At 38.3% G+C, this 55,954-nt stretch carries 62 protein-coding genes, 1 tRNA gene, 1 pseudogene and 1 riboswitch (1 of these 65 cut by a window edge); of the genes and pseudogenes, 31 read left to right on the plus strand and 33 right to left on the minus strand.

What is annotated here, in order from left to right:
* The 6 genes from HII32_RS01335 to HII32_RS01360 form a co-directional block, all read right to left on the minus strand.
* Positions 1 to 335, minus strand: the 5' portion of a protein-coding gene (locus tag HII32_RS01335) for a DUF6681 family protein (RefSeq protein ID WP_172187552.1). It extends 481 nt beyond the left edge of the window; the window shows 335 of its 816 coding nt (coding positions 1-335); it begins with the start codon at positions 333 to 335; its stop codon lies off the left edge, out of view.
* A 2-nt stretch (positions 336 to 337) separates the two neighbouring features.
* A complete protein-coding gene (locus tag HII32_RS01340; RefSeq protein ID WP_172187554.1) occupies positions 338 to 901 on the minus strand; it encodes a hypothetical protein in 564 nt (187 codons plus the stop codon).
* A 77-nt stretch (positions 902 to 978) separates the two neighbouring features.
* Entirely contained in the window at positions 979 to 1,428 is a 450-nt protein-coding gene (locus tag HII32_RS01345; protein WP_172187557.1) for a Fur family transcriptional regulator, read from the minus strand.
* A 79-nt stretch (positions 1,429 to 1,507) separates the two neighbouring features.
* Positions 1,508 to 2,074 carry a guanylate kinase gene (locus HII32_RS01350; RefSeq protein WP_172187559.1) on the minus strand — a complete coding sequence of 189 codons (567 nt, stop codon included), beginning with the start codon at positions 2,072 to 2,074 and terminating at the stop codon, positions 1,508 to 1,510.
* Between the two features lies 1 nt (position 2,075).
* The gene (locus HII32_RS01355; protein WP_172188731.1) at positions 2,076 to 2,504 is read right to left on the minus strand and encodes a bis(5'-nucleosyl)-tetraphosphatase; all 429 of its coding nucleotides are present in this window, start codon (positions 2,502 to 2,504) and stop codon (positions 2,076 to 2,078) included.
* 20 nt (positions 2,505 to 2,524) lie between these two features.
* A complete protein-coding gene (locus HII32_RS01360) occupies positions 2,525 to 3,673 on the minus strand; it encodes a cation:proton antiporter (RefSeq protein WP_172187561.1) in 1,149 nt (382 codons plus the stop codon).
* Positions 3,674 to 3,802: 129 nt separating this feature from the next.
* Here HII32_RS01360 and HII32_RS01365 point away from each other — a divergent pair, with 129 nt between their 5' ends.
* The 5 genes and pseudogenes from HII32_RS01365 to HII32_RS01390 all read left to right on the plus strand — a co-directional run bounded on the left by HII32_RS01365 (position 3,803) and on the right by HII32_RS01390 (position 9,179).
* A complete protein-coding gene (locus HII32_RS01365; protein WP_172187563.1) occupies positions 3,803 to 6,226 on the plus strand; it encodes a Xaa-Pro dipeptidyl-peptidase in 2,424 nt (807 codons plus the stop codon).
* A gap of 57 nt (positions 6,227 to 6,283) precedes the next feature.
* Positions 6,284 to 7,195: a proline-specific peptidase family protein gene (locus HII32_RS01370; protein ID WP_172187565.1), complete on the plus strand. Its 912-nt coding sequence runs from the start codon at positions 6,284 to 6,286 to the stop codon at positions 7,193 to 7,195.
* Positions 7,196 to 7,501: 306 nt separating this feature from the next.
* Positions 7,502 to 7,942, plus strand: a pseudogene (locus HII32_RS07895) (CPBP family intramembrane glutamic endopeptidase).
* A 155-nt stretch (positions 7,943 to 8,097) separates the two neighbouring features.
* Positions 8,098 to 8,850 carry a CPBP family intramembrane glutamic endopeptidase gene (locus HII32_RS01385; protein WP_172187571.1) on the plus strand — a complete coding sequence of 251 codons (753 nt, stop codon included), beginning with the start codon at positions 8,098 to 8,100 and terminating at the stop codon, positions 8,848 to 8,850.
* A gap of 122 nt (positions 8,851 to 8,972) precedes the next feature.
* Positions 8,973 to 9,179, plus strand: a complete 207-nt coding sequence (locus HII32_RS01390) for a PLDc N-terminal domain-containing protein (RefSeq protein WP_172187573.1) — start codon at positions 8,973 to 8,975, stop codon at positions 9,177 to 9,179.
* Positions 9,180 to 9,211: 32 nt separating this feature from the next.
* On the opposite strand, the gene HII32_RS01395 is transcribed toward HII32_RS01390, so the two are convergent.
* Complete coding sequence (locus HII32_RS01395) at positions 9,212 to 10,732, minus strand: ABC-F family ATP-binding cassette domain-containing protein (protein ID WP_172188733.1); 1,521 nt, start codon at positions 10,730 to 10,732, stop codon at positions 9,212 to 9,214.
* 172 nt (positions 10,733 to 10,904) lie between these two features.
* On the opposite strand from HII32_RS01395, the gene HII32_RS01400 reads away from it, so the two are divergent.
* Together HII32_RS01400 and HII32_RS01405 are read left to right on the plus strand one after the other, a co-directional pair.
* The gene (locus tag HII32_RS01400; protein WP_172187575.1) at positions 10,905 to 11,267 is read left to right on the plus strand and encodes a VOC family protein; all 363 of its coding nucleotides are present in this window, start codon (positions 10,905 to 10,907) and stop codon (positions 11,265 to 11,267) included.
* 5 nt (positions 11,268 to 11,272) lie between these two features.
* On the plus strand, positions 11,273 to 11,953 hold the full coding sequence (locus HII32_RS01405; protein WP_172187577.1) for a CPBP family intramembrane glutamic endopeptidase: 681 nt from the start codon (positions 11,273 to 11,275) through the stop codon (positions 11,951 to 11,953).
* A 41-nt stretch (positions 11,954 to 11,994) separates the two neighbouring features.
* Here HII32_RS01405 and HII32_RS01410 read toward each other — a convergent pair whose 3' ends face one another.
* From HII32_RS01410 to HII32_RS01435, 6 genes are all read right to left on the minus strand, one after another.
* A complete protein-coding gene (locus tag HII32_RS01410; RefSeq protein ID WP_172187579.1) occupies positions 11,995 to 13,194 on the minus strand; it encodes a DUF2075 domain-containing protein in 1,200 nt (399 codons plus the stop codon).
* Complete coding sequence (locus tag HII32_RS01415; protein WP_172187581.1) at positions 13,191 to 13,907, minus strand: alpha/beta hydrolase; 717 nt, start codon at positions 13,905 to 13,907, stop codon at positions 13,191 to 13,193. The genes HII32_RS01410 and HII32_RS01415 overlap by 4 nt, the downstream gene beginning before the upstream one ends.
* 94 nt (positions 13,908 to 14,001) lie before the next feature.
* Complete coding sequence (crcB, locus tag HII32_RS01420; RefSeq protein WP_172187583.1) at positions 14,002 to 14,346, minus strand: fluoride efflux transporter CrcB; 345 nt, start codon at positions 14,344 to 14,346, stop codon at positions 14,002 to 14,004.
* A complete protein-coding gene (locus HII32_RS01425; RefSeq protein WP_172187585.1) occupies positions 14,343 to 14,729 on the minus strand; it encodes a fluoride efflux transporter FluC in 387 nt (128 codons plus the stop codon). Before HII32_RS01425 ends, crcB begins: the two co-directional genes overlap by 4 nt.
* A complete protein-coding gene (locus HII32_RS01430; protein WP_172187587.1) occupies positions 14,729 to 15,169 on the minus strand; it encodes a DUF190 domain-containing protein in 441 nt (146 codons plus the stop codon). Before HII32_RS01430 ends, HII32_RS01425 begins: the two co-directional genes overlap by 1 nt.
* Positions 15,170 to 15,175: 6 nt before the next feature.
* Positions 15,176 to 15,385, minus strand: coding sequence for a hypothetical protein (locus tag HII32_RS01435; protein WP_172187589.1), 210 nt, complete (start codon positions 15,383 to 15,385; stop codon positions 15,176 to 15,178).
* A gap of 334 nt (positions 15,386 to 15,719) precedes the next feature.
* Here HII32_RS01435 and trpX point away from each other — a divergent pair, with 334 nt between their 5' ends.
* The 3 genes from trpX to HII32_RS01450 are packed head-to-tail and all read left to right on the plus strand — an operon-like array spanning position 15,720 to position 18,380.
* Positions 15,720 to 16,718, plus strand: a complete 999-nt coding sequence (gene trpX, locus HII32_RS01440; protein ID WP_172187591.1) for a tryptophan ABC transporter substrate-binding protein — start codon at positions 15,720 to 15,722, stop codon at positions 16,716 to 16,718.
* Positions 16,715 to 17,605 (plus strand): ABC transporter permease, encoded by an 891-nt coding sequence (locus HII32_RS01445; RefSeq protein WP_172187593.1) that lies wholly within the window; start codon positions 16,715 to 16,717, stop codon positions 17,603 to 17,605. Before trpX ends, HII32_RS01445 begins: the two co-directional genes overlap by 4 nt.
* A gap of 1 nt (position 17,606) precedes the next feature.
* Positions 17,607 to 18,380 (plus strand): ABC transporter ATP-binding protein, encoded by a 774-nt coding sequence (locus HII32_RS01450; protein ID WP_172187595.1) that lies wholly within the window; start codon positions 17,607 to 17,609, stop codon positions 18,378 to 18,380.
* Positions 18,381 to 18,414: 34 nt separating this feature from the next.
* On the opposite strand, the gene HII32_RS01455 is transcribed toward HII32_RS01450, so the two are convergent.
* Entirely contained in the window at positions 18,415 to 19,713 is a 1,299-nt protein-coding gene (locus HII32_RS01455) for a uracil-xanthine permease family protein (RefSeq protein WP_172187597.1), read from the minus strand.
* Positions 19,714 to 20,012: 299 nt separating this feature from the next.
* Here HII32_RS01455 and HII32_RS01460 point away from each other — a divergent pair, with 299 nt between their 5' ends.
* The 6 genes from HII32_RS01460 to HII32_RS01485 all read left to right on the plus strand — a co-directional run bounded on the left by HII32_RS01460 (position 20,013) and on the right by HII32_RS01485 (position 23,613).
* Entirely contained in the window at positions 20,013 to 20,633 is a 621-nt protein-coding gene (locus HII32_RS01460; protein ID WP_172187599.1) for a hypothetical protein, read from the plus strand.
* An 81-nt stretch (positions 20,634 to 20,714) separates the two neighbouring features.
* Positions 20,715 to 21,224, plus strand: a complete 510-nt coding sequence (locus HII32_RS01465; protein WP_172187601.1) for a YbhB/YbcL family Raf kinase inhibitor-like protein — start codon at positions 20,715 to 20,717, stop codon at positions 21,222 to 21,224.
* A gap of 71 nt (positions 21,225 to 21,295) precedes the next feature.
* Entirely contained in the window at positions 21,296 to 21,787 is a 492-nt protein-coding gene (locus HII32_RS01470) for a universal stress protein (protein ID WP_172187603.1), read from the plus strand.
* Between the two features lie 129 nt (positions 21,788 to 21,916).
* Positions 21,917 to 22,783, plus strand: a complete 867-nt coding sequence (locus HII32_RS01475) for an SDR family oxidoreductase (protein WP_172187605.1) — start codon at positions 21,917 to 21,919, stop codon at positions 22,781 to 22,783.
* Between the two features lie 71 nt (positions 22,784 to 22,854).
* Entirely contained in the window at positions 22,855 to 23,364 is a 510-nt protein-coding gene (locus HII32_RS01480; RefSeq protein ID WP_172187607.1) for an HdeD family acid-resistance protein, read from the plus strand.
* A gap of 90 nt (positions 23,365 to 23,454) precedes the next feature.
* A complete protein-coding gene (locus tag HII32_RS01485) occupies positions 23,455 to 23,613 on the plus strand; it encodes a hypothetical protein (RefSeq protein WP_172187609.1) in 159 nt (52 codons plus the stop codon).
* Between the two features lie 28 nt (positions 23,614 to 23,641).
* Here the strand turns inward: HII32_RS01485 and HII32_RS01490 are convergent, their stop codons facing one another.
* The 3 genes from HII32_RS01490 to HII32_RS01500 form a co-directional block, all read right to left on the minus strand.
* Positions 23,642 to 24,781: a trans-sulfuration enzyme family protein gene (locus HII32_RS01490; RefSeq protein ID WP_172187611.1), complete on the minus strand. Its 1,140-nt coding sequence runs from the start codon at positions 24,779 to 24,781 to the stop codon at positions 23,642 to 23,644.
* 351 nt (positions 24,782 to 25,132) lie between these two features.
* A tRNA-Arg gene (locus HII32_RS01495) sits at positions 25,133 to 25,204 on the minus strand.
* Between the two features lie 46 nt (positions 25,205 to 25,250).
* Complete coding sequence (locus HII32_RS01500) at positions 25,251 to 25,574, minus strand: hypothetical protein (RefSeq protein ID WP_172187613.1); 324 nt, start codon at positions 25,572 to 25,574, stop codon at positions 25,251 to 25,253.
* A gap of 169 nt (positions 25,575 to 25,743) precedes the next feature.
* Between HII32_RS01500 and HII32_RS01505 the strand changes: the two genes are divergently transcribed.
* Entirely contained in the window at positions 25,744 to 27,621 is a 1,878-nt protein-coding gene (locus tag HII32_RS01505; RefSeq protein ID WP_172187615.1) for an FAD/NAD(P)-binding protein, read from the plus strand.
* A 91-nt stretch (positions 27,622 to 27,712) separates the two neighbouring features.
* Here the strand turns inward: HII32_RS01505 and fucP are convergent, their stop codons facing one another.
* Both fucP and rbsD read right to left on the minus strand, forming a co-directional pair.
* Complete coding sequence (gene fucP, locus HII32_RS01510) at positions 27,713 to 29,062, minus strand: L-fucose:H+ symporter permease (RefSeq protein WP_172187617.1); 1,350 nt, start codon at positions 29,060 to 29,062, stop codon at positions 27,713 to 27,715.
* Positions 29,063 to 29,088: 26 nt separating this feature from the next.
* Positions 29,089 to 29,484 (minus strand): D-ribose pyranase, encoded by a 396-nt coding sequence (rbsD, locus tag HII32_RS01515; protein ID WP_172187619.1) that lies wholly within the window; start codon positions 29,482 to 29,484, stop codon positions 29,089 to 29,091.
* Positions 29,485 to 29,979: 495 nt separating this feature from the next.
* On the opposite strand from rbsD, the gene HII32_RS01520 reads away from it, so the two are divergent.
* Positions 29,980 to 31,728, plus strand: coding sequence for a hypothetical protein (locus HII32_RS01520; RefSeq protein ID WP_172187621.1), 1,749 nt, complete (start codon positions 29,980 to 29,982; stop codon positions 31,726 to 31,728).
* On the opposite strand, the gene HII32_RS01525 is transcribed toward HII32_RS01520, so the two are convergent.
* The 3 genes from HII32_RS01525 to HII32_RS01535 form a co-directional block, all read right to left on the minus strand.
* Positions 31,709 to 32,335, minus strand: a complete 627-nt coding sequence (locus tag HII32_RS01525; protein WP_172187623.1) for an LVIS_2131 family protein — start codon at positions 32,333 to 32,335, stop codon at positions 31,709 to 31,711. The two genes, HII32_RS01520 and HII32_RS01525, sit on opposite strands and share 20 nt — an antisense overlap.
* Positions 32,336 to 32,424: 89 nt before the next feature.
* A complete protein-coding gene (locus tag HII32_RS01530) occupies positions 32,425 to 33,243 on the minus strand; it encodes a Cof-type HAD-IIB family hydrolase (RefSeq protein ID WP_172187625.1) in 819 nt (272 codons plus the stop codon).
* 97 nt (positions 33,244 to 33,340) lie between these two features.
* A complete protein-coding gene (locus HII32_RS01535) occupies positions 33,341 to 34,519 on the minus strand; it encodes a D-alanyl-D-alanine carboxypeptidase family protein (RefSeq protein WP_172187627.1) in 1,179 nt (392 codons plus the stop codon).
* Positions 34,520 to 34,676: 157 nt separating this feature from the next.
* Positions 34,677 to 34,766: riboswitch (TPP riboswitch) on the plus strand.
* A 93-nt stretch (positions 34,767 to 34,859) separates the two neighbouring features.
* On the opposite strand from HII32_RS01535, the gene HII32_RS01540 reads away from it, so the two are divergent.
* The 4 genes from HII32_RS01540 to HII32_RS01555 all read left to right on the plus strand — a co-directional run bounded on the left by HII32_RS01540 (position 34,860) and on the right by HII32_RS01555 (position 37,799).
* Positions 34,860 to 35,423: an ECF transporter S component gene (locus HII32_RS01540; RefSeq protein ID WP_172187629.1), complete on the plus strand. Its 564-nt coding sequence runs from the start codon at positions 34,860 to 34,862 to the stop codon at positions 35,421 to 35,423.
* 17 nt (positions 35,424 to 35,440) lie between these two features.
* On the plus strand, positions 35,441 to 36,871 hold the full coding sequence (locus HII32_RS01545; RefSeq protein WP_172187631.1) for an ABC transporter ATP-binding protein: 1,431 nt from the start codon (positions 35,441 to 35,443) through the stop codon (positions 36,869 to 36,871).
* Positions 36,868 to 37,527: an energy-coupling factor transporter transmembrane component T family protein gene (locus HII32_RS01550; protein WP_172187633.1), complete on the plus strand. Its 660-nt coding sequence runs from the start codon at positions 36,868 to 36,870 to the stop codon at positions 37,525 to 37,527. The genes HII32_RS01545 and HII32_RS01550 overlap by 4 nt, the downstream gene beginning before the upstream one ends.
* Before the next feature lie 89 nt (positions 37,528 to 37,616).
* Positions 37,617 to 37,799 carry an LBP_cg2779 family protein gene (locus HII32_RS01555; RefSeq protein WP_172187635.1) on the plus strand — a complete coding sequence of 61 codons (183 nt, stop codon included), beginning with the start codon at positions 37,617 to 37,619 and terminating at the stop codon, positions 37,797 to 37,799.
* Between the two features lie 71 nt (positions 37,800 to 37,870).
* On the opposite strand, the gene HII32_RS01560 is transcribed toward HII32_RS01555, so the two are convergent.
* From HII32_RS01560 to HII32_RS01570, 3 genes are read right to left on the minus strand one after another with little or no spacing between them, the layout of a single operon-like run.
* The gene (locus tag HII32_RS01560; RefSeq protein ID WP_172187637.1) at positions 37,871 to 38,224 is read right to left on the minus strand and encodes a hypothetical protein; all 354 of its coding nucleotides are present in this window, start codon (positions 38,222 to 38,224) and stop codon (positions 37,871 to 37,873) included.
* Positions 38,225 to 38,230: 6 nt separating this feature from the next.
* Positions 38,231 to 39,385 carry a hypothetical protein gene (locus HII32_RS01565; protein ID WP_172187639.1) on the minus strand — a complete coding sequence of 385 codons (1,155 nt, stop codon included), beginning with the start codon at positions 39,383 to 39,385 and terminating at the stop codon, positions 38,231 to 38,233.
* Positions 39,386 to 39,399: 14 nt separating this feature from the next.
* Entirely contained in the window at positions 39,400 to 40,374 is a 975-nt protein-coding gene (locus tag HII32_RS01570; RefSeq protein ID WP_172187641.1) for an asparaginase, read from the minus strand.
* A gap of 91 nt (positions 40,375 to 40,465) precedes the next feature.
* Between HII32_RS01570 and HII32_RS01575 the strand changes: the two genes are divergently transcribed.
* On the plus strand, positions 40,466 to 40,837 hold the full coding sequence (locus HII32_RS01575) for a hypothetical protein (RefSeq protein ID WP_172187643.1): 372 nt from the start codon (positions 40,466 to 40,468) through the stop codon (positions 40,835 to 40,837).
* A 59-nt stretch (positions 40,838 to 40,896) separates the two neighbouring features.
* A complete protein-coding gene (locus HII32_RS01580; protein ID WP_172187645.1) occupies positions 40,897 to 41,223 on the plus strand; it encodes a hypothetical protein in 327 nt (108 codons plus the stop codon).
* Between the two features lie 41 nt (positions 41,224 to 41,264).
* On the opposite strand, the gene HII32_RS01585 is transcribed toward HII32_RS01580, so the two are convergent.
* Positions 41,265 to 41,471, minus strand: a complete 207-nt coding sequence (locus HII32_RS01585) for a hypothetical protein (RefSeq protein ID WP_172187646.1) — start codon at positions 41,469 to 41,471, stop codon at positions 41,265 to 41,267.
* A 77-nt stretch (positions 41,472 to 41,548) separates the two neighbouring features.
* On the opposite strand from HII32_RS01585, the gene HII32_RS01590 reads away from it, so the two are divergent.
* Both HII32_RS01590 and HII32_RS01595 read left to right on the plus strand, forming a co-directional pair.
* The gene (locus HII32_RS01590; protein ID WP_172187648.1) at positions 41,549 to 43,906 is read left to right on the plus strand and encodes an ATP-dependent DNA helicase; all 2,358 of its coding nucleotides are present in this window, start codon (positions 41,549 to 41,551) and stop codon (positions 43,904 to 43,906) included.
* A 72-nt stretch (positions 43,907 to 43,978) separates the two neighbouring features.
* Complete coding sequence (locus tag HII32_RS01595) at positions 43,979 to 44,563, plus strand: peptidylprolyl isomerase (protein WP_172187650.1); 585 nt, start codon at positions 43,979 to 43,981, stop codon at positions 44,561 to 44,563.
* Positions 44,564 to 44,603: 40 nt separating this feature from the next.
* Here the strand turns inward: HII32_RS01595 and HII32_RS01600 are convergent, their stop codons facing one another.
* Positions 44,604 to 45,656, minus strand: coding sequence for a beta-propeller fold lactonase family protein (locus HII32_RS01600; protein WP_172187652.1), 1,053 nt, complete (start codon positions 45,654 to 45,656; stop codon positions 44,604 to 44,606).
* Positions 45,657 to 45,742: 86 nt separating this feature from the next.
* Between HII32_RS01600 and HII32_RS01605 the strand changes: the two genes are divergently transcribed.
* The 3 genes from HII32_RS01605 (at position 45,743) to HII32_RS01615 (ending at position 48,267) form a co-directional block, all read left to right on the plus strand.
* Entirely contained in the window at positions 45,743 to 46,249 is a 507-nt protein-coding gene (locus tag HII32_RS01605) for an N-acetyltransferase (RefSeq protein WP_172187654.1), read from the plus strand.
* A gap of 85 nt (positions 46,250 to 46,334) precedes the next feature.
* Entirely contained in the window at positions 46,335 to 46,799 is a 465-nt protein-coding gene (locus HII32_RS01610; RefSeq protein ID WP_172187656.1) for a Fur family transcriptional regulator, read from the plus strand.
* A gap of 214 nt (positions 46,800 to 47,013) precedes the next feature.
* Positions 47,014 to 48,267 (plus strand): N-acetylmuramoyl-L-alanine amidase, encoded by a 1,254-nt coding sequence (locus HII32_RS01615; protein WP_172187658.1) that lies wholly within the window; start codon positions 47,014 to 47,016, stop codon positions 48,265 to 48,267.
* A gap of 18 nt (positions 48,268 to 48,285) precedes the next feature.
* On the opposite strand, the gene HII32_RS01620 is transcribed toward HII32_RS01615, so the two are convergent.
* From HII32_RS01620 to HII32_RS01630, 3 genes are all read right to left on the minus strand, one after another.
* On the minus strand, positions 48,286 to 49,059 hold the full coding sequence (locus HII32_RS01620) for a YibE/F family protein (protein ID WP_172187660.1): 774 nt from the start codon (positions 49,057 to 49,059) through the stop codon (positions 48,286 to 48,288).
* A complete protein-coding gene (locus HII32_RS01625; RefSeq protein WP_172187662.1) occupies positions 49,052 to 50,155 on the minus strand; it encodes a YibE/F family protein in 1,104 nt (367 codons plus the stop codon). The genes HII32_RS01620 and HII32_RS01625 overlap by 8 nt, the downstream gene beginning before the upstream one ends.
* Before the next feature lie 121 nt (positions 50,156 to 50,276).
* The gene (locus HII32_RS01630) at positions 50,277 to 50,723 is read right to left on the minus strand and encodes a universal stress protein (RefSeq protein ID WP_172187664.1); all 447 of its coding nucleotides are present in this window, start codon (positions 50,721 to 50,723) and stop codon (positions 50,277 to 50,279) included.
* 146 nt (positions 50,724 to 50,869) lie between these two features.
* Here HII32_RS01630 and HII32_RS01635 point away from each other — a divergent pair, with 146 nt between their 5' ends.
* A complete protein-coding gene (locus HII32_RS01635; RefSeq protein ID WP_172187666.1) occupies positions 50,870 to 51,763 on the plus strand; it encodes a hypothetical protein in 894 nt (297 codons plus the stop codon).
* Between the two features lie 125 nt (positions 51,764 to 51,888).
* The gene (locus HII32_RS01640) at positions 51,889 to 53,793 is read left to right on the plus strand and encodes a M13-type metalloendopeptidase (protein WP_172188735.1); all 1,905 of its coding nucleotides are present in this window, start codon (positions 51,889 to 51,891) and stop codon (positions 53,791 to 53,793) included.
* 37 nt (positions 53,794 to 53,830) lie between these two features.
* Here the strand turns inward: HII32_RS01640 and HII32_RS01645 are convergent, their stop codons facing one another.
* From HII32_RS01645 to HII32_RS01655, 3 genes are read right to left on the minus strand one after another with little or no spacing between them, the layout of a single operon-like run.
* On the minus strand, positions 53,831 to 54,241 hold the full coding sequence (locus HII32_RS01645) for a hypothetical protein (protein ID WP_172187667.1): 411 nt from the start codon (positions 54,239 to 54,241) through the stop codon (positions 53,831 to 53,833).
* Entirely contained in the window at positions 54,238 to 54,567 is a 330-nt protein-coding gene (locus HII32_RS01650) for an acetyl-CoA carboxylase (RefSeq protein ID WP_172187669.1), read from the minus strand. Before HII32_RS01650 ends, HII32_RS01645 begins: the two co-directional genes overlap by 4 nt.
* Positions 54,560 to 55,858 (minus strand): Y-family DNA polymerase, encoded by a 1,299-nt coding sequence (locus HII32_RS01655; protein WP_172187671.1) that lies wholly within the window; start codon positions 55,856 to 55,858, stop codon positions 54,560 to 54,562. The genes HII32_RS01650 and HII32_RS01655 overlap by 8 nt, the downstream gene beginning before the upstream one ends.
* Between the last annotated feature and the right edge of the window lie 96 nt (positions 55,859 to 55,954).

A 55,954-nucleotide genomic window follows, 5' to 3' on the forward strand; every position in this document is an offset into this window, starting at 1 on the left:
TTAACTGCTCGCACCCGCTGCATTTCAGCTACCTCAGGTTGAGGCTTTGGTGCAATGTGTAATTTACGAGATAACCATGGTGAAATATCAAACTTAAACTGACGCTTAGTAAAATAATAAAATAAATTACCAATCGCAAAGTATAATAGTCCAACCGCAACGATTAAAAATAAAGCACCACGCGAAAAGTAGCCATTTTGAAAGAATCTAATAGCCACGTAAAACAGGTATCCATCACCTAACAATCCTAATAGAGTATAGATTCGACTTTTCACCGTAGTATTGATATTAAAATAACCCAAATAGTGGTTAACTATGTCTAAGAAACTAAACATTATTAGCTAGCCTCCTTTGTAGTGGTCCCGGCATCAGTATTAGCACCAGAAGTGGTTCGAGCATTGTTGCCAGCTGTCGTTGCTGACCGCTCCTCTTCACCATCATTAGTGGCATCGTTATCAGCAGTAGCATCAGCAGTGGCACTACTGTCACTATTTTTATCGGTATTAGCTGATGAATCTGAGTTATTGGTTGTCCCACCATTATTAGAATTATTACCAGTCGTTGAATCCTTACCACCACTAGAATTATTGTTTTCAGTTGACGTTGAGTCAGATCCGGTTTCCTTCTCAGGATTATTTTCCGATTCTGTTTTTTCTTCTGAATCATCTTTAGCGGTCGATTCATCGCTAGCTTTTTTACTATCTGAATCATCAGTCTTTTTATTGGTATTATCACCAAAAAAGGCGTTAGATAATTTCTTTTGCTTTGAGGTTTGTGACGACGTTGGACTACCTTCATTAGTCGAAGTAGCTTGATTGACTACCACGTTAGTAGCACCCAGCGCTAATGAGATTGACAAAATAGCAAACGGGGTTACCAACGGGGGAATACGATTATCCATTTTCGACCTTCCTTCCCGATTTTTGATAGCCATCATTATCCCACAAATTTGTCAATAATCAGTAACATTTTCATTAATTATTCCTTAAGTTGTTGTGCGTGTAAACAATCCTCACAGGTACCATAAACCGTAAACGAGTGAGCAGAAATTTCACAACCACTTAACTCAGTTTGAACATCAACCCCTAGTGGACATTCTGGTAATTCTCGGACCTTACCACAGTTTTGACAAACAAAGTGATGGTGATGTTCATGCTTGAAGTCGCACTGAAATTTAACGGCTGCTTGTTCACCCTGGACACTTTTTTCTACAATGCCCAATTCAGTAAATTCAGCAATATTACGATAAATAGTATTGTGGCTCATATTCGGAAAGCTTTGGCGCATAAATTGATCGATACTGGTGACGGGAATGTACTTGCAGTCCGCTTGATCAATCAAATATGATAGCATCGCTTTTCGCTGTTTCGTAATTTTATAATGGTTTTCTCGTAAGACTTGGGTTGCGTCTTCCAATTGAATTGTCATATCAGCTCACCTCATTGATTCGTTCCTAAAAGTAATTATTACTATTTAAGATAGTAACACACTCAGTTAGAAACGCAAATTAATCCGTTAGTGTAGTTTGGGCAACAATTTGATCCACTTGTTGCTTGGTGGACTGCCAATCATCATTATTAATCACGTGAGCCACGTTTATTAATGCTGCTGGCAAATGCAAATCTCGCTGATTTTCATCACTATGCAAGCGTTGTTCAATCACGTCTGCTTGATCCCCACGTGTCTGCATTCGGTGCACTAACGTCTTTGTATCCCTAACCTGTAAATATATGATAACCGCTTGGCTTTTTAGTTCATTAGCGTAAGTAATGGCTCCAGCTGTATCTAAAACAATACATGCATTCGAATTTTTTTGCCAAGCTCGCTTGAGTCCCTCCATAGAAGAGCCATATCGTTTACCAGAATAATCAACTGATTCTAAGTAATGATTTTTTTCAAAGCTGGTGGGTGTTTCAAAATAATAGTCAACGGTATCTTGTTCGTTAGCTCTGGGAGCTCGAGTGGTATGAGTAATAACTTTGGCCATTTGATAATGATCCATTAAATACTGTTGGACCGTGGTTTTGCCAGATCCCGCAGCACCAGTTAATACATAAACTTTGTTCTTACTCATCTTAATCCTCGATTTTTTCCTTTTTAATAATATATTGATTGGCCTCATCTAATAAACGACGCAAATTATCATAGGTTAGTTTTTCTCTAGCCGTTGGATAATCAAACCATCCAAAAGAATCAATTTCTTCATCCTGTTTAGTAACGACAACATCAGATGGTACTTTACTGACAAAGAAGTCAACTATTTTGTGGTGACCATTTTTCATATTGTATTCTACTCGTTGCTGAAAATCACTATCAATTTCGGTGTTTAAATCCGTTTCTTCTAAAATTTCACGTACTGCGGTTTCAATCAAATTTTCATTAGGTTCTACGTGTCCTTTAGGCAATCCCCAGAAGTCATCAGTAGCACTTTGTAATAATAAATACTGTACTTTTTGATTTTTAACTTGATAAACTACTGCTCCACTTGCATATTCGGTAACCATCATAAAACTTCCCTTCCTAATTATTCGGCTTTAATTTTATTAATAGCATATTTTAATAAGATTGGTGCGGCAATTGTAGTTAATACAATTACAATAATAATTTCTGAGTATAGTTCTCGTCCTAAAAGTCCAGCTGCTAGTCCAATTTGCGTAATAATTAAGGCCATTTCTCCACGAGAAATCATCCCAGAACCAATCAAATTAGCACTATTCCAGTTCATGCCAGTGAATTTAGCCCCCAAAGCGCCACCCAGATGTTTAGTAAGCAAGGCCATTACCGTCATGATGATAATGAAACCTAAGTTGTGCAAGACCCCATCAAATTCCATGGCCATGCCAATGCTAACAAAGAAAATGGGAACAAAGAAGGTATTGCCGATAGGACTAATATTTTCATCTACTTCACCACGGTACTTGGTACGACCGACCGCAATTCCGGCAAAAAAGGCGCCCACGACAGCACTTAAACCAGCTACATCTGCTAACCAAGCCATAGCCAAACAAAGAGCCATCGAAGTGATTGCCACGGATGAAGGAACTGGAACGCGTTGGGCAAAATGAAGTAACCATGGCGCTATCCATTTGACTAAGGCAAAGACGCCAGCAAAATATAAAATTTGCCAAAAACTAGCTAACCACAAATTGGTATCACTATTTTCCACACCAAAGGTACTTGTAAAAATACTAAGCAAGACCACCGCAATCACATCATCTACCACTGCGGCCCCCAAAATAGTTGCCCCTTCTTTACTACTTAATTGATGAAATTCTCGCAAGACCTCTACACTAATAGAAACCGATGTAGCGGAGAAAATGACGCCCCAAAATAAGGATTTTTCAAAGCCCTGGTGATTCATTAAGCCCAAGCCGTAAAAAACCCCCATGGGTAGAATCACTCCCAGAACCGCCACTGCTAGAGCCGGTTTCAAGTATTTCTTTAATAAATCTAGATCGCTTTCTAACCCGGCCAAAAACATCAGAATAATTACCCCAATTTCAGCACCCGCGGCCATTAATTCATTATCACTTAAAATGTGTAAGACACCCGGTCCCAAAATAATACCGATCAATAATTGACCGATTACGTTGGGTAAGCCAAATCGTTGACTAAGTGCGCCGGCCAACAGCGTTGCCATTAAAATTAGTGATACTGCACCAACATATTCCATTTGAAGTCCTCATTTCTTTTCGTATTTATGAATAAATCTTATCATAGGATATAATCCAGGCCTAATTTGATTGGTTATGCTGTATACTAGACCTATCATAGTTAGCCATTACCAAGGAGGAACGCTACGATGAAAATAAATCAATTCGCTATTGTACCTACTAAACATGAAACTATTATCGAGGAATTAAAAGCTATTCGCTTCTTATCTCCTCGAGCAGCCAAAGTTACTGATTCAGTAATGTTATGGCGTCATTTTTTATTAAAATTTTATATTGAACATCAAGGACGCACCACCCGGGTTGAAAAAGTTCGCGGTCTCATGGCCACACCCACTCAAGATGCTTACGAATATACGGAAAAGCACCGTGCCGTTTCTAAGCTAGCTTTTTATAACGTTGCTTTACAGTTATTGGGCTTTGAAGTGGACGAGGACTTTCATTTAAATACTCCCCTAGCCGCTTTTCATGACTTAGGTTTACCAATTGCTGAAGTTGGCGATGAATTGGACGTAACTGATTTAATTGATGCATGGTATCTCTTACTCAATACCCGCACTAAATACGGCCAAAGCCTAATTGATTACTTGGCTAGCCAAGGTTATTACGCTCAATACTTTGACGATAACGTTTTACCCCAACCACTTTTCTTTAATGGTAAAGCCCAAGCGGTATTTGATACCAGTAAATTATTACATAACGTGGTTTACGTGGAATCTGATCTAGATACTGATCAAGATGGTAAACGAGACCTCTTAAAAGTCGAAGTGATTCGCCCAGCAGAAACCGAAGATGGACTAAAAGTCCCTGTGCTATATACTGCTAGTCCTTATAACCAAGGAACCAATGACAAGGCTGGAGAACGTTTAACGCACAATGTTGATCGTCCACTAACCCCCAAAACCGTTTCCACAGTTACTAAGGAAGCCGTAACCACTGAATTTGAATTACCTACCCCACCTGCAGCCAGAGAAATTACTGGTCATACTTCTACTGCTGAAGAAAAATTCGTCGCAAACTCAACCTATTCACTAAACGACTATTTCTTGGCTCGAGGTTTTGCGGTGGTTTATGCTGCTGGTATTGGTACCAAAAACTCTGACGGGGTTCGTACTACTGGTTCAGAGGAAGAAACTCTATCCACCACAGCGGTCATTGAATGGTTAACTGGCGATCGGATTGCTTTTACTAACCACATCGATAACATCGCCATCGATGCCTTTTGGTCCAATCATAGCGTGGCCATGACGGGGCGTTCTTATCTAGGAACATTAGCTACCGCCGCTGCTACTACTGGCGTTAAAGGTTTGAAAACGGCCATCGTTGAAGCTGGCATTTCTAACTGGTACGATTACTACCGCGAAAATGGTTTAGTGGTTGCTCCTAATGGTTTTCAAGGTGAAGATGCTGATGTATTAGCCGAAGAAACTTTTAGTCGCCAAAAAGAAGCCGGTGATTATTACCATATTAAGGATTTCTGGGAGGACCATCTAGAACAAATTACCTCCGGCCAGGATCGCCAAACTGGTAATTATAATCAATTCTGGGATCACCGTAATTACCTTAAGAACCTTAAAAAAGTTAAGGCTGATATGTTAATTGTTCATGGATTAAACGACGATAACGTTAAACCAGAACATGCTTTTTATTTATGGAACGGTCTAAAGGATACTAAAGTAACGCAAAAAATCATTTTGCATCAAGGCCGCCATATTTATATTAACAACTTCCGTTCCCTGGATTTCAATGAAATGGCCAACTTATGGTTAACCAATAAACTATACGATGTGGCCAATCAAGCTAACGAACTGATTCCCGATACACTAGTCCAAGATAATGTCAGTCCAGAAACTTGGGTAGATCAAAGTGACTGGGGCGGAGATCCCGAATGGCATCACACCAATCTCAACGATGGTACTTGGGAAAAACAAGCTAATGAAATCGCCTCTTATCGCGACCGTTTACCAGATGATCTTTTCCAACAATACAGCAAAGACCTAAACCAATGGAATCACGATATGCTGGTGGAATCATCACCACTAACCCAACAACGGATCCGTTTAATGTCCACTAAGATTACCCAACCCCACTTCTTAGATGGACAAGTAAGCGTTGATTTAACTATTAGTAGCAGTGAAAACATCGGAATGATTAGTGTGGCGTTAATTGATTACGGTGATGCTCAGCGCTTGACTACCAGTCCTACGGTGCTAGAACCCAAGGCCATCAACGTTGGTTTTAGAAACACCGTTGATGATTTAAAAGAATTTACTTTAAGCGATCAAACTACGCCAGCCAAACTCATCACAATTGGTCATATGAATTTGCAAAATCGCACTAACAATTATCAAAACGACGAGTTAACTCCTGATCATTTTTATCAAGTTAACTTAAAACTACAACCAACCTTTTATCATATGCCTGCTGGTCATCGGATTGGCCTACTCATTTTTGGTACCGATATGAATACCACCCTTCGTGGTAATCAAGAAATCACTTACCAAGTTGATTTAGGTAAGTCTCAAATTAACATTCCGTTAAAAAGACACCAATAAAAGATCCTTAAAAAGTGGTATGATTATAAGATAAACTGAGAAGGGAGTTTTGCCATTATGAAACAAGGAACCACAATCATTACCCTAGACAATGGTTATCACCTCTGGACTCGTACCGACGGCGAAGGCGACATTCATTTGCTTGCCCTCCACGGTGGCCCTGGTGGTAGTCATGAATACTGGGAAGACACCGCTAAACAATTAAAGAAACAAGGATTAAACGTTCAAGTACACATGTACGATCAACTAGGATCATGGTACTCAGATAGTCCTGATTTTAGTGATCCTAAAGTCGCCAATGATATTTTGAACTACGACTACTTCTTAGATGAAGTTGAAGAAGTTCGCCAAAAATTAGGTATCGATAAATTTTACTTAATTGGTCAATCATGGGGTGGTGCTCTAGTGCAAATGTATGCTGCTAAATACGGCGATCATTTGAAGGGTGCTATCATTTCATCAATGGTAGATCGTATTGATGATTACACCGAAAACCTTAACAAGGTTAGAGAAATTGCGTTGACTCCAGATCAATTAGCTTACATGAAGGAATGCGAAGCTAAAAATGATTATGATAACGAAAAATATCAAGAATGTGTTGATATTTTAAACCGTGGCTATATCGATCGCAAACAACCACCTGCAATTGCCCATTTAGTATCCACGATGAATACTGATATTTACGGTGCCTTTCAAGGTGACAACGAATTCGTTGTGACTGGTAAGCTAAAGGATTGGAACTTCACCGATCAATTAAAGAACATCAAGGTACCTACTTTGGTTACCTTTGGGGAACACGAATCAATGCCAGTTGCCACTGGTAAGCGAATGGCTGAAATGATTCCAAACGCTAAGTTTGTTTCTACTCCAAATGGTGGTCACCACCACATGATTGATAACGCTCCCGTTTATTATGATCATTTGGCAACTTTCATTCGTGAAGTTGAAGCTGATACTTTTAATAAATAAAAGCAAAAGCCAAGTAATTAATTACTTGGCTTTTTTTATTTGTTGTCTTCGCTAGTTTTTTGGCCATAGTGATCTTGGTCACACCATCTTTAAACAAAATGTTGGGTAGTAATTACGGTTTTGCCACTCGCGAAATAATCGTAATTATATTAGTCACCATTCTAAATTATACTTGGATCCACCAACCATTACATTTTAAGTCTGATGTCTCAACAAAAAATCTTTTTGCCAATTTTATTTGTGATATTTGCTGTCGCCGTTACCTTTTATAAAAACGACATCATTAATTTTCAGAATGCTATTATTATGGGACTAGGGGCAGGTATTACCGAAGAACTCGTTTTTCATGGAATAATCTTACCTGGCGCCATGACTCACTTTAAGGGACATCAAGGTATGTGGTACGCTGTTATCGTTACTAGTGTGGTGTTTGGGATGGCTCATATGGTTAACCTAACTAAGCAACCATTGAAAGCTACCATCTTGTAAGGCGTTAATGCTGTTGCCTTAGGATTGGTCCTAGCTGCTATTTATTTGAGGACTAGAAGCCTTATTTTTCCTATGATTATACATGCCACTAATGATTATATTTCTACTATCGCAGCTCACGGAGTTACCGTGGTGCATAATCAATCTTTTACACCATTTATTGGTCAATGGATTTTTTACCTGTTATTCGTTATTTTCTTACTACGTGAGAGTAAAACCCAAGATGTTTATAAGATTACCGAAAAGAACTTATTTTAACCGATTAGTCGCTTTTGCTCCTAGCAAGGCGGCTTTTTTATGAATTTGATTGTCTACAAAGATTAAACACTTTAACCAAGCGTTTTTTATCACTTCATTTTAAATTTATTCTATACTGAAATTAGATAAATAATTATTTTAGGGGGAAATTACATATGGAAAAAGCAAATTATAGAACTAGTTGGCCCAAAATATTTAGCGTTTTTTTTGTTTTTATTATAGTGATCTTTTTAATTGATCCCCTTTTTACAACGTTAGGTAACGATAATGCTCTAATAGCTCAAGAACTTGTTATTATTTCTTTCACTTTGATTCTTAACCATTTTTGGATTCATCAACCCCTTCATTTTAAGTCTGATGTTTCGCTTAAAACCATGTTGGGGGTAAACATTTTACCAATATTATTTGTAATCTTGGCCATAGCCGCTAGCTTTAACAAAAATAACGCGGTTCATATAAAAAGTGCTATCATCGTCGCAATTTGTACCGGAATCACCGAAGAATTAGTTTTTCGAGGAATTATTCTTCCAGGTAGTATGACCCACTTCACTGGTCATCGGGGTATGTGGTACGCTGTTTTAATTTCTAGTTTAATCTTTGGGATGGCTCACATGATCAATTTAACTTCACAACCACTTGAGGCAACCGTTTTACAAGGATGCAATGCCTTTTTCATGGGCATAGTTTTAGCTGCTCTTTATCTTCGAACTCGAAGCTTAATTTTCCCCATGATTTTTCATGGTGTTAATGATTACATTGCTACCATTGCAGCTCATGGCAATATTACGATGCATAATGAATCGTTTGTTCCTTTCTTAGGACAATGGGTATTGTACTCAATATTAGTTATTTTCTTACTACGCAAGAGTAAAACTCAAGATGTCTACAAAATTACCGAAAAAGATTAAACTTTATCCAATTAACCGCAGGTGCTTTTAGCCCGGCGGTTTTTTATTATGAACGATTTAAGAATCAGCTTTAATTTAGGAAAACAGGTATACTAAACGTAATCAAACAATGGAGGCCTATTATGAAAAATAAAAATTTGACCCATAATCAAAAACAGTTATTAGCACCCTTTGTTGCTTTTGAATTAACGGCTCTTTTTATCGCCTGGGCTGACATTATCAAAGCCCCTGCTTTTCGACGTGGTAATCGAGTTACCTGGTTATTAATTAGTCTGATTCAACCAATTGGCCCTTGGCTATACCTCAAATTAGGTAAGGTAAAAGAATAATAAAAAAGGCTTGGAAATCTCCAAGTCTTTTTTTAATCTTGTGTTTTTAAACTTAATTTTTCCACGTTTAAAATTTTATCAACTAAGCCTTCATAAAAACTGCTTTCATGACTAACAACAATCAAGTTACCTTCAAAACGTTGTAGTGAACGTTTTAAAGCCTCTTTGGTTTCTTCATCCAAATGATTAGTTGGTTCATCCATGATTAAGAAATTACTTGGCGTAAATTCCATCATTGCCAACTTAACCTTGGTTTGCTCCCCACCCGAGAGTTGACCAATCGGCTTCATCGCATTTTCAGAGTCCAATCCACATTGCGCTAATTTGGTCCGAATCGCACGTTGCTTTAACTTGGGATATTGATCAGCGATAATTGCCATTGGGGTCATTAAATCATCATCCCAATCAAGCTCTTGACTAAAATAGTTAATGACTGCTGATGGTGAAAATTCAGCATCCCCACCCTTAGCCGGTAATTGGCCTAAGATAGTCTTGATTAAAGTTGATTTACCAACCCCATTAAAACCAGCAAAGGCTACTTTTTCGCCTAAGGACATCGAGATAGTTACTGGTGCTAACAGTGGTTTATTATAACCCACCGATAATTCTTCCACCGTCAACGCATGATGCGAACCAGTATCGGCATACGGAAAGTTAAATGATGCCTGAATATTAGTTGAAGGTGGATCAACGCGTTCCATGTGGGCCAACTTTTTCTCCCGTGATTTGGCCATGGTAGCCTTAGAACCGGCTTTATTTTTACGAATAAATCGTTCTGCCTTTTCAATTTCAACTTGTTGTTTATCAAATTGACGTTGTTGAAATTCTTCGCGTTCTTCACGTTGACGCATCGCCTGCTTAAAACTTCCTCGGTACTTAGTAATTTTCCCAAAAGCCACGTTAATAATACAATTAGTAATTTGTTCCAAGAAATCGTAGTCATGAGAAACTACCATGACCGCTCCCTGGAATTCATTGAGGTACCCGATTAGCCAATCAATTTGAGCAGTATCTAAATAGTTGGTCGGTTCATCTAGCAAGATAACATCCGGATTAGATAAAATCATTTTGGCTAAAATAATTTTTGAACGTTGTCCACCCGACATTTCACCAACTAATTGATCCCGGCCAATACTATCAAGTCCTAGCCCCGTAATGGTTTGCTCAATCTCGGTATCAATTTCATAAAAATTATTGGCATCCAAGTTATCTTGAACTTGTCCGGCTCGTTCGAGTAACTTTTCGTCACCAGTATTGGCGTAATCTTCGTACAGTTTGGTCAATTGTTCATTTTGAGCAAATAAATCAGCATAAGCCGTTCGTAAGAATTCCGTTAACGTTAAATCGGCTTCAATATCGGCATACTGATCTAAATAACCAATTTTAATATTTTTTTGCCATTTGATATTACCGGTTAAGGGTAATTCACTTCCAGTAATAATTTTGATTAAGGTTGATTTACCAACCCCATTTTGTCCCACAATTCCCATGTGGTCCGCTTTTTCTAGTTGGAAGGACGCGTCTGCATAAAGATCTTTTTCTGCAAAACTCATCGTCAAATCCGATACTTCTAATAAAGGCACGTTGTTCCCCTTTCTTTCTCTACCAATAAAGCTACATGACAATACGCTACACTTTTTTGAACAGAGCGTCAAGCAACATTAAATCCGATTTTCAGGGCAAATGGTATATAATGGTTTCATTAATAATTGAAAGGTGAAATTAATGAACATTAGAGAAATCGAAGAATTATCCATCCCGGTCACTAATCTTAACGCTAGCTTGCGTTTTTACCACGAAGTATTTGATCTACCCATTATTGATACGGCCGATGGCGCTAAAATTGCTCGGTTAGGCAAACAAGTTTTACGTTTTATGGTGGTCGAGCATAATGAAGAACCCCTGCACTTTAGTGTTGAAGCCAAAGATAGCATCAGTGCATTAGAATCACATTTAGCTAATTATGGGGTAGAAATTAAGCAGCCCACCATCAATCATAAAATTATGGGTCGCGCTGCTCATAGCATTGTTATTGCCGACTACGATGACAATATTATTACTATCAATACTTACCGACAAAAGGACTAAACTAAATGACAATATTACGCTACTTAGGCATTAAAGCTGGCCAAATTATTAAATGGATCCTATTTTTGCTGGCTTACTTAGTGGCTTCTTCCGTAGTCTCACTGGCTGGCCAGTTTCGGTTTAATCCGGGCCGAATGCAACAAGTATTAGGTCTAGGTCTTATCTTATGTGCTGCAGCATTAGCCCTAGTGGGTTGGCGTTATACGGTGCAACTCCAAAATAACAATCCTCGTCAAATTCACAAGAATCGGTTTACGCCTAAACGGGTTAGCCAACTTTTGCTTTTATTTTTAACCATGCTTTTTATCCAATTCTTTTGGAGTTATTTAATTAGTATTGGTCTCTTACACATGCCGGCGAATCAACAAGCAGTTAACGCTTCTGAAGCCCAAATGCCGTTATGGAATAATCTCTTTGCTATTTTCATTGCTCCCGTTTTTGAAGAAATTATTTTTCGAGGAATTTTTTTAAATTATTTTTTCAATAAAGATAATTTATTAAATAACACCTTAGGTATTCTGGTAAGTGGCCTTGTATTTGGCTTAGGTCATGAACCTGCTTTTGATGTAACGCTCTTAATGTATTCAGCCCTGGGGTGGGTTTTAGGGTTTGCATACTTGTACTTTCGTGATATTCGCTACAATATAGCCATTCACTTGTTAAATAACTTAATGACTGTGCTTTAAATAGCTCTAAAAAAGGAACCTCGCTCACCGCGACGTTCCTTTTATTTTATCGTTACCATTTTAACTAACCAATCACGTAATTTAGGATCATGCGCATACAAATAAGTCCCCTTGACTCCGCGCTTTAACAAAACATTTAATGAATTACGTAACAGGGTTATTTTACTGGCTTCAAATTCAGCACCAACCAAATCTGACCGTTTTTTAAAGATTTCACTGTCAGTCGACCTGCTAGGATCAACTCCCAATTGATGCTGATCCGTTAAATAATATGGAGGTCCAATAATGATGCCAATATAGTTCAAATCAAACCCTTGTACTGTATAAATACTCCCCACTTCGTCAAGTGTTTGAGGTTGTTCAGCCCATGGAATAGCCGAAAAATTATATTGATCCCAAGGCATATGAAAATCGCCTTCATCAATGTAGTGTTTTTTACCATCTAAGGTGGAAGGATAACCGGAAGTGGCAGTAACTCGGGCTAAGCCACCTGCTTGATTTTTAGCATTAATTACTTGTCGTAATTGCTGGGCATCGGTAAAAATCCGAAAATCATAATTAGTCGTTGGTAATTGCAATGGTTTAATTTCTGCTCCTGTAACTAACTGGTTAAACCAAGTCAGTAATTGTTCTGGCGCTTGCAAACGAAATTGTTTGGTTAAAGTCAACCATTGCTGTGGTTGCTGACCAATCACTTCTTTTAAACGAGCAGTAGTCCAGTAACTTTTGGTACGTAATACCTGAGCTGGATCAAAGACTAATACTGTCACTCGGCTTAACTGAATGATGTCAGCCAATTGATTATCACCATAATAATTATTATAGTGATCTGGTTTACTTAATAATAAATGAGCCTCATCAATAACGGTCAGGTCAACAACCGGGTCTTCTAATCGCTGTCGTTGGTTAATAAAGCTCGTTGGCCGTTGAAAATATTTTTTTAATAGGTGCGGCGTTACACCGGCAATTTGTCGATACACTTTTAATAATTCTGGGTGATTCACTAAAAAAGCCGCCTGTGGCATTTGGGGTGCCATTTCAGCAAAAAATCGGTTTAAAATAACACTTTTACCAGTACCAGCTTCTCCTACCAATACAAAAACAGCATGCTCAGATTGCTGCAGGCTGTTTTGGGTAAATTGTTTAATTTGGTTTAATGTTCGTTGTTGCTCATTCGTCAATGTTGTATTAGGAGATAAAGCGGTAAACGAATGCGTTGTCAGTTGCTTAGTGGTTGTCATTTTAAGAAACCATTAGCCCATGTTAGGGCTAACGAGAACCACTGGGCAAATTCTGGATAAACCTCGCCACCATTTTCATCAGCTACATATTCATTGGCCAAAGAAATGCCATGTTTACCACTACTAAATTCATGCAATTCAAACGAAACGTGGTTCGCGAATAACGCACTTGTATATGGCAAAATATTTTTATCATAAGGAGTAACCGTGTCATTAATGGAACCAAAAATAAAGGTTGGCGTAGTCATTGGAGTGACTAGCTCCCAGATATCTTCACTTTGAATACCCATGTTGGTATCAATCGCAGTCCCTAATACTGGATAACCTAAAATAACGAATTTTAGCGCATTATCAGCTAAAGTAGAATACTCAGCGGCAATTTGACCACCAGCTGAAAAACCAATCATCCCCATTTTATCGGCGTCAATGTTCAACTCAGCGGCATGATTAATGACGTATTCGACGGCCTGCACCGTTGTGTCCTTCGCTTCTTGATAACTTTTATGTTCTCCAATTGGATAATGCACCACAATCGCTTGAAATCCCTTGGTCAAGAAGCTCAACGCTACTTTTTCAGTATCTTTATTCATAAACTGGTTGTAGCCACCACCCGGAATAATGAAAATAGCAGGACGGTTAACGTTACCTTCAGTTGTATAAATTTCTAAATTCGTTTCTAGTGCCTGATCTAATTCGATTTGTGTATGTTGCATAACAGCACCTCCATAGTATTAAGCATAGTGATTTTGATCTAGTTACGCAAGTGAAGCGCTACTTTGCAAACGGATCAATTAAGTAACCCATTCATCATAATTGCATTCCCAACCATACCAACACGAGTCCTCCCAAGTAGCTCACTAATACATACGTAATTAAGCTCAGTAAACGACTACTTTTTAAAAGCATGGCGGCTTCGTTCATAAACGTTGAAAAAGTAGTAAAGCCCCCCAAAACACCCACTCCCAAGAGTAACCAATGGGTATCATTTACTAACTGTGCTAAAAGCAAACCCATCAAAAAACAGCCGATTAAATTAATGGTTAATGTCGCTAAGGGAAAGGTCACTAATACGAAACGTTTGAATAAATTGGAAATACCAAAACGAAGGGTAGCACCAATCATGGCACCACTACCGACTAATAATAAATTCATGAACGTCCCCTCCTAGCCACCAATTGCTGACTCAACCAAATGGCAAATAAACTTAAAATTAGTCCTCCAATCAAACTAATTCCATCATAAGTTACTACTAATCCCCACGCATGTTGCTTAAATAACTGCAATGATTCTTTGCTAAAAGTTGAAAAAGTAGTCATAGAGCCCACAAATCCCGTTCCCATACCGGTAATAATCATGCTAGGCAACTTGGTGACTTCGCCTAAATAATGGGTAATGAAGGCTAATAAAAAACAACCAGCTAAATTCACCGCCAAAGTGGCGACGGGAAAACCATGAACAGGTGTTAACCATAAACTAATGGCATATCGGGTGATTGCCCCAAAGAAAGCAAAAATGGCCACTGAGACATAATTCATTAATCTTTGGCCCCCTCGTTTTTAATTACTAAGCTAGCACTAGTCTTAAAAACAACCCCTTCACTGACAGTAGCTTCTAACGGTGGAAATACTGCTCGCGCTTGTTGTTCCGTCATAAAAATATCCACCACAACGGGAACGTTTTTACTAAAAGAAAATTTAGGATTATATTGCTCCTTACGTTGCCCAAAGCCCCGAATACCTTTAGTTACCGAGACCCAATCGATATCATTTTGTTGCAAAATTTCTAATACCAAATCTAATTCCGAACGACCATCTCGAGCTTTAACGTTGCGCATAAATATTTTCACATTCATATGGTTACTAACATTATTAGCTAATTGTTGATCTGCTTCTTCTGGCACGGTGGTGACACCTCCTTTTGTAACAATTCGTTTGATAGTTGGTAACACGTTATGTAACTGTTCATCAGAAATCACTGATTCTCAAATTAACGGTAAATTGTTAAATGCCGCATCCTCTAATACTGATGATTGCCGAGTAGCATCATTACTAATTCCGGTCATACTCCGCCGAACAGTTAAGCCAGCTACCTGTTGTTGCCACAAATATGTTTGCACTTGTTCTAAAATATTCCCCTGTGAGTTACGGGCCATTTCAGGAACAATCACTCTTAATAAGGCTTTAGCTGCCATTTATACACCAGCTTTCTAAAAAAATAGTTGACGAATATCTTGTTATTAGTTTACTATTAAATCATTCTCAAACGAAAGGAAAGATTATTATGACTAATTGTTACGTAATTAAAACTTGGCAAAGCCGGTAACAAGTCACATCGATTCGGATGCGGCTTGATCTTGTTGCGATCAAAAACGCATCCGAGCCGGTAATCTTTCGCTAACAAAGGCTGGTCGGATGAATAATCCGGCCAGCCACTTTTTATTTCTGAGTAATCTGGCGGTTCGTCGGATTGCTCGTTTTTTTTCGCTAAATTTAGATTACCCACTTTAAAGAGAAAGAAGAAAACTTATGAAAAGAATGTATAGTATCATCGCCATCTTATTAATATTTTTAGGGTTTGCGTTTGTTAAAGAGCAACCTAGTTCGTCCAAACGAACTAATCAAACTCCCACCGTCGGTATTTTGCAGTTGATATCTCATCCTGCCCTTGATGTCATTCATAAAGGAATTGTCGCTGGCTTAAAAGACGGCGGCTATACCGAAGGCAAAAACCTCAAAATTGATTTTCAAAACGCCCAAAACGATCAAAGTAATTTAAAAACTATGAGCACTAAATTCCAAAATGAAAATACTGACGCCGCCATCGGAATTGCCACTCCGGCAGCTCAAGCTTTAGCTAATACCATTACTAGTCGTCCCGTTATTTTAGGGGATGTTACCGATCCTAAGGGCGCCGGTTTAGTTAAAAATAATAAGCGTCCTGGCGGCCATATTACTGGAGTCTCTGATCGAGCTCCCTTAAAACAACAGCTCGGCTTAATTAAAGAATTGATGCCCAACTTAAAAACCTTGGGAATTATCTATACCTCTAGTGATGATTCAGCTGTGGTTCAATACAAACAGTTCGTTAACATGTGTCATAAAGAACATATTAACTACAAGGCTTATTCCATCACCAATTCTAATGATTTAAACCAAGTAGCTCAAAAAGCCGCTAATTCAGTGGATGCCATCTACGTTCCCACTGACAATACCATTGCCGGGGCTATGAGTACCTTAGTAGCCGCCACCGATCAACAAAACATTCCCGTATTTCCAGCTGTGGATACCATGGTTAGGAATGGTGGCTTAGCTACTTATAGCGTTGACCAATACCAAACCGGAGTGGCCATTGGTAAAATGACCGCCAAAATTTTAAAAGGCCAAGCCAATCCAGCCACGACCCCTATTCAATTCGTGGATACTGGTAAATTAATTGTTAATGAAAAACAAGCTCAAAAATTGGGAATTAAAATTCCAGCCAAACTAGTTCAAGAAGCTAAAACGAAGGGAGAATTAATCAAATGAGTATAATTGTATCTGCTATCGGCCAAGGTCTCATCTGGGGCGTAATTGGCTTAGGCCTATTTCTTACTTTTCGAATTTTAGATTTCCCAGATATGACCGTTGAAGGAACTTTTCCTTTAGGAGCTGCCGTTTGTGTCGCCGCCATTTCTCATGGTATTTCACCATTATTGGCGACCCTCTTAGCCTTTGGGGCTGGGACCTTAGCTGGTCTAACCACGGGTCTACTATATACCAAAGGTAAGATTCCGATCTTGCTAGCTGGAATTTTAGTGATGACCGCCTCTTACTCTTTGAATCTTCGGATTATGGGCCGAGCCAATCTTTCATTGTATGGCAAAAATACTTTATTTAACGGCAAATTTTTAAGTTCTTTGCCACCTTACTTCAACAGCGTCGTTTTAGGGATCATTGTAATTGTTATCATTACCAGTTTGATTATTTATTTCTTACAAACTAACTTAGGCCAAGCTTTCATTGCTACCGGTGATAACCCTACTATGGCCAAATCCCTTGGTATTAGTACCGATAACATGCAAATTATGGGAGTCGGTGTTTCTAACGGTTTAATTGCCTTAGGGGGCGCTTTGGTAGCTCAAAATAATGGCTTTGCAGACGTTAATATGGGAATTGGCATTATCGTGGTCGCCTTAGCTTCAATCATTATTGGTGAAGTAGTGTTTGGTGAGTTGACTATGAATCAGCGCCTAGTGGCGACCACTTTAGGTAGTATTTTATATCGCTTCGTAATTTTAATCGTCTTAACTCTTGGCTTTGATGCTAACGATTTGAATTTAATTTCTGCGATTGTTCTTGCCATCTTTATGATGATCCCCGTCTTTGAATCACGCTTTAAAATTCGTCATACTTTTTTAAAGGGAGGTCGATAATATGACTACACCACTTTTAGAATTAAAAGACGTGGTTGTCACCGTTAATAGTGACACCCCAGAAGAATTAAATATTATGGATCACTTAAATCTCACCATCAACGAGGGTGATTTTATTACCGTGTTAGGTACTAACGGTGCCGGTAAATCAACTTTATTTAACGTCATCGGTGGTGATCTGCCTATTACCAGTGGCCAAATTTTGCTGCGTGGTAAGGATATTACACACTTAAGTGTCGAAAAACGAACTAAATTTTTAAGTCGGGTTTTTCAAGATCCTAAAATGGGAACTGCCCCCCGAATGACGGTAGCCGAAAATTTATTGCTAGCCCAAAAACGAGGTCAACATCGCGGGTTAATACCGCGAAATTTAAAGCAACAACTTCCCTATTTTAAAGAAATTACTCAAACTATGCCCAACGGCTTAAGTGAGCGCTTAAACACCCCCACTGGTAGTTTATCCGGTGGACAACGCCAAGCGCTAAGCTTTTTAATGGCCACCATCAAAAAACCAGATCTTTTACTTTTAGATGAACATACCGCCGCACTGGATCCCAAGACATCAACTGATTTAATGCAAATCACTAATCAAAGTATCAATGATGAACATTTAACCGCCTTAATGATCACTCATCATCTAAATGATGCCTTAGTTTCTGGGAATCGGCTTATTGTTTTAAGTCATGGTCAAATTGTTTTTGATGTGACCGGTGAACAAAAACAACAACTAACTAGTGAACAACTTTATGATTACTTTAGTGATTTACCCAATTAAAAAGCAGGTACCCGCCCGGGTACCTGCTTTTTAATTATTCGACTGATTTGATGACTTTTTCACTGGCTGCTTCTTGTGGCATTACTAGGTTTAAAATAATGGCAATAATGGTGGCCAATGCTAATCCGGTAAATTGAAATTGACCAATTTGAAGATAAGCATTACCGATCCCAATGACTAATGTGGTTGAAGCAATCATTAAGTTTCTTTTTTTACTCAAATCCACTTTATCGTCAATCATCACCTGAATTCCGGATGTGGCAATCGTTCCGAACAAAAGAAAACTAATTCCACCAATTACCGGTAATGGCATTTGCATAATTAATACGTTTAGCTTATTCACAAAGGCAAAAATCATAGCGAAAACGGCGGCCCCAATTAAAACATAAACACTGTGAACTTTAGTAATCATCATGACTCCGATATTTTCACCGTAACTAGTGACCGCCGGGCCACCAATTAAACCAGCAACTAACGACGCTACCCCATCACCAGCTAAAGTACGATTTAATCCTGGATCTTTGAAAAAATTACGATGAGTTAATTCATTTAAGACCATAATGTGGCCCATATGTTCGGTCATGGTTACAAAGGCAATCGGGGCAATTGTAATAATCGCACCAAAATTTAATTTGAACGGATAAGAAATGCCCGGAAATTCAAATGCCGGAATCTTAAACCATGGTGCGACTGCAATAGCATGCAGATCCACTAATCCCAACGCCATCGAAATTAGATAACCACCGACAATACCTAACAAGACCGGAATCAAACCAATTAATCCTTTAAACGCCATATTACAAAAAATCGCGATTCCTAAAGTCGCTAAGGCGATCATAAAATAAGTTAAATTATAGTGACCATTTTTCATCATGGCATCCGTCGCAGCACTTCCGGCTAAGGAAAGGCCGATTACCATGACAATTGGTCCCACAACAATTGGTGGTAAAATTTTGTCAACCCAGTTAGAACCAACGGCCCAAATAATGGCGGCAATAATCAAATAAACAATTCCGACACTTACCACCCCCTGCGCAATGCCAGGATAGCCAGTAGTTTTCATTAATGCTAACATCGGCGTGATAAACGCAAAACTAGATCCCATGTACGCTGGAATTTTACGTTGCGTAATCATAATATGTAACAAGGTGCCAATACCAGAAGAAAATAACGCAATACTAGGACTTAACCCCACCAACAATGGCACGATCACGGTAGATCCAAACATTGAAAACATATGTTGCAGTGATAACCCAGCCCATGCTAATGGTTTTGGTCGATCATGAATATCTAACAATGCATTATCGTCATGAAACTCTGAATTTTGTGACATTAACTTCACCCCGCTATAATTTTAACCAAACAAAAACGTCCACTACCAGTAAGGTAGTGGACGCACCAAGGTTTTAGGTATAGTTTTATACACTAATATTTAGGCGACACGCGCATCTTACTGGCCTCTCCGGACCAAATTAAAGATTGGTTATTAGAAGCCATTGTATGGTTAAATCAGCCATCTGTCAAATTATTCTTGTCTGAAAACAGCGATTATGGGATAAATAGGTTTTCTGCTATAATAATGGTACATTTATATTTGATTAGGAAACAACTTAACTAATAAGGAATTTAACATTGAAAAATTCAGACGATAAACCACAGTATAAAATTTACAAATTTGGTTCCCGAACAGATGCCCAGAAATCAAAGCGAACTAAAAGTGCCAGTTTTTACGGTTGGTTGAGTGGCTTAATTATTGTTGGCCTCTCCTTAATTATTGCCATGGGCATTAATAACTGGCAGTTAAGCCACCAAGGCCCTAATACTGCCATCATTTCCAAGCACACTGCTAAAAGTAAGCAAACCCAAGCCCAATTAAATCGTTCTACCAAAACGAGCGACCAACATTCAACTAGTCGGTCAGTATCACAATTTCGTGAACAATTAGCTTCATATCAAGATACTGGCCTAACTACTAAACAACGGGCTAAGTTTCAAGCCACCATTGATAGTGAAAAAGATGCAGAGATAGCTAAACAAGAACAGACTCTTTTGGATCAAGTTAAGGTCAAAGTTACTAGTAATTCTAATCAACCCAAAACAAATGAGTTCAGTCAATCTCACACTTTCAGCTCCATTGATGATGCTAAAAATTGGGCTAATGCTACTAAACAACAATGGTTAAGTGCTGGATATTCTACTTATACCATTACGTCTAACGGTCAGGGATACTATCTACTGCACTTCGTTAAATAAAACGGTCTCAATCAATGGGACCGTTTTATTGTACTTAAGTTTTAATAAGGTTAAACTATTCATAAAAGGGAGGTCGATTTAATGAAAATTCAAGTTCCATTAGAAAGTGGTTTACTACCAGATCATTACAACCAATATGCCAATCCTGCCAATAAAATCGATGATATTCCGGTGGTTTCATTCCCCATTCAAATCAGTGATGTACCAGCCCAAACTAAAACGCTGGCCTTAACTCTATTGGATTGGGATGCCATTCCAGTGGGTGGGTTTGCTTGGATTCACTGGATTGCTGCTAACATTCCTGCGGATACGACTGAAATTCCCGCAGATAATAGCCAAAATCCTCAGGTAGCTATGGTTCAAGGGCGTAACAGTACCGCTGGAAAAATTATTAACAATACTAACCCTATTACTGCCTTTCGTTATAATGGTCCTCAACCACCTGATAAAAACCATAATTATCGCCTAACTATGTTTGCTTTAGATACCAAGTTAAATCTCAAAAATGGTTTTTGGTTAAACGACATGCAACGCGAAATGCATGGTCATATTATCGACACGGCCGAATTTATTATTCCTTCACGAAACTAATTTTTATCTTCGAAATTAAAAACAGCTAGTGATATAATGAACATATAAAATTCCCATAGGGGGTATTTCTAATGACTATTGGTTACTCACATATTATGGTTCCAGTTGACGGTTCAAAGGCTGCCGAAGCTGCTCTAAATAAAGGGGCAAAAATCGCAGTCTCCAATAAGGCTCATTTAGATATTTTAATGGTACTTAATACATCTCAATACGGCTACTATTATGGTGGTTTAGTAGATGGTGATGTCATCAACGATATGGTTGATGATACCTCTGATTATTTAAATGAATTGCGTCAAGAAGTGCAAAAAAAGTATCCTGATTTAAACGCTGATGTCCATATTCGTTTTGGTAATCCCAAAACTGTTATCAGCTTAGAATTTCCCAAAGATCATCATACTGATTTAATCATTATGGGAGCTACCGGGATGGGGCGTATTCAAAGAGTAGTGGAAGGATCCGTTACTGCCTTTGTTAACCGTAACGCCCATTGTGATGTCATTGTTGTTCGCACTGATGAAAATAACCAACCGCTATTACACGGTAAAGGTAAAAAGAAATAACTAAAATTCTAGGTATAATGCCTAGGATTTTTTATTTGCTCAATTTAGCTCTAAGCACATTTTCCCAGTCGAGTAAAAGATTGCGTTATGATTGATATAGTTAAATTAAATGCAAAGGAGCTATCACTTATGAAATATGCTGTTACTGGAGCTACCGGCCACTTTGGTCAAGCTGCCATCACTAATTTATTAAAACACGTAGCTGCTAATGAAATTGTCGCCATCGTCCGAGATGAAGTTAAAGCTCGCAAGCAATTACCATCAGATATTGAAATTAGAACTGCAGCTTATGATCATCCTGCTGATTTAGCGACAGCCTTTTCAGGAATTGATCGCTTATTATTTGTCTCCTCCATTCCTGGTCGTGAGATGCCCCGTTTGCAACAACATTTAAATGTCGTGAACGCTGCTCAACAAGCTGGTGTTAAATTCATTGCCTACACCAGCTATCCTCACGCCAATACCGCTACCTCACCTCTTTCTGCAGATCATCGAGCTACAGAAACCGCGATTGTTAAAACCGGTATTGCTCACAGCTTTTTGCGTAATAACTGGTACATGGAAAATGAAATCGGCTTGATTCAAACCGGCCTGATGGGTAAGCCAATTGTTTATTCGGCTGGTGATGGTAAAGTTGGTTGGGCTTTGGAACGCGATTATGCTGAAGCGGCTGCTTTAGTATTATTAAGCGACCAACCAAAAGAAGTCTATGAATTTACTGGACAACCTCATACTTTTTCCCAATTAGGTGCTGTCATTAGTGAAATGGCACAAAAGCACGCAGATGTTCGTAGCATTTCAGATCAAGACTATGCTAATTACTTACGAGATGAAGATGGCTTAGATTCCAAATCAATTGAAAATATTATTGCTATTCAAACTTTAATCCGTAACGGTGATCTTAATGAACAATCCAGTGACCTCACTGATGTTTTAAGACGACCCTTGCCTACTCTAGCTGAAATGGTTAAACAAGTAACCACTGAGGATCGATAAAATATTAAGTTAAACTGATTCGACCAAATACTGATGTCGTAAAAAGCTGAAATTTTGGGGGAGATATTATTATGGAAGAGAAAATTAATAAGTTTGATCCATTTTCATTAATTATTGGCATTTTAGCCGTAATTGTTTCAATCATTAGTCTTCGAAACCCCCTTCCAACGTTTGGTGCAGTAGTTATCATTGCTGGGGTGGTTTCGATATTCATTGGACTATATAAGTTGTTTAGTGTCCGACCTTATGTCGAAAATTCCGGTTGGCTAACGTTTAATGCCATTTTAGATATTATTATCGGGGCAATCATGTTGTTTAACGGGGCTTTTGGATCTCTTTACGTAGCCATTTTCTTTGCGGTTATGTTCATCATGGATTCCTTTACCGCCTTATGGGCGTCTCGTTTGCTCAAACCAATTAATAATGGCCTATATTGGTTAGAAATCATAGTTGCTATTTTAGGCGTTATTTTTGGTTTTGTTCTATTATTTTCACCAATGTTATCCGCCGTTTCTATTTCCTTTATGGTGGCTTTATTATTTATGACATTTGGTATTGAAATGATTGTTCACTCGTTTTAATCAATAACAGAATGTTTGATACTAAATAGGTATTGGACATTCTTTTTTAATCGCGAGATAATACGGAAAACTAATAATTGAGGAGACCTCATGATTTTAGAAGTATTAATTTTTGGAGTAGGACTCTTTGCTATTTTATTTGGCTTGTATCAACTAGTTCGCCCCATTAGTAATAACAATCGACCAGCTATTTTATGGTTGGTTATCGGCGTCATCGTTTTGATTGCCGGAAAAAATCTACTTCAATAAAAATCGATCTAATACATAGATCGGTTTTTTATTTTAAACTAGCAAATCCTTGCTGCAGATCCCTCATTAGATCATGTTGATCCTCTACTCCTACCGATAGTCGAATTAACTCGTCTTTAATACCATTAGCTAACCGAGTTGATTTGGGAATAGCCCCATGGGTCATTACAGCGGGAATCTCAATTAAGCTTTCTAAGGCTCCTAAGCTTTCCGCTAAGGTAATAGTTTGCAGACTTTGAACAAACCTAACTGGGTCTAAACCAGCCTGTAATTCAAAAGAAATCATAGCACCAAAACCGTTCATCTGTTTTTTAGCAATTTCATAATCCGGGTTATCTGGATCACCCGGATAATAGATCTTAGCCACCGCCGGTTCATTTTGGAGGTAATCAAAAATGGCAGTAGTATTTTTCAAATGGGCTTGCATTCGTAACGCTAAAGTTTTCATGCCACGCTGCAATAACCAACTTTCTTGTGGTGCTAAAATGGCCCCAATGGCATTTTGTAAATAGCGAATTTGTTCACCTAATTGATCCGACTTAGTCACTACTAAGCCCCCGATAACGTCAGAATGGCCTCCCAAATATTTTGACGCACTATGAATCACGATGTCCGCCCCCAATTCCAATGGGCGTTGAATGTATGGTGAACTAAACGTATTGTCAACGATGGTCAGCAGATGATGCTCGTGAGCAATACCGGCAATCGCTGTAATATCCGTTACCCTTAGCAATGGGTTAGTCGGGGTTTCCAAATAAATCGCTTTGGTATGATCAGTAATTGCCTGTTTCACCGCGATTAGATCTCTAGTGTCAACCACTGTAAAAGTCATCCCAAACCGCTTTAAGACCGTTTCAATTAAACAAAATGTGCCCCCATATACATCGTTACCGACTACAAGATGATCGCCTTGACTAAACAACGAAAAAACAGTATCAATAGCTGCTGACCCAGAAGCGAAGGCAAATCCCGCACGGCCTCCCTCTAAGTCCGCAATTAATGATTCGACTGCTGCTCTAGTTGGGTTACCACTACGAGAATATTCATATTGATTAGCCCCGATTTGTTTTTGCCGAAAAGTCGAAGCCATATAGATCGGTACTGATGTTGCTCCCGTAGTAGCGTCTTCACTGATACCACCGTGTAATAACTTAGTTGCAAAATTCATTTTAATTACCTCGTTTTATTAATTTTTGATTTTTTAGCCAAACAAAAAAGGCCCGGAATTCCTCAATGAATTCGCGTGCCCCATCTCCGTAGTGGATTATTAATTAGACCTTTTGGAAAATAACTCTAAATCAGGTCATGCTTAACAAGCCAAACATCGTGAGTCACACGGTGTTTGACAACAAATAGTTTTAACATTAACCAACAATTTAGTCATTATTTTTCCTCCGTAATTTAACTTGAATACAGTCTATTCACTCACCTGATAATTGTCAACTAAAACTTAAAATTCAACAAACAAAAAAAGCCGAAAGATTGTCTAATAACAATCCCTCAGCTCTGCCCCTGCCAATGCGTCCCCCGAGAGTCGAACTCGGATCATGAGGACCGAAATCTCATGTGCTATCCATTACACTAAGGACGCCTAACAGTTAAATTTTAGCAGTGCTCTTCAAAAAATACAAGGTCAATTATTGAACAGCAATTTTTTGTGCTTCATCTTCCAAGTAACCAAAGACTTCATCCGCATTATTTTTAAAATCTACTAGGAAATTTTCATGAAGTGGTGGTACTACCTTAACTACTTTGCCAGTCAACCCTACTACTTCTAAATTAGGCGCTTGAAAACGTGCCGTATCGTAATGGCCCTCCTCAGCAGTTTCTAAATAACGTTGCATCGATTCTACGAGTACTTGGTTAAAAAAAGCTACTTCCGTTACTTCTGGAGCATGTACTCGTCTTACTGCTAGCATTTCTTGAAATTCCGTGACATTGGTAGGTAAATTAGTTAACATTTCGTTCAGTCCTTTCTGTGGCTTTATCTTATCATTTTTTACTTAGCGAATAAATTATAACAGAACTGATTGCACCACCTGCGCCTTTCCCTTATCATGGATATATAAAGCGCTATCTAGTTACTTAACACTTTAATAAATACAGAAACGAACACCTAGGAGAAATAATATGAAAGTTGCAATTGTGGGGGCCGGCCCACGGGGCATTTTGGCTCTTTCAGCATTGATTAATCAATATAAATATAATACTAACAAAGAAAAACCATTAGACATCGGGTTATTTGACACCACTGGGATTGGAGGCCAGGTCTGGAAAAAAGATCAATGGGCTGGTCTTATCATGAACACCCCTGCTGATGAGGTTACCCTTTATACCGACGCCTCGGTCACTTTAAGCAGTCCAATTTTTGATGGTCCCTCACTTTTTGAATGGGCCGCTAGTCCAGTAGCTCAACAATACTTAGTTGCACAAAAATATAGTGAGGAATTGCAACATCTAGCCGCTCAGTTAGGACCAAAAGATTATGCCCCACGAGTGCTTTATGGCGCTTATATTAACTGGTTTTATGATGATTTATTAGCCCAACTCCCTTATGGGGTTACCGTTAATTTTTATCAAGAAAAAATCATCGGCCTGCAACGTTACAAAAACAATGACTTTCAGATTAGTTCAGCAGACCATCATTACACCGTTAATTCTTTGATTGTGAGTTTAGGTCAAATGCCTAACTACTTGAATGAAGCGGAACAACAATTAGCACTATTTGCTGATGAAAAGAAACTTTTTTATTTACCACCCATCAGTCCTGCTGAAGCTGACTTAAGCAAATTACCAGCAACTGAAAACGTTATTTTACGAGGACTAGGTTTATCATTTTTTGACTACATTTCAGAGTTAACTCTTGGTCGTGGCGGTCACTATATGAAAAACAGCGATGGTTCTTTGTCTTACCAACCATCTGGTAGAGAACCTCATATTATTGCGGGATCTAAGCGGGGCTTACCCTTTTATCCCAAAGCTGTCAGTCAAAAAGGCTATGGTGAACGTTACCAACCCAATTTTTTAACCGTAGCCAATATTCAACAACATTTAGTCAACGGCAAACTACCGTATGACAGTTTCTTGCAAATGCTGCAATCTGATATCGAGCTTGTGTATTACATGTTATTAATTGATAACCGGTACCCTACCAAAAGCGCTTCTGAATTTAAAAAGCGTTTCATCGCTGGAGAAGATCGTAATCAATTAATTGCTGCCTTTAAGTTTGATACGGCCGATATTTGGGATTGGCATTTCACTTTAAACCCACTGGGAACCCCAACAGCTATTTCTACTACTGAATACCAAAATGAGGTTATCAATTGGGTCGATGCAATGACTGCTGACGCTAATTTAGGTTCCAAAACGGGTCCCGTAACCTCGTCATTAGAACTACTAAGAGACTTTCGTGATATTATTCGTGATCTGGTTAATCAACAACTATTTGACGATAATGAATACGTTAATCAATTCTTGCAAGAATTTAACTCGATGAATAATTTCTTATCTGTTGGTGCACCCGCTTTAAGAACCGCTCAATTATCCGCCCTGATGCGTTCTGGCATTGTCACGGTGATGGCTCCAGATATGGATATTACCACCGTAGAAGATCATTTTGTAGCCCAATCTGCTCGAAATAACGACAAGTTCCAAAGCGATTATGTCATTGAAGCTCGGATTCCTAAGCCTAATCTGTCAATGACCGCTAATCCTTTATTAGAAGATATGTTGGCTACCAGCACCATTAAACCTGCTAGCGTTATTAAAGACGGTCAACCATTTGCATTACCTGCTGTTCAAGTAATTCCGGCTAGTGATCAAGTAATGGCCGGTACCGGTCAAGTATTACCTAATCTTTTCATTTGGGGATTACAATTAGAAGGACTTCGTTGGAGCACTACTATTAGTTCAAGACCGGGTGTCAACGACTTTAATTTACAAACAGCAGACTATATTGCTGCCCGCTTGCTTCACTTGAATCCAGCGGATAATGTGAATATGCTTTAATTTAAAAAATCACTACTATGGGTTAATAGTAGTGATTTCTTTATATAAAAAAGATCCTAAGCTATAAAGTTTAGGATCTTTTTTACATTAATTATTCAGTAACAGCTTCTGGATGTTTTTGATCGTAACGGTTTTCCAAGAACCAGTAAACAGTAACGAACAAGAAGCAAAGCATTGGTACGATAAATGAGAATTGCATGTTAGTCATATCTGAAACAGCACCTTGAATTGCAGGAACTACGGCACCACCAACGATGGCCATAACCACGAAAGCACCGGCAGTTTCATTGTACTTCTTATCAGTAACAGTATCCAAAGCATGAGCATAAATCGTTGGCCATTGTGGACCAAAGAAGAAGCTAGCAGCGATGGCCATAATAACGGCAGTCATATTTGGAATACTCATTGTCAAAATCAAAGCAATAGTACCAAAAACTGAGTAGAATGCTAAAACTTTAGTGATTGAGAAACGATTCATTAAGAAGTTAGCTACCACTTTACCAGCAAACCAAGCAACGTAACTATAAATCATAAATGTTGAAGCAGCACTATCAGTTAGGTGATCACCCAAGTTCAAGGCCAAACGAATAGTAAATGACCATACTGTGGTTTGCATACCAACGTAAACAAATTGGGCAACGATGGCTTTACGGAAACGAGCATTCTTAATTAAGTAACGGAAAGTTTCACCTAATGAAGGCTTTTCTTCTTTTTCACCTTCAGTAGTTTGAGCAACAGCCTTAGCTGATGGCATTGGTGTTAATGCCAAGATTACCAACATTACGATTAAAACAATCAAGATGTATTTGTAAGGACGCAAAGTTAATTGCAACATCTTTTCACCGTAAGCAACTCGTTCAGCACCGTGCATGTTAGCCATCTTTTCAGAAAGATTACCAACGGTACCAAAGATTAAATACTTACCTAAAACGATTCCTAAAATATCACCAAGTGGTACCAAAGTACCGGCAAAGTTAATTCGGAAGTTGGCACTTTCTTTAGGTCCAAGCATTGAGCTGTAAGTTTCACATGAAGTTTCAAGGAAACTAAGACCAATGGCAATTGCAAAGATTGAAGCTAAAAACATGCCGTAAGTAGCCACTTGTGAAGCTGGGAAGAATAGCGCACAACCAATAATATAAGCGATTAAACCAATCATAATGGCAAATTTATAACTTAATTTTTTGATAACCAAAGATGCGGGAATAGCGATTAAGAAGTAACCACCATAAAAGGCACTTTGAACAAAGGCAGTAGCAGCATCATTTAACATGAATACCGTCTTGAATTGAGTGATTAAAATATCATTTAGTGAGGCAGCAGCTCCCCACATTGGGAAGATTAAACATACTAAGATAAATTGAAAAATTGGGGTTTTGCTTAAATAACCGTCAGACAACTGAGTCCAACCGTGTTTTGATTCAACAGTTTTTGCTTCCATGTTTTATTTTTCCTCCAAAGTCGTAATTAAAAAGTTACGCCACTTTCTAAAATAATGTTTGAATATGGGGTCATTTCACCAGTACGAACGAAAGCGTGAGTCTTGCTTAGATCCTTCTTAAGTTGCGTATGTGGTACGTAAGTAATTTCCACATTTGGTAATTCTGCTTTAATAGCTGCCAATTGTTCTGGGTTTTGGTCAACAATTTCTTCCGCTAGGTAGATATGTTGAACTTCCATTTCAGCTAAAACATTTTTCAAAACGTCAATAAAGCTAGGTAGTTGCTTAGTTAATGCCAAATCAATTTTTTTAGTGCCCATTGGTACTGGCATTCCAGCATCACCAATTGACAACCAATCCATGTGGCCCATGCCAGCAATAACAGTTGATAATTCTGAATTAATTACCGTGGTTTTCTTCATTACTATGTTCTCCCTTTTCTTTCGAATGAAATTTTACGTTTTAGTAAATCATTTTACTTTTTAAGATAAAAAAAGATCCGATTGAGTTCGGATGACTAAATTTATCTTTTAAAACGTTTAATCAACTTTTGTATAATAGCATCACATGCAAACGATTGCAACCTCCCGAAAATTATTCACATAGTAGCTTTTTAATGAAAACAATATGAAAAATAGCTCAGTACCTGTTATAAATTAAAATCGTTAAAATCATTCAATCCCTTGACTATCAAGATGATATTGATTGCAATAATCCATTGAAAATAATTTACAAAAACTACCAATCATGTGACCATTTATGTTATTTTTTTACAATAAAATTATTTTTTTCACAAAGCTCCGTTCCCTTTTACTATAATTTGCTTTTTTAATTCTCTAATTGTCATAAAAAACAAGTGCTATCTTCATGATTAGCTTATAATGTTAGTTATTAATTATTTTGCCAGGAGCCCACATATGAAAGCCACTAAATCAAAACTTTTAAAAATGACTGCAAGTATCTGTTTATTGACCATCATGATTCTTTTTTTATTATGGCCTCAGTTAATTAAGCAACAATTAATTGTCGGAGTGGATGCCATTTTTCACTTTAACCGTTTTTATGACACTATGATGCAAATAAAAACCAACAACTATAATTATTTTTTAACCAATTTTGGCTTTGATCAAACTGGAAGAATTGTAAATGCGTTATATGGTCCAATAATGGCTTATTTACAAGGTGGAATATTACTATTAAGTGGTTCCTGGTTACGTTATCAGATTGGTTCAAACATCCTTCTAATCACATTGAGCTTTTGTAGCATGTTTGTTTTAGCCACCAAATTAAAATTCAATTTTGGGTTAAAGATCCTTTTAGCCAGTCTTTATGCTACCAGTCCAGCAGTAGTGGTTTGGATTAGTTCTCAACAGTTCACCGGTTGGGGTGCAGCCGTTTTGCCGCTACTTTTTGCTGGAGGTCTAGCCTTTTATGATGATCACCTTAGTTTTCAAACCAGCTTAGCCTTGGCCGTTCCTATGGCACTGCTGCTTCAAATCCATACTTTAAGTGCTTTAATCGGTACTATTGGGTTAATTCCGTTAATGTTAACCGCCGTGATTACCAATAAAAGAAAAAGTACCGTAATGTTTTATGGGTTCCTTGCCATTTTAATCACCTTACTTTTAAGTGGTAATGTTTGGGCCGCAATGCTAGATATTTTGCCCCACAATCACTTGCTAACTCCTTGGCCATACCAAAATATGGCCGATTTTACTAATTCATTTACCCTAGGTTTACCTGATACAACTAATTTTGCTTTTACCCATGGTTTAATTTATTGGTTATTAATTATTTCTCAGTTAATCTTAGGTGGGCTCAATTGGCGTAAGGCCTCCGCTATCACTAAAGCACTACTGATAACCATTCTTCTTTTTACCATTATTCCCAGTTCGTTTTTACCATGGGATTTAATTAGCAACGCCATCCCTAGTTTACGGGTCCTTTTGCAATTTCCACGTCGCCTAAATGTCATTGCCGAAGTGCTTACTCCCGTTTTATTAGGTTTAAATATCACTGAAATTAACTGGTTGAAAAGGCATTATTGGGCTACTGTCGGAATAGTTGGTATATGGGCCTTGGCCAGTTTATTTAGTGCTGGTAAAATCATCGCTAATCAAGCTCGTGTGTGGGATACCGATCAGGTCTTAGCTTATTCACATAATGTTACCTTTACTAAGAGTAAATCAGCTACTAAAATCGCACTTCAATCAGCTAATCTTTCGGCGGGACTAAAAGCCATCAAAAAAAATTCAGTAGATTATTTACCAACCACCAAAACCGTAAATTATACTGGTAAGAGTCTACAATTTGCCTACCCCAAATACTGGAATTTAGTAAAATATCAACCCGGCATCAGCAAAATCGTTACCAATGGAACTCTTAATTTAAAGGTTAAGCTAATCACACCAACAACCATAACTCTCCCCGTAGTCCTTTATCAAAATTCACAGTTAATCATTAATCAGCAACACTTAAAAAAAACGGATTTAGTTCTCAATTCACTAAATCAACCAATCATAAAAAAAGAACGGTCCTCGCTAAACATTCAGCTAAAGTACCGTTCCTCTGTATTATTTAAACTAGCTGCTAGTATCAGCAGTATTAGTTGGTTAATCATGATTGGTTACTGGTTAATGCGTCTAATTACTCATTTTTTTGAATAAATGAATTATCTGGAATTCGAATTAGTTCAAATCGGTTGGCTTGCCGCCCTGCATGTAAGCCAATGCCATTGATAAAGTTCTTCTTGTACGTGGTAGTTACTGTAGCCACCCAAGCTCGTTGATATCTAGTATCCATATAATCAAGCTTTTTTTGGTTCCATTTGTACGCAGAGGCTTGCACATTAGTATTTTTCTTTCCTGTCACTAATGTTGCTGAAAAACTATCAACATGGTACCGTTCACCATTGACTAAATAAGAATAATGTTGAATGGGCCGCTTTTCACCAGAATTTTTCACTTGCACATAATAAGACTGATCGCCATCAGAGTCCAAGACCAATGGTTGATATGAATAGGCAGTATCAACTTTCTTATTACTTAATTCATTAACGTTTTGAAAGAAGGTCACCTTGCTCATTGCTCCAAAGGCCACCAAAAAAATAGCTAACTCACCGCAAGAAATCCAGAAATTATGCCAAGAAAACCCCTTCTTGGTTTTAATTATCAATCTAATTCTGCGCATGCGCATATCATGAACCATCCACACACCGTAGATAATTACAATCAACCACAATGCCATTCCGATTAAATTCCAGGTTGATTTCATTGTTAAACTCCTCTTCGTTTCATTATTAGTCTTAGTTTACACTATTTTTTTAGGAATGGAAATGAAACCGGTTTATCAGATTTCACTTTTTAATGTTCTTGATTTCGTAAAATATCACTAATACTTCTGGTAACCCCATCGTGATTATTATCCCACTTAGTTAAATGGGGGTAACGTTTTAATAAATTAGGAGCTGCATTTTTCATTGCCAATCCGTGACCTACGCCTGTCAACATTTCGTAATCATTATCGTTATCTCCAAACGCGGCTACCTGGGCTAATGGTAACTGCCAAGTATTTAATAGTACTTCAATTCCGCTAAGCTTACTTACCCCATTGGCCATAATATCAATGCCATTAAGGCCACTCATGACGACATTTACTTGGTGACCAAATTGCTGTTGTAACCCCTGATAAATAGGAGCAATGTTGAAATCACCACAGGTAATATCTAATTTATATACCTTATCTGATACCGCATTGATATTAGCGATTGATTGCAAGTCATCATAAAAATAACCAGCAGCTTGGAAAAACTGATCACTAGCGGGAACTTCGGTATAAGTACCATGTTCGCCAATTAAAATAATGCGGGCAGCAGGTAGCTGTCCTTGTTGCGTTAGCCACGCTACAATTTGATGCCATTGCCTTGAACTTACTGGTTGTTCCGCAATGGTTTGGCCTTGCTCATTGACCACATGCCCACCATTATTGGCTACATAGGATATGGGACCATTGAAATCCGCAAATATTTTAACCAAATGGTCCAAATGATTACTACTAGCAGCGATAAAATGCATTTGGCGGTGGTTCATTTCCGCTAATTGCGCTTGAAATCCTAAGCGATCAAATTGATCATCATCACTAAAAAAAGTTCCGTCAATATCAGTCGCTATTACGTTAATCATGAGCTAATCCCTCCATTTTTACCATAAGCATAACCTAAAATTCGTACAAAATAAAACGGTAGCCACCAGATCTAGCTGGTAGTTACCGGTTTATTTTTTATTGATAAACATTAGCAGTGTTATATACGTGGTTCATTAATTCATTAGTTTCCGTAAATTCGTTTTGATCATTTAAAACTACCGTAATCATTCGGTGTTTGCCAGGTTTTTTAGAAGTTCCCACAAAACATAAACCAGCTCGTGGTGTATAACCTGTCTTCAAGCCATCTACATTTAAGCTCTTACTATAGAAAGTTTTACCTTTCAGTAACCGGTTTTCATTAGTTAACGTTTGGCCATCAGTTTTAAGCGAAGTAATCTTAGATTCATTTAAAACTCCTGGATAATCGTTAATTAAATGACGGGCTACGGTAGCTAAATCCTTAGCAGAGATTTTATTACCATCGGTATAACCACCTTTATCCCAGTAACCAAATGGACTCAAATCATCATTTTCCAACCCTGAAGCTGACACAAAATTAGTTTTACTACTTAAGTTCCATTTATCAGCTTGCTTATTCATCTTCTTTAAAAAGGCAGCGTTACTACCAGCCACCCAACGTCCCAGTGCAATCGCTGCGTTGTTAGACGATTGAATCAAAGTAGCATTATATAATTGGCGGAAAGTATACTTGTGACCAGACTTGAATCTAAAACCACCAACAGCATAACTATCACCCATGGCTTTTAAACCTGAGCCAGAAACTGATATTTTTTTATTCCAAGCATGTTCCTTATTGGCCTTTTGTACTGCCAAGTAAATGGTCATTAATTTACCAGTCGAAGCCACTAATCGTTGTGAATTAGCGCTATGCTGCCATAAAACATCCCCATTAGTTGCATCCATTGCTACGGCAGCTTTGGCATATTTAAGTCCAAATTCTGATTCACCTTTAGCTAAATAACTGTGCCAGATCCAGCCGCCAATACCACTGTAACTTTTAGCATAATAATAAATGGCTTTATTACCCTTACTATTTCTCATCGTAGCCTGTTTAGTGACATAGTAGGTAGTATAAGGATTGGTCTTTAAATCAACCACCTTTTTCGTATGGGTTTGGTTGTAAAAAGCCCCTTTACTGCTCGCCTTGTGGTATGCGGTTTTCTTAACACTCTTAACGCTCAATGTCTTATAGGCCTTGGCCGCATGAGCTGGTGTTGCTTGACTAAACATCAAGCCTCCCATTCCCAATGCCATAACAGCTGTTACTTTTGCAAATGTTTTCCATAAATTCATTTCGATTCTCCTTTATATGTTTTCAACTTATCATGATTAACCACCTGCAAACAAGCCAAGACGTCCATTTGTAACTCAACTGTTGCACTGTTAATCCTATTGTAATTTTTGCTTTGGCTAAATAAAACAAAGTGCGCTATAATAAAAATAATCATACAACTATTATCTGGGGTGCCGAAAGGCTGAGATAACACCCATCGAACCTGATCTGGTTAATACCAGCGAAGGGAGAATTTTCCGTTGTATTCGAATGGATTAGTCTACTGATGTGGGGCCCCAGTTTACCTTGGTGAACTGGGCCTTTTTTAGTTGCGTGAAATACTTTTAGGAGGTTGCTGCTATGAACAATCGTCAACGATGGTCTTTGCGCAACATAATTTTAATTGCTTTAATTGCTATTTTTTGTGGAGTTATTTTTTGGGGCGCCGGCTTTTTATATACCGGCTTAACCGTCATGTTAACCCCACTAGGAATGGCACCATTTGCCAATGATATTTTAATGGGCTTATGGTGTTTAGCCGGTCCCCTTACTGGTTACTTAATTCGCATTCCCGGATCCGCTTTTTTAGGTGAATTTCTGGGTTCAGCTGTCGAAGTATTTCTCGGTGGCCAATGGGGTGCTAGTGCCTTTATTTCAGGAATTGTGCAAGGTTTTGGTTCAGAACTTGGTTTTACGATGACTGGTTATAAGCGTTATAACTGGGGAACCTTATTGCTTTCCTGTTTGACTACTACCATCGTTACCTATCTATGGGACTGGTTTCGGTCCGGATACAACCAATACGGTTTATTAATGAATCTAGGGTTGTTTGCTACCCGCTTTATTTCTACTTTCGTCTTTGGTGGCGTGTTAACCAAACTTATCGCCAACCTATTAGATCGTAGCCAAGTAATGGATAATTAATAGTTAGGAAGTTATTTATGACTCAAGTAGTTGTTTCGGACTTTACTTTCAAATACCAGCACCAAGAAACCACCGTTTTAAATCACATCAACACAACCTTTGCCTCAGCCGCCTTTAATTTGCTAGTGGGACCATCAGGCAGTGGCAAAACTACCTTGTTAAAGTTTATTGCAGGACTTTATCCTCAATTTAGTCATAATGCGGCCACCGGTAGTATTTTATTTGATCATTTAGCCATCGACAGTCTGTCAGAACAACAACGCTGTCAGCAAGTTGCGATGGTATTTCAAAACCCTAACCAACAGTTTGCAATGGATACTGTGCAAAACGAATTAGTGTTTGTTCTAGAAAATCTACAAACCCCACCAGCTCAAATTAACCAACAGTTAAATGCCGCGCTATCCTTTTGTGACATCACTGATTTAAAAAAACGGGAACTCAACACCCTTTCTGGTGGTGAAAAGCAACGGGTAGCCTTGGCCTGTATTGTAGCAATGAATCCAGCCGTCATTGTATTAGATGAACCTTTCGCTAGTATTGATCCCACTAGTCGCCAAATTTTGATTAAACAACTAAAAGAGTTGCAACTGAACCAGCAAAAAACAATTATTTTAGCTGATCATGATTTAAGTGACTATGAAAACATTGTGGATAACGTTCATCAACTAGACAGTACTACCGGCAAAATTCAGCGCTTAACTCCCAAAGCTAGCCAGGAGTTATTTGCGACATTCAATCAGCAACAACACGATTTACCAGCCGTTAGCTTACCTGATACCACACAGCAACCAATTGTTACCCTAAATGATGTCTACGTTGGCCACCCTAAGCGCCAGTTACTTCACCAGGACCACTTTAATTTTTATCCTGGTAAGACGACCTTGATTACCGGTCATAATGGTATCGGAAAATCCACTTTATTTAATGCCATCACTAAATTAATTAAATATCAGGGTGAAATTAGTTATCAACAGCAAAATATTCAAAAACTACGTAATTTAAAATACGCTCAACAAGTAAAATTATTATTTCAAGATGCCGAAAATCAGTTCTTAGAAATCACCGTTCAAGAGGAATTGGCTCTCGCCAAAAAACACCGAAATAATGCTTTTTACGATGATCAAACTATTCAGCAAATTTTGACGCAACTAAATTTAGCTAACCACTTAAATCAAGTGGTGTACTCCTTAAGCGAAGGACAAAAAAAGAAGTTACAAATTATGATTATGTTAATCATGGCACCACCAGTGTTATTACTAGATGAACCCCTCAAAGGACTAGACTTACAGTCCATTAAAGTCGTAGTGAACCTATTACAAACAGCTAAAGAACAACTCAACCAGACCCAATTGCTGATCAGTCACCAATTAGTGGGCTTAGCCCCATTGGTTGATTATCACGTCAACTTTGCTGATCAACATTTAAGTTATGAAGGGGTGAGTGCATGAACCCTGGGTTAAAACTACTGCTGACCATCTTGATTGCCTTAGAAATTTCGTTTACCACCAATTTGGTGGTGAATTTGGTTTTAATCGGTGCCAGCTTAATTTATTTATTAGCCAAAAAAATTAAATGGCTGTCACTACTTAAGCTTATCTTGGTACCGTTTATTCCCGCATTTGGTTTGTTAGTATCACAACTATTTTACGGCCACGGTGGCCCCATTTACGCGTGGATTTTATTTAGTCGTATCTACGCCTACGTCTTTATCGGTGCCACCTTCACTATTACTAGTGATATTACCGAACTCGCCTTAACTCTAGAACAAAATTTTCATTTACCCGCTAAATTTGCTTACGGCGTTTTGGCCGCTTTCAACTTGATTCCTAAAATTCAAGCCGAAATCAAAATAATCAAAACTGCCGGAATGATGCGCGGTGTCCCCTTACATTTTTGGTCACCCAAACTATATTTCAAAGCAATTTTAGCAGCGATTAGCTGGTCCCAAAATTTAGCAGAGGCTATGACTTCTCATGGCTTTGTTGAGGGTCAAGCTCGCACTTTTTATCAACCAATGTCTTTAACCCTTAAAGACTGGCTTAGTTTCGGCAGCATCTTGGTTCTGGTCCAACTATTGATCATTTTTGCTCCTACCCTGCCATAACCCATTGGCCATGAAAATTACCACCAATCAATTTTATTGGTATACTGGAGTTAAGATTAAAATATTAATCCATATTGGAGGAAAATTTCATGGCTGATCACTTTAGTAACTTAGCAGAAGAAATTATTGATTTTCAAAAGAAACACGATCTGACGGATACCCAATTGGCATTTAACATTCACATGTCGGTCGAACGCCTCCACGATATTAAATCAATGGAAGTTAATCCTACCAAAGAAGAACAACAAAGTATCGAGGCTTACGTCAGATAAGTCTTAGTTCTAAATTAGAATAAATAATCAAAAAGGGATATTGACCTTAAAGTCAATATCCCTTTTTTTGATTAACGTTGTTGGTGATTTAAATTTCGAGCACGCCGTTTGGCCGCCTGTTGCACCGCCTCTTTTTCTATCTGAGCTTGCTTAATTGCAGCTTGTTGGCGTGCCTGTTGTTGTTTTAGTTTTCGTTGACGTTCTTTATTTTTTTGCTTAAATTCAAAATAACTCCATAATCCAACCATAATGAGTGCTAATACCACTGAAATTGGTAACGTCCACCACGGAAAATAGGTGCCATGTGGTTTAATCATTGGCCCAATCCAATTATATAAAACCATCAGAACGGTTAATGATCCCACAATTTGAAAAGTATTTTGTAGCCACTCTGGTAACTTTCGCTTAGTTGGTTTGGTCATCATTATCACCTACGCTTTTAATCTTTTTTCTTCTATAAAGGCTTTGACGTACTCAAAAGCCATTTCCACAATTTGTTCAATCATGATTACCCGAGTGTCCACAATATCTTCATCAGTTGCCTTGACCGTAATTGTATAATTTTGATGATCAAATTCAGTGATAATGCCACTAATATCAGCTTGATTTAGAGCACTAATGTGGATAACTCGTTTGAAATAATAAGCTTGTTCCAAAATATGAAACATAATATTATCACCCGCATCAAAGTCACGTTCACCATTTAACACCGCCACATCAAATTGATTAGTCATTTGATTTTTTTGAATGATAGTGGTAATTAGTTGCAAGTAATCGTCAACATTGATAATTTTATGAACTTCGATATAACGAAACCAGACGTAACCACCAAACTGACCGTTAGCATCTGCCACCCGAATAACCGCTTCCGCATCGTTAGCCACTACTACTTGACCAATATAAAAAAACTGCTTTTCATTGGCTAATTGAAAAATGGCCCACTGTTTAGTTTGTGCTAATTGTTTAATAGTAGCCACTGAATCCACTATCGATAATGGTTGAGAGGTTTGATGCTTGTCAGGTACCATGAGGTCTAATTCTTGAGCCACTAATTTCATTTCTTTGCCAGCAAACTCAGCACCAATCACATCATTTAATGCAATGGTTTCAAACTGACGCTTAGTAAAATTAAACTTGTTAATTTGATCAAATTCTAATTTTTCATCATCAATTTGAACAATGACTCCTTCATGATATCGTTTCTTATCATCATCGCTTTTAACAATTAATTGCACCACTGCTTGTCGTTGCCACAATAACCGTAACGTACTCATGAATAGATTACTATCACCAGCTAATTTAAGCTGTAACGCTTCGTGATGTAAATTATAGTGATCATTTATGCGGATGAGTCGCTTCATATAGTCCAAATCAAAGCTATCCGTTTCGACAAAATCAACGTTAGATTGGCGCAATAAAACCCCGCCATCGCGAATTCCCTGTTCGTTATACGTTTCAAGAATAAAATCAGCATGACTAACACGTCGCACATAGCCGGTATAAACCACTTCTGTATTTAGTTGATATATATTCACTAATAAACGCCGTTTACTGGCCGTCATTAGTTCATCTCTTAGTTTAGTCAATCAATTACCTATCCTTATGAAAGTGCTGTGCTCATAAATTCAGCTAAATCGGTTCCTTGCTTGCCAGCACTAAGCCCCACAATAAGCTTAATTCTAGCCTTAGGTCCATTTAAACCTTCGCAAAGCGTGACGCCGAGTTGCTTTAATTCAATCCCGCCACCTGCATAACCATAAATATCGGCGGCAATTCCATTATTACTTCTAGATACCATTACTACTGGAATTTGTTGCTCTAATAAGCGTTTTAGGCCTGGTAATGCCAATGGTGGTAAATTACCAGCTCCCGTGCCTTCAATAACTAAGCCCTTAGTAGCCGGTTGATTAATGGCGTCCAAAAACACACTATCCATCCCAGCGTAAGCTTTTAATAGATAAACTCCATCAATTACGTTATCGATAGGACAGTAACTAGTTTCAATTAATTGTTGGAAAAAGACTGGTCGGTGTTCTACAATCAAACCAATGGGTCCTGTTAAGGGTGATTTAAAAGTAGCCACGTTAGTAGTATGTGTTTTAATGGCAAATCGAGCTGTATGAATTTCATCATTTAAAACTACTAAAACACCCTTATTAACCGCATCATCACTAGCTGCCACCGCAATGGCCGCTTGAAAATTAGCAATACCTTCAGCCCCAATTTGGTTAGAAGAGCGCATTGCTCCAGTAATCACTACGGGCATTGTTGCTGGCAACGTCAAATCTAAAAAATAAGCCGTCTCTTCTAACGTATCGGTTCCGTGTGTAACCACGACACCATCAAAACCGTCATCTGTGGCCTGCTTAATTCGTTGACTTAATTGTAACATTGTCGCTGGAGTCATATGTGGTGATGGCAAATTAAAGATTTCTTCATTAACTAAATTTACCTGATCGTTCATGGGCCCCTTAGCTGAAGCGATTGGATTATTACTATTAGGCGTAACTTCTCCATTTTGATTTTCCGACATTGAAATGGTACCGCCGGTATGAAGTGCTAAAATTCGTTTCATTTATTTTTCCTCCTGAAAAAAACATCCACCCCTATTGTACATTTAATAAAAACCAATTTGAACCTATTTCTACTTTGAAAGAAGGATTACCGTGACTAAATCAGAGCGTTATTTTCAACCCCAGAATTCTAAAGAGGCCATGCGCCAAATTGAAAAACTGTTTAATCAATATAAAGATGCTCCATTAACCTCAGAGTTAATCAGTTACCATCAAAGTTTATTAAATCGGCTACAGACCGATATTTTAGCCGCTGCTCAACAAGAAAATATTGCACAAAGAATTGCTGCCAATCAATCAATGCAAGACATAATGCAACGCTGGCTGCGAATTCGACTGGCTGGTAAACCCTATAACGGTAAGATGAAACAGTTTAAATTTGTCGCTGCTAATGCTCAACCGCAATTCAAACGGCACGTCACTAAAATTAAAGGCAATCCTAATCATCAATCTACTGGTCATTAATTAAATGGGTTGCGACTTAATCCCTTAAAGCATTACACTAGAATAGAGGTGAGACAATAATGGATAAAAAAGCTCGTAACAATATTATGATTGATATGAATGAATTCTTAATTACCTACGCCGCTACCATTTTGACTGATACCACTAACGTATCTCAAGTAGTTTTTGACACTGCTCAAGCCGACTTGACCGATCTAGACGATTTATTGGATGATAATGGTTTTGGTCGTCAAGAAAAGTTCTTTGCCATTGGCGAAGGCTACCTACGTGATAGTGAAAACATTGCTGATGATGAGCTTAAAGTTGAAGCTGATCAGTTGGCTCACGAAGCCATTGCCTATTTAGGTGAGCATATTAACGATTTTGAACATTGGCGTACCGAATAATTAATATTTTACCGCTTAGCCATATTGGTTTAGCGGTTTTTTTATAGTAAGCCCCACACGTCTTGGTTAATCTGATCTGCTAAAACATCGGTAATTAACTTAATAAATTGATCCGTCATGTAAGTGCTAGCATCAAATGAAACCTCACGTTGATTAAGACGGGTCACCACCAACCCATCCGTTTGTAAAATAATATTATATTGAGCAAATGCTGCGACAATCTTCGCCAATTTAGCTTCCGTAATCATTTTTCTGGTTGCCCCCTAGTAACTTGTTCTTTACTAGTATTATAATGGTTGCTATCAATAAAGAGGAGTCCTGAATTATGCTTACCCACGTTGGGGTGCGACAACTTGTAGAATTTTTATTAAAAACCGGTGACCTCAACGCTACTTTGGGGAGTGATAATAGTCTACAAGCGGGTAGTCGCATTCACCGCAAAATCCAAAAACAACGGTCACAGTCTTATCAAGCTGAAGTACCATTGTCAGAAACGATTGACTATCTGGGAGATAACTATGTTATTAGTGGTCGGGCTGATGGTATTGACGTTGTGAATGAACAACCGTTAATTGAAGAAATTAAAACCTCAGATCGTTCCTTTGATGAACTGTCAGAAGGCACTTTGGTTCTTTATTGGGCGCAAGTCAAAGTGTATGCCTATATGTATTTAAAGGACCATCCCGGTGATCAAGTCACCCTAAAGTTGACCTATGTCCAGACCCCCGTAGAAACAATTACCGAAACCAAACAACAATTTAGTAAAGAAGTAATTGATGCCTTTTTTGCCGATCTTTTGGCTCAATACGAACAATGGTTAAAGTTACGCAAAGAACTCAACGAACAACGAATTCACTCTGCTCAATCACTTTCATTTCCGTTTGGCCAATACCGTCGTGGTCAACGAGAGCTAGCCGTTTCGGTCTATAAATCCATTTTCTTAGAAACGCCCCTATTAGCCGAGGCCCCTACTGGTACTGGTAAAACCATTTCGACTCTTTTTCCTACCATTAAGGCCATGGGCGAAGAATTAATTTCACGAGCTTTTTACCTAACTGCTAAGCAAAGTACCAGGCGAGTGGCCGAACAGGCGATCCAGTTAATGAGTCAAACCGGACTTACCATAAAATCCATCACCTTAACGGCTAAAGATCAAATGATTTTTGATTCCGAACAAGATTTATCTCCTGAAGAAAATCCATACATGTTAGGGTATTATGACCGCATCAAACCTGCTATTTTAGATATTATTACTAATGAGAGTCAGTTTGATAAAGTAGTGATTCAACAGTATGCTCAAAAACACATGGTGGATCCCTTTGAATTCTCGCTAGATATTAGTTTATTTTGTGACGTCATTATTTGTGATTACAATTATTTATTCGATCCCCAAGTTCACCTCCAGCGTTTTTTTACGGCTCCCGATAAAAATAACGTTTTTTTAATCGACGAAGCCCATAATTTAGTTAAACGATCTCGGCAAATGTACTCATCAGCATTAAGTTCTACTCCTATTAATGATTTAATGGCTGAACTCAAGCAACAACCAGCAGACAACGATGCGCTCATTAAACAATTTTCCGCCCTTAAACGAGCTTTTTCGCGTTACGGCAAAATTGCCAAAGAAAGTGTCGACCAAGAAGTCTATCAAGCAGCGGTCGTTACTAATTTTAATAAGGCCGTGGGCAAACTGGCTGATGCTATTTCGGACTGGTTACCCAAACAAGAAAATGGGCCCAACCTAGATCACTTACTGGATTACTTTTTCGCTTGTCGGCGCTATCTTTTAATCAGCCAATACTACGAAGAAGACCGTTTTATGACCCGAGTTAGTTATAGTGAATGGGGCTATGAATTTAAACAAATTTGTCTAGATCCTAGTTATAACTTGGCAAATAGTATTGCTCTGGGCCGTTCAGCTATTTTCTTTTCAGCTACTTTAAGTCCCTTAAGTTATTATCAACGCCTCTTTGGCTTAGACGATGAAGATAGTGGAGTCCAAGCATTACCATCACCATTTGATAGCAAACACCAACAAATTGTTATCACCAATAATATTCAAACCACTTATCGTAAACGACCTGATAGTATCACTACTATTTGTCAAACAATTATGACCATGGTAACTGCTAAACCGGGTAATTACCTTATTTTCTTTCCTTCCGGTAAATATCTCGATCAAGTTTATGAAGCCTTTAGTGCAGCCCATCCAGAAATCAACACCGTCTTGCAAACTGACCATATGAGTGAAGAAGAACGACAAACTTTTTTGAATCAATTTAATGATCAGGTTCATCCCAAGGTCGGCTTTGCTCTATTAGGTGGCATTTTTTCTGAAGGCATCGATTTAAAGGGGCAACAATTAATTGGAGTTGGAATCGTAAGTGTGGGATTACCTCAAATCAATTCAGAAACTAATCTATTAAAAGACTATTTTGACGATCAAGTCGGTGATGGTTTTTCGTTTGCCTACCAACTACCGGGCTTTAATAACGTTGCTCAGGCTGTGGGCCGTTTGATTAGAACCGAAAGCGATCTTGGCGTAATCGTTTTAATGGATCAACGCTTTAGCCAAACCCGCTATCGTAATATTTACCCAACTCACTGGCAAAACGTTCAACATAGTCACGATACTAATAGCCTGCAAATAATTCTTACCAATTTCTGGAAAAATCAGGCATAATATATAATAGTTTGGACAAATAAGTTTGAAAGTAGTTTAATTAAGAAACGCAAATAAAAGGAGTTAAACACTATGACCTACCCACAATTAGATTTAGCAAACGCAACTGGTCCTAAGGCGACCATCAAAACCAATCATGGTGACATCACCATTCAACTTTTCCCAGAACAAGCACCCAAAACCGTAGAAAATTTTGTTAAGTTAGCCCAACAAGGCTACTATGATGGCATTACTTTTCACCGGGTTATCCCTGAATTTATGATTCAAGGTGGTGATCCCACAGGAACTGGTGCTGGTGGTGAAAGTATCTATGGTGCATCTTTTGAAGATGAATTTTCACCAGAACTTTTCAACCTCAATGGCGCTTTATCAATGGCTAACGCTGGCCCTAATACCAATGGTAGTCAATTTTTCATTGTTTCTAACGAACATATCGATAGCCGAGCTTTACCACAATTAGAAAGTGCCGGTTATCCACAAGAAATTATCGATGCCTATCAAAATGGTGGTACCCCTTGGTTAGATTTTCGTCACACTGTCTTTGGCCAAGTAATCGATGGCATGGATGTTGTTCGAGCAATATCAATGGTTCCTAAAAACGCTGCTGATAAACCTAAAAATGACGTTATCATGCAAACCGTTACTATTAGTGAATAATCAAAAAACGAAACGACAATTGCCGTTTCGTTTTTTTTAATTATTCAGTTCGGCGAGCAACACAAATACCTTCAGGAACTGAAAAGTCGCGTTGTACTACGCTTAATTGACCAGTTTGAGCATCTCGTTTAAATAACGTTGCATTATTGGAATTTTGATGCACCACAATCAAAAGAGATTGATCATCACTGAAGTTAAAATCACGAGGAAAATCACCTAAAGTGTCAGCTAGTTGAACTAATTCAATATGACCATTTTCATCAGTTGAAAAGACAGCAATTGTATTATTACCGCGGTTGGAAACATAAACAAACTTGCCATCTCGAGAAATTCGGACTGCCGCCGCTCCATTATGAGCACTCCAATCGGCAGGAATAGTAGATTCTATTTGCTTAACCTTTAATTCACCGGCCTCTTCGTTATAATCAAGAACCGCTAAATTACTACTTAATTCACCCACCAAGTAAGCAACACCTTTATGCTCATCAAAAGCAATATGACGTGGACCGTAACCTGGTTCCATTTGTAACTCAGAAACCGGGTAAAGTTTATTATCTTCACCGATATCATAAAGATAAACTTTATCTAAACCAAGGTCACAAACTACCAAGCGACCGTCTGGCGTCACATTAGCGTAATGGGGATGAGGACCATCAGCCTGTTCTTTTCTAGGACCTACTTGGCCAGCATCTAGTACCCGGTCTGTTAATTCAATATCACCGTTTGCTAAAATTTTATAAACACTAACCGTGGCCATATGATAGTTAGCGGTAAATAATAATTGCCGCTCTTCATCGATTGCAATATAAGCTGGATTAGTTCCTGGATCTAAATGTCGGTATAGTTCTTTAGCTGGAATTTGGTTATTTAAAACCAATACCCCGCCATGAACGTCATCCTTAATTTCTGCGTTAACAATTTTATCCACCGCGTAAATACGATGGGCTTGTGATTCCGCTAAATAAGTCGGATTACCGGCTTGAGCAACTAAGGTTAGATTTTGCATTCGATTAGCTGTAGTATCTAGCTCTAGTTGATAAATTCCTTTACTGGTATTATGGGTATACGTACCGATTAAATATTTTTCAATCACTAAAATCCCCTCCAATATCTTTAACAATTTCATTATGCCACAAGTAGATTGAAGCGGTATCATTTATTCTCAGAAAGGTCGTTTTTATGTCATTATTTGAACAATATCATCCCGTGTTAACCCCTAACTACAAACTGGATTGGTTAACTAAAACCCCCGTTGTCGAAATGTTAAATTCTTTTAACCTGAAAACCACTATTCATACCATCGATTTTAATTTACCCACCGAAGTAAATCACATCATTACTTTCGTTAATCAAACCATGAGTCAGGTAATGAATGAACAAGAGTTAACCTGGGCGATTACTGATCGTCATACCAATGCTTTCTTAGGAATTGTAAAAATCACTCAATTAACTGAGCCCGTCGCTACTATTTCATATGTAATGTTTACTGATAACCGTAAAACTTTAGCCGAAGTATTACAACGAGTAGTTTTATTTATTCAGGATCATTTTGTTGCTACTAGTATCCAGGTGTTTTTACCCAATGACCAAAATCCTTTAACCACCAACCAATTAGTGGCTATCCAGTTAGGCTTTCAGCCTCAAGGGGCCCAACTTTCCTGGATTTTAGAGTTACCATTCGAGTAACAAAATTTGAAATTTAACGATAATGAGTCTAAACTGGGGCTAAATTAGTAATTAAACAGTCAAAGCTTTATGGGAGAACCTATCAATGAGTGACAATCCGTTAGAAGCAGCAATTCAACATCTAAAGCAGAGTGGTGTCAGAATGACCCCACAGCGTAAATTTATTTTAGAATATCTAATTACGCACCATAACCACCCAACGGTAGAAACTATTTATGCCGGTGTCGATAACAAGCTACCTAATTTGAGTTTGGCTACCGTTTATAACACCCTCAAATTACTAGTGGAAAATGATTTGGTGATTGAACTGCCAGCCACTGAAAATGATACTAGTCTTCACTATGATTATTTTGGGGTCCCTCATTTTCATGCTATCTGTGAAAATTGCGGTAAAATTACCGATATTTTTGTCGATGAATACAAAAATATTAATCAAAATTTGATTAACTTAACTAAGCAACAATCAGGTTATTGGGTTAACAACAGCCAGTTTGAAGTTTATGGTTATTGCCCAGAATGTCAAAAAAAATTACAACTAAATAACAATTAATTATTCACTTTTAGTTGTATAACAATTTGTTATCAAGATTTAATATGATTGATAACTTCTATGCTAAACCCCTTGTAGCATGCAATTACGCGGAATAAGGGGTTTTTTTAACGCTTGTAATCATCACTAAATGTGCGTATATTTTACTTCGTTAGAGATAAACTCGAAATTTTAAAAATTGCTTGCTGTTTAACATGTTGGAGGAAATTAATCCGTGAAAAAACAAAACATCTGTACAACCTTGGCCACCATAGTCTTGGCCACTGTTGGTTTGGCATTTGGTACCACCCAAGTTGCCCAAGCTAGCTCTGTGAATAATTATATTAGTAGCAAAAACATCAAGCCCGCCAAAATCACCTCTGCTGTTTGGAAGGGATTTCCCAAGTATAAGTACCGTCATGGGAAAGGTAAGCCGGAAGGTGTGGTTGTTCACGAAACGGCCAATAATAATTCTACCCTCTATAATGAAGTAGCTTATATGAAACGAAACTACAAGAACGCTTTTGTTCATTCATTTGTTGATGGTAGTAAAATTGTCAATATCGCCAACACCGATTATCTTTCTTGGGGCGTTGGCTATCCTGGTAATGCCCGTTTTATTCAGTTTGAACAAGTGCGCGTCCACAGTAAAAGTGCCTTCGCCCACGAAATCGCTAATTCGGCATACTATACCGCTTACCTTTTGAATAAATACAACTTAAAACCTAACGATGCTGCTTATGATGGCAATGGTACCGTTTGGTCTCATCAGTCTGTAGCTAAACACTTAGGTGGATCTGATCATACTGATCCTGTGGATTATTACAAGTCCAACGGTAAGAAATATTTTGGCTCAGCTTATACCATGTCGGAGTTTTATAAATTAGTCAAAAGTTATTATAACAATCTTCATGGTTCTTCTAACAATGGGTCAATAACTTCTCATAATAACAACTCCAAGTTACAAAAGGCCACTTATGTTAGTGGCACTGGTAATGAAGTTGCTAAAGTAACTAAAACATACAAAAATAATGTTTTATACAATCACCTCAAAAAAACTCGGAAAAATGTCAAATCTTACAAATGGCCTAAAAATGTTAAGGCTGGAAGTAAGGTATGGGTAGATCAACGAGCCACTCGGACTGATCATTCTCAATGGTACCGTATTCGTTTTTCTGCTAGTAATAAAGCTAAGCGCTACTGGGTTTACAATAAGTCCGTTCAGTTCCCTAGCGCTTCTTATAAAGCAAGTAGTCAAACGTTAAGGATTAAAGATAATGTCAACGATTATACTAGAGATCACGTTTTTGACACTCACCTTTTATCCAAAAAGGTAACTAACTTGAAATATCTAGGCGGCCAAACTTATACGGCTGATGCCGCTGCTACCATTACTGATAACTCTGGTAAATTTAAAACTTACTATCGTATCTATATTAATGATAAAGCCCAATGGATTTATGCTAACGAAACTACTAATTCCTATTAAATAAAAAAGACCGCCAATTTAATGGTGGTCTTTTTGTTTATTTATTTTGTTCTGCCATCGCCGGCTAATAATTATTGTCGTCATAGGAATAATTAAAATAACCCCTAATAATGCAATTAAAATGGCTACTAACTCCGTCACAAACACCTTATCGTTAATAATCACGCCCCAAGAATAATTTAAGCTATTTAGCCAAATGAAGAGGCCCAATGAGCTCCCAAAAAAGCCAAAAAATAGGGTATTTAGCGCGGTACCGATAATTTGTTGACCGATTTGACTACCATCTTTTCTAAGTTGGGAGGCCGTAATTTGTGGATGCTGGGCTGTAATTTCAGTTAAACCAGAGGCAATGGCAATCGCTGCCTCACTAATGGCTCCTAATGAACTCAGTAAAGCCGTCACCATCGCCACTTGTTGAAAACTAATGCCTAATAAAATTGATAATCCTTCTAATTCATCACTATCTTCTAGGCCAAAACCACCTAAAGCTGCCCATTTAGTAATCACAACAATCAAAATCAACAGAATAAGTAAAACGACCAAAGAAGCCCCAAAAGCCACCATCGATGCTTCGTCACTGGCACTACTCCAAAAGATAGTAATTGCCAATAAAACCACACTGGCTACTATCCCTACCACTAACGGATTGAGTTGAAAAGAAATCAGTACAATTGCAAAAAACAAAATGCCAAAATTAACCAATAAGCTTAAAAAGGCACTGACCCCTTCTTGACCCCCTACTACTAACATTAAGATTAGTAAGATCAACCATAAGACCGTAATACTACCCATTTTCCGATCCTCCCGTCTTGAGCCACCAGCTAGTCAACAAACTTGCAAAGATGACCGTTAAAACAATTCCAATAGCGCTAATTAAAGTTGAAGCCATGCCCAGTGACATGTTCATCGCAAATGAATACACCCAAGTATTACCATTTCGCAAATAAACTAGGGTCATTGGTAAGGTTGCCGCCATAAAAATGAAAAACAAAACATTAACTAGTGGTCCCATAATCGCTCGGCCAATTTGATTTCCCGATCGATAAATTTGTCGCCCGGTTAACTCTGGTCGTTCTTGTTTTAAGGCCACAAGTGACGCGATGATATCGGTCGCAACATCCATTGCTGCTCCCAAGACCCCGATTAAAACTTGCGCCACAAATAGTGGTTTCGGTGGTTGAGTTACATAAGCCATCGATTCATAATAAATTCCCTTTGCATCAGTCATTACAATAACTAATTGACTCAAACCCACGGCCACTCCAGTTGCCAAAACCACCGCTGCCATAGTGATTAACATTTGCCGGTTCCAACCAATCACTAACCATAAAGTAATAAAACAAAAGATCAAAGCTAACGTGGCAAACAACAAGATAACATGATCGCCAGATTTAGCTGCATTAATTTTAATCGCCACTATAAATAAGCCCGTATTAATCAAAATACTAATAATAGCCAATAAGCCCCCACTTTTAAGCCCAAATAGCATCACCATTAAAGCTAGTACGGTTAAAAACCAAATTGGCGTATCTCGTTTAGCTCCCTTAACGGTGGCATGTAGTCGTGGCTTAGTATGTAATGTAATAAAAACATGCTCTCCTATTCGATAAGGTTGATCTAAGCCCCTTGAATCAGAATAAGTATTAGTAACTCTTAACTGTTTTCCTTGATACTCACCGTTGGTAATGACACCCGTTAATAATTGAGAATGTTCATGATCAACATTATTAAAATCATCCACTACTTTTTGGGAGTGTGCTTGACTGATCTTGGTAATTTTAAAGAGTGGTTGCTGGTACAATTCATCATCATGATTAACTAAAATCAAACTAATAATTGCTAGTACTACCACAATAATTAACGTCCACCACTTTGTTTTTTTTAGCATAATTAATCAGCTTTCTACTTTGAATAATTTCATTTTAGCACTTTCAAGATTGATCACCGTAGCTTTTACCCATCATTATAAAAAAATAAGGGTACCGATGGACTCGGTCCCTTATTTGCGCTTATTCTCGGCCATCTGCTGGGGTTTCCACCACCAATACGTTGGTGGTAGAATGGCGAACTACATATTCGGTAGTGGAACCTAAAAAGGCTCGTGAAATACCATTTACCCCGGATTTACCCATAATGGTTAAAGTAGTTTCCAATTTTTCTGGTAAAATTTCGGCAATTTGAATTTTAGGTACTCCGACCACAAAATGAGTTTCTACCGGGACATTGGCCGCTTCAATTTCACGGCGGGCCTTAGCTAATTCTTTGTTGGCACCATCTTCTAAATGCCCCATCACGTCTTGGCCCATGGCTACCCCGTATTGAATGTAAGTTTGATCAACGACCACAAAAACCACATGCAAGGTGGCTTTATGCACTTGAGCTTGCAAAATGGCTTCTTTGACCGCCAATTCTGCGTTTTCGCTACCATCTATCGGAACTAAAATATTTTTATACATAATCTCGACCTCCGGATGATCTATTTACTTTCAGTATAACATCGAAAAATTGAGGACCGAATTTTAACGCTTTCCTTTGATTATTATTAGTCGCAACCGGAGTTTGTGATATGATTAAAAATATCATAAATAATGGGGTAATAAATATGAAATCAAAGAGTTTAATTTTTCCAACTATTTTGTTAGCATTGGGCTTGGCTGGCTGTGGTAAACAAGAACTAACCACCACTAAAAGTCAGTACCCAATCAATGATATGGCAGCAACAATTAAGGGGACATCATCAGCTAAAAAGGTAACCTACAAACTCAATAATCAAACAAAGAGTGCCCCGGTTAATTCAGATACTTTCTTCTTCACCGTGCCAGCCAAAACCACCGCTCAATCCATTACCATTAAGAGTGGTAATAAAACTAAGACGGTCACCGTTGCTTCTCAAAACGCGCTTGCTAAGTACGATCAATTTGCTAAAAAATACAATAAGAGCGTGACCCAGTCTAAGTTACCAACTGATTTGGTTGCTCGTTTACAAAAAGCGCAAAAAACACAAAAGCAAAGTATTACTGACCTAAAAGAACTAGCTAAAACTGATCCTAGCGCAGCTGCAAAACAACAGGCCACAATGAGTGCTGAAGCTCAACAATTAAATAAAGACTACCAACAAGCTACTAAAGCAGCTGCTAAGAAAACCAAAGGACAAACTTTAAACAGTAACGCTAACGGATTAACTACTCAAGTTAAAACCGCCAACTATCAAATCAGAACCAATGTGGATAACAATCAATTGCTCAGCATGGCATTGATCATTCCAACCGCTAAGTTAAAGACCGCTGATGGCCAAAAAGATTTCGGAACCGCCTTGGCCTTAATGGCTAACGCCGCTGGTGCTAATTCTAAAGAGGTTTTAAAACAATTTGGTGATCAAGTTAAAAAACAAAAAAATAACACTAGCTCAACACAAACTCATACGATTACTAGTAATGGTATTCATTTCAAGACCGCAGTTTCTGCTGAAAAAATTTACGTCTTTATGACTAAGTAATCTCCATTAAAAACGGAACGACCAATATCGTTGCGTTTTTTGTTTGCTTTACTTTCAATAGTAACCTTAAAGAGCTATACTATTTATCAATATAAACGGAGAAGGAGGATTCTCATTTGGACAAAATTAATCAAGCTCTTTTAAAAGATAATCTCTATCAAGCTGTTAACGGTGAATGGCTTAAAACCGCTAAGATTCCAGCTGATCACGCTTCTACTGGTGGTTTCATGGATCTTAACGATAATATTGACAAACAACTAATGGCCGACTTTGATGATTTAAGTGCCCATATGGATCAAGTTAACGGTCCGTTAGCTGAATTCTTAAAGCTATATCATTTAGCTGCTGATTTCAAAAAACGGGATCAAGATGGCGCAACCCCATTAAAACCAGTCTTAGAACGTATTGAACATCTTTCTAACTTCGATGAATTAAACAACGAATTGGCAGACTGGATCGAAAGTGGGTTGCCACTACCATTTAACTTTGATGTTGATGCTGATATGAAAAATACCAGTGTGAACGCTTTGTTTGCTGGTGTACCTAGCCTCTTTTTACCAGATAAAACTTATTATGCCGCCGACAACCAATCGGCTGCCCAATTAATGCCCATTTTTACCCAAATGGTGCAGCAACTTTTAGTGCTAGCTGATTATAGCGGCGCTGAAGCAGAAGCCATTGTTGCTTCTGCTAAAAAATTCGATGCTTTAATTGCTCCTAACGTCAAATCGGCTGAAGAATCTGCTGACTACAGCAAAATGTACAATCCACGTAACTTCGCTGAATTTGCTAAAAGCACCAATTACTTGGACTTAACCGCTTTAAGTCAGGCCCTCTTTAATCAAGTACCGGAGCAAGTGATTGTCACTGAACCTAAATACTACGATGCTTTAAACGATATTATGAACCCAGCTAATTTTGATGATATGAAGAACTGGATGCTCGTTAAAACCATTAATGGCTACTCCAGCCTTTTATCAGAAGAATTTCGGCAAACCGGATCGACTTACGGTCGCGCTCTTTCCGGCCGTAAATCTACTACACCACAGAAAAAATCAGCCTTTTACCTTGCTAGTGGAGTCTTTGGCCAAACGACCGGTGATTTTTACGCTCATAAATATTTCGGCGAACAAGCTAAGGCTGACGTAGAGCAGATGGTTCGTAACATGATCGCAGTTTACAAACAACGATTAACCAATAACCAGTGGCTTGGTGAAGCTACCCGAAAAAAGGCAGTTTTGAAATTAGATAAGCTAGAACTGCAAGTTGGTTTTCCGGATCATATCGATGAACTGGAATATAAATTCAAGATAGTACCAAGTAATCAAGGTGGTTCTTTGCTGACCAATTTAGATGAAATTTCCCGGATTAGTATCCAACATAGTTTTGCTAAGTTAGGCAAACCCGTTGATCGAACTCACTGGGAAATGAGCGCTAGCACCGTCAACGCTTACTACCATCCCTTTAAAAATATTATCGTCTTTCCTGCCGCAATCTTACAGGCACCGTTTTATAGCTTAAAACAATCGCGAAGTCAAAACTACGGCGGCATCGGTGCAGTTATTGCCCATGAAATTTCCCATGCGTTTGATAACAACGGTTCGCTCTTTGATGAAAACGGAAACCTAAATAACTGGTGGACTGACGAAGATAATGCTCATTTCAAACAATTGGCTCAACAAATGATTGAAGAATTCGATGGAATTCCGTTTGCCGGTAGTAAGGTCAACGGTAAATTAACCGTTTCTGAAAATATTGCGGATGCCGGTGGCTTAAGTTGCGCTGAAGAAGCAGCTAAAAATGAGTCCAACTATGATCTCTATGAATTCTTTACTAATTGGGCCCAAGTTTGGCGGACCAAGTCTACTGAAGAATACAAACAACTACTCTTAAATATCGATGTCCATGCACCAGCTGAACTGCGAGCTAACGTTCAAGTTAAGAATCTTGATGACTTTTACGATACTTTCAACGTTCAAGTTGGAGATGGAATGTATTTGGCTCCTGATAAACGAGTTAAAATTTGGTAATAAAAAAGCTAGAAATCAAATTGATTTCTAGCTTTTTTTATTGAATAGCATAAGGTTCCGTATCATCCAGCGCCTCAATGATGCCCCTCATATCTAGTAATTCATACGTTTGGTTATTAATTTGACAATAATGCTCCGTTACCATATCCACCATGCCCACTATGATTAATAAATGATGGGTGTGCTCCTCTAATTGATTAAACTGTACTAACACCGGTAATTGCTGTTGATAGGCTTGCTTTAGTTTCTGCTTTATTTTAGCAGTGGATTGTTGTTTCAGCTTGGTTTCAAACAGCTGTTGTTGACGTTGCTGTAATCGGCCTAACGCCGAGGTATGATCAGACAAAAAGTATCCCTGCCACTTTACAATGCCACGATCTAGATATTCATAATCAAAAAAGTGTTGGACCCGCTGATCGTTAAACGAATCATCGAAAATAACCATCATGGCTTCACCACCGTATGTGATTGAATTAACTGTTGGCTAGTAGGCCAGCGCAGTCCTTCAAACCCCACAAAAATCATCGTTAAGTGATATTGGTGTCTGATTTGAGCAATAATGGTTTCAATAATATCTAAATCAAGGGTTAACACCATGTGGAGTGGGATGGAATGGGGGCGCCTGAACTTAGGTTGAATTAACATAAAAAAGTTCACTGACTGGTCAAAGCGATCACGCACAATCCACAAACGATAAATAGTATTAGGGCGGCGTTGAAATGTTTGATCAATATGTTGTTGTAAAATCTTAACTTCTTGTTCTGGCTTAATCATAAGCATTCCCTCCATTATGACCACCTACCAGACTGGCCCGATTAATCATCGTCGCTCCCGGTAGTAAACTACTGGCTCGTACTAGCGAAGTAATGCCAAACTCAGTTTGAATGCAGTCCACCACCTGATCCACCGCCGTTTGCTTCAGTTGTTGCTTCACTGGTTGAAATAACGACAGTTGCTCACCAGAATCGTGCATTAAGCCACTAAAACTCACCGCTATATTTCGTACCGGTTCTTCGTTCCAGTAATCATCAAATAAGGATAGTAACTCGCACACAAGCTCGTGACTGTTATTAGTGGCTTCAATTGTTTTAGTGCAATGAAAGCCACTGCGTTCTCCCTGTTGGGCTACTGCATAGGAAAAGCCGATACCTAAACTAATTTTAGTGGTTAACCATTGATGAGCGCGAATTCTAGCCGCCACTTGTTCACCAATTTCTTTTATTACCACTCGAATTTCAGCATATTTTGAGTAATCTCTAGGCAATACTTGTGAATTACTAAATCCCGGTTCTTTCACCGATCGTTTTTCTGCCAAGGAAGTTCGATCAATTCCCCAGGCTAAGGCAAATAATTGGTAACCCACAATTCCAAATTCAGCCTTTAACTGGTAAGGATTACTATGAGCTAATTCCGCCATCGTATTGATATGTAGTCGTTTTAAACGTTTGGCCGTCCGCTGACCAATACTCCATACATCAGTTAGGTTAGTAATCGGCCAAATAGTTTCAGGCACCGTTTCATACTTGATTTCTCCTACCAATTGATCATCGTGTTTGGCATATAAATCCAAAGCTAACTTAGCTTGAACCGGATTTTCACCAATTCCTACCGTCGTGTAGAGGCCCATTTCTTGTCGAATTCGGTGCTGAATAATCTTAGCCACCGCTTCCGGAGAGTCACCAAATAAACGCCATGATTTGGTCATATCTAATAGTGACTCATCAATTGAATACGGTAAAATATCTTCTGCCGCTGCATATTCTTGATAAATTTGGTTAATTTTAAGACTCATTTTAATATAAAGGTTCATTCTCGGCGGAACGACTAAAATATCAGCGCGATGAGGAACGTCTCGTTGCCGACTAACATTGGTAATATGATAAAGTTTTTTGGCCATCGGTGAAGTAGCCAACACTAATCCCCCATTAGTATTAGCCTGTTCTGACATGACTACAATTATGGACTTTAACGGATTTAGTCCCCGTACCACACTCTCACAACTGGCATAAAAAGATTTATTATCAATAAAGAAAAAGACCCCATGCGGTTCTTTAGCATAATTCATCTGTGGTCCTCCTTGATATCCAAACGTACGTTCGTATATAATATTAGCACATCCCGCAATTGATTTCAGCATAAATAAAAAATCGACCTCTACTTG

Origin of the sequence: Lentilactobacillus kribbianus, assembly GCF_013184075.1 — a bacterium.
Classification (GTDB): Bacteria; Bacillota; Bacilli; order Lactobacillales; family Lactobacillaceae; genus Lentilactobacillus; species Lentilactobacillus kribbianus.

Excerpts from the sequence above, each read along its gene's own strand:
- HII32_RS01340 (WP_172187554.1), bottom strand. The coding sequence starts at position 901 with ATGGATAATCGTATTCCCCCGTTGGTAACCCCGTTTGCTATTTTGTCA.
- HII32_RS01345 (WP_172187557.1), bottom strand. The coding sequence starts at position 1,428 with ATGACAATTCAATTGGAAGACGCAACCCAAGTCTTACGAGAAAACCAT.
- HII32_RS01350 (WP_172187559.1), bottom strand. The coding sequence starts at position 2,074 with ATGAGTAAGAACAAAGTTTATGTATTAACTGGTGCTGCGGGATCTGGC.
- HII32_RS01355 (WP_172188731.1), bottom strand. The coding sequence starts at position 2,504 with ATGGTTACCGAATATGCAAGTGGAGCAGTAGTTTATCAAGTTAAAAAT.
- HII32_RS01360 (WP_172187561.1), bottom strand. The coding sequence starts at position 3,673 with ATGGAATATGTTGGTGCAGTATCACTAATTTTAATGGCAACGCTGTTG.
- HII32_RS01365 (WP_172187563.1), top strand. The coding sequence starts at position 3,803 with ATGAAAATAAATCAATTCGCTATTGTACCTACTAAACATGAAACTATT.
- HII32_RS01370 (WP_172187565.1), top strand. The coding sequence starts at position 6,284 with ATGAAACAAGGAACCACAATCATTACCCTAGACAATGGTTATCACCTC.
- HII32_RS01385 (WP_172187571.1), top strand. The coding sequence starts at position 8,098 with ATGGAAAAAGCAAATTATAGAACTAGTTGGCCCAAAATATTTAGCGTT.
- HII32_RS01390 (WP_172187573.1), top strand. The coding sequence starts at position 8,973 with ATGAAAAATAAAAATTTGACCCATAATCAAAAACAGTTATTAGCACCC.
- HII32_RS01395 (WP_172188733.1), bottom strand. The coding sequence starts at position 10,732 with ATGAGTTTTGCAGAAAAAGATCTTTATGCAGACGCGTCCTTCCAACTA.
- HII32_RS01400 (WP_172187575.1), top strand. The coding sequence starts at position 10,905 with ATGAACATTAGAGAAATCGAAGAATTATCCATCCCGGTCACTAATCTT.
- HII32_RS01405 (WP_172187577.1), top strand. The coding sequence starts at position 11,273 with ATGACAATATTACGCTACTTAGGCATTAAAGCTGGCCAAATTATTAAA.
- HII32_RS01410 (WP_172187579.1), bottom strand. The coding sequence starts at position 13,194 with ATGACAACCACTAAGCAACTGACAACGCATTCGTTTACCGCTTTATCT.
- HII32_RS01415 (WP_172187581.1), bottom strand. The coding sequence starts at position 13,907 with ATGCAACATACACAAATCGAATTAGATCAGGCACTAGAAACGAATTTA.
- crcB (WP_172187583.1), bottom strand. The coding sequence starts at position 14,346 with ATGAATTTATTATTAGTCGGTAGTGGTGCCATGATTGGTGCTACCCTT.
- HII32_RS01425 (WP_172187585.1), bottom strand. The coding sequence starts at position 14,729 with ATGAATTATGTCTCAGTGGCCATTTTTGCTTTCTTTGGGGCAATCACC.
- HII32_RS01435 (WP_172187589.1), bottom strand. The coding sequence starts at position 15,385 with ATGGCAGCTAAAGCCTTATTAAGAGTGATTGTTCCTGAAATGGCCCGT.
- trpX (WP_172187591.1), top strand. The coding sequence starts at position 15,720 with ATGAAAAGAATGTATAGTATCATCGCCATCTTATTAATATTTTTAGGG.
- HII32_RS01445 (WP_172187593.1), top strand. The coding sequence starts at position 16,715 with ATGAGTATAATTGTATCTGCTATCGGCCAAGGTCTCATCTGGGGCGTA.
- HII32_RS01450 (WP_172187595.1), top strand. The coding sequence starts at position 17,607 with ATGACTACACCACTTTTAGAATTAAAAGACGTGGTTGTCACCGTTAAT.
- HII32_RS01455 (WP_172187597.1), bottom strand. The coding sequence starts at position 19,713 with ATGTCACAAAATTCAGAGTTTCATGACGATAATGCATTGTTAGATATT.
- HII32_RS01465 (WP_172187601.1), top strand. The coding sequence starts at position 20,715 with ATGAAAATTCAAGTTCCATTAGAAAGTGGTTTACTACCAGATCATTAC.
- HII32_RS01470 (WP_172187603.1), top strand. The coding sequence starts at position 21,296 with ATGACTATTGGTTACTCACATATTATGGTTCCAGTTGACGGTTCAAAG.
- HII32_RS01475 (WP_172187605.1), top strand. The coding sequence starts at position 21,917 with ATGAAATATGCTGTTACTGGAGCTACCGGCCACTTTGGTCAAGCTGCC.
- HII32_RS01480 (WP_172187607.1), top strand. The coding sequence starts at position 22,855 with ATGGAAGAGAAAATTAATAAGTTTGATCCATTTTCATTAATTATTGGC.
- HII32_RS01485 (WP_172187609.1), top strand. The coding sequence starts at position 23,455 with ATGATTTTAGAAGTATTAATTTTTGGAGTAGGACTCTTTGCTATTTTA.
- HII32_RS01490 (WP_172187611.1), bottom strand. The coding sequence starts at position 24,781 with ATGAATTTTGCAACTAAGTTATTACACGGTGGTATCAGTGAAGACGCT.
- HII32_RS01500 (WP_172187613.1), bottom strand. The coding sequence starts at position 25,574 with ATGTTAACTAATTTACCTACCAATGTCACGGAATTTCAAGAAATGCTA.
- HII32_RS01505 (WP_172187615.1), top strand. The coding sequence starts at position 25,744 with ATGAAAGTTGCAATTGTGGGGGCCGGCCCACGGGGCATTTTGGCTCTT.
- fucP (WP_172187617.1), bottom strand. The coding sequence starts at position 29,062 with ATGGAAGCAAAAACTGTTGAATCAAAACACGGTTGGACTCAGTTGTCT.
- rbsD (WP_172187619.1), bottom strand. The coding sequence starts at position 29,484 with ATGAAGAAAACCACGGTAATTAATTCAGAATTATCAACTGTTATTGCT.
- HII32_RS01520 (WP_172187621.1), top strand. The coding sequence starts at position 29,980 with ATGAAAGCCACTAAATCAAAACTTTTAAAAATGACTGCAAGTATCTGT.
- HII32_RS01525 (WP_172187623.1), bottom strand. The coding sequence starts at position 32,335 with ATGAAATCAACCTGGAATTTAATCGGAATGGCATTGTGGTTGATTGTA.
- HII32_RS01530 (WP_172187625.1), bottom strand. The coding sequence starts at position 33,243 with ATGATTAACGTAATAGCGACTGATATTGACGGAACTTTTTTTAGTGAT.
- HII32_RS01535 (WP_172187627.1), bottom strand. The coding sequence starts at position 34,519 with ATGAATTTATGGAAAACATTTGCAAAAGTAACAGCTGTTATGGCATTG.
- HII32_RS01540 (WP_172187629.1), top strand. The coding sequence starts at position 34,860 with ATGAACAATCGTCAACGATGGTCTTTGCGCAACATAATTTTAATTGCT.
- HII32_RS01545 (WP_172187631.1), top strand. The coding sequence starts at position 35,441 with ATGACTCAAGTAGTTGTTTCGGACTTTACTTTCAAATACCAGCACCAA.
- HII32_RS01550 (WP_172187633.1), top strand. The coding sequence starts at position 36,868 with ATGAACCCTGGGTTAAAACTACTGCTGACCATCTTGATTGCCTTAGAA.
- HII32_RS01555 (WP_172187635.1), top strand. The coding sequence starts at position 37,617 with ATGGCTGATCACTTTAGTAACTTAGCAGAAGAAATTATTGATTTTCAA.
- HII32_RS01560 (WP_172187637.1), bottom strand. The coding sequence starts at position 38,224 with ATGATGACCAAACCAACTAAGCGAAAGTTACCAGAGTGGCTACAAAAT.
- HII32_RS01570 (WP_172187641.1), bottom strand. The coding sequence starts at position 40,374 with ATGAAACGAATTTTAGCACTTCATACCGGCGGTACCATTTCAATGTCG.
- HII32_RS01580 (WP_172187645.1), top strand. The coding sequence starts at position 40,897 with ATGGATAAAAAAGCTCGTAACAATATTATGATTGATATGAATGAATTC.
- HII32_RS01585 (WP_172187646.1), bottom strand. The coding sequence starts at position 41,471 with ATGATTACGGAAGCTAAATTGGCGAAGATTGTCGCAGCATTTGCTCAA.
- HII32_RS01590 (WP_172187648.1), top strand. The coding sequence starts at position 41,549 with ATGCTTACCCACGTTGGGGTGCGACAACTTGTAGAATTTTTATTAAAA.
- HII32_RS01595 (WP_172187650.1), top strand. The coding sequence starts at position 43,979 with ATGACCTACCCACAATTAGATTTAGCAAACGCAACTGGTCCTAAGGCG.
- HII32_RS01605 (WP_172187654.1), top strand. The coding sequence starts at position 45,743 with ATGTCATTATTTGAACAATATCATCCCGTGTTAACCCCTAACTACAAA.
- HII32_RS01610 (WP_172187656.1), top strand. The coding sequence starts at position 46,335 with ATGAGTGACAATCCGTTAGAAGCAGCAATTCAACATCTAAAGCAGAGT.
- HII32_RS01620 (WP_172187660.1), bottom strand. The coding sequence starts at position 49,059 with ATGGGTAGTATTACGGTCTTATGGTTGATCTTACTAATCTTAATGTTA.
- HII32_RS01625 (WP_172187662.1), bottom strand. The coding sequence starts at position 50,155 with ATGCTAAAAAAAACAAAGTGGTGGACGTTAATTATTGTGGTAGTACTA.
- HII32_RS01630 (WP_172187664.1), bottom strand. The coding sequence starts at position 50,723 with ATGTATAAAAATATTTTAGTTCCGATAGATGGTAGCGAAAACGCAGAA.
- HII32_RS01635 (WP_172187666.1), top strand. The coding sequence starts at position 50,870 with ATGAAATCAAAGAGTTTAATTTTTCCAACTATTTTGTTAGCATTGGGC.
- HII32_RS01645 (WP_172187667.1), bottom strand. The coding sequence starts at position 54,241 with ATGATGGTTATTTTCGATGATTCGTTTAACGATCAGCGGGTCCAACAC.
- HII32_RS01650 (WP_172187669.1), bottom strand. The coding sequence starts at position 54,567 with ATGATTAAGCCAGAACAAGAAGTTAAGATTTTACAACAACATATTGAT.
- HII32_RS01655 (WP_172187671.1), bottom strand. The coding sequence starts at position 55,858 with ATGAATTATGCTAAAGAACCGCATGGGGTCTTTTTCTTTATTGATAAT.